The organism is Chitinophaga sancti (assembly GCF_034087045.1).
Lineage (GTDB): Bacteria > Bacteroidota > Bacteroidia > Chitinophagales > Chitinophagaceae > Chitinophaga > Chitinophaga sancti_B.
The window spans coordinates 7833342-7891012 of the sequence record NZ_CP139247.1 but is presented as its reverse complement, the minus strand read 5'-3'; the positions used below and the strand labels follow the sequence as shown (position 1 = coordinate 7891012).

At 44.5% G+C, this 57671-nt stretch carries 44 protein-coding genes (2 of these 44 cut by a window edge); 24 read left to right on the top strand and 20 right to left on the bottom strand.

What is annotated here, in order from left to right:
- The 4 genes from sprA to SIO70_RS31575 form a co-directional block, all read left to right on the top strand.
- Nucleotides 1-4971 carry the 3' portion of a cell surface protein SprA gene (sprA, locus tag SIO70_RS31590; protein ID WP_320577670.1) on the top strand. It extends 2262 nt beyond the left edge of the window, so 4971 of the gene's 7233 nt are visible here — the last part of the coding sequence; its start codon lies off the left edge, out of view; its stop codon occupies nucleotides 4969-4971.
- A 121-nt stretch (nucleotides 4972-5092) separates the two neighbouring features.
- A complete protein-coding gene (locus tag SIO70_RS31585; RefSeq protein WP_320577669.1) occupies nucleotides 5093-5455 on the top strand; it encodes a hypothetical protein in 363 nt (120 codons plus the stop codon).
- A gap of 72 nt (nucleotides 5456-5527) precedes the next feature.
- Nucleotides 5528-7789: a TonB-dependent receptor gene (locus SIO70_RS31580; RefSeq protein ID WP_320577668.1), complete on the top strand. Its 2262-nt coding sequence runs from the start codon at nucleotides 5528-5530 to the stop codon at nucleotides 7787-7789.
- Nucleotides 7789-8970, top strand: a complete 1182-nt coding sequence (locus SIO70_RS31575) for a sialidase family protein (RefSeq protein ID WP_320577667.1) — start codon at nucleotides 7789-7791, stop codon at nucleotides 8968-8970. Before SIO70_RS31580 ends, SIO70_RS31575 begins: the two co-directional genes overlap by 1 nt.
- A 48-nt stretch (nucleotides 8971-9018) precedes the next feature.
- Here SIO70_RS31575 and SIO70_RS31570 read toward each other — a convergent pair whose 3' ends face one another.
- The 6 genes from SIO70_RS31570 to lnt all read right to left on the bottom strand — a co-directional run bounded on the left by SIO70_RS31570 (nucleotide 9019) and on the right by lnt (nucleotide 17369).
- Nucleotides 9019-9165 (bottom strand): hypothetical protein, encoded by a 147-nt coding sequence (locus SIO70_RS31570; RefSeq protein WP_158286615.1) that lies wholly within the window; start codon nucleotides 9163-9165, stop codon nucleotides 9019-9021.
- Between the two features lie 228 nt (nucleotides 9166-9393).
- Nucleotides 9394-10149, bottom strand: coding sequence for an SDR family NAD(P)-dependent oxidoreductase (locus SIO70_RS31565; protein ID WP_320577665.1), 756 nt, complete (start codon nucleotides 10147-10149; stop codon nucleotides 9394-9396).
- Between the two features lie 15 nt (nucleotides 10150-10164).
- Nucleotides 10165-12093, bottom strand: a complete 1929-nt coding sequence (locus tag SIO70_RS31560) for a gliding motility-associated C-terminal domain-containing protein (protein ID WP_320577663.1) — start codon at nucleotides 12091-12093, stop codon at nucleotides 10165-10167.
- Nucleotides 12094-12232: 139 nt separating this feature from the next.
- Nucleotides 12233-14896, bottom strand: a complete 2664-nt coding sequence (locus SIO70_RS31555) for a PKD domain-containing protein (RefSeq protein ID WP_320577661.1) — start codon at nucleotides 14894-14896, stop codon at nucleotides 12233-12235.
- Nucleotides 14893-15687, bottom strand: coding sequence for an alpha/beta hydrolase (locus SIO70_RS31550; protein WP_320577659.1), 795 nt, complete (start codon nucleotides 15685-15687; stop codon nucleotides 14893-14895). Before SIO70_RS31550 ends, SIO70_RS31555 begins: the two co-directional genes overlap by 4 nt.
- A gap of 92 nt (nucleotides 15688-15779) precedes the next feature.
- Nucleotides 15780-17369 (bottom strand): apolipoprotein N-acyltransferase, encoded by a 1590-nt coding sequence (gene lnt, locus SIO70_RS31545; RefSeq protein WP_320577657.1) that lies wholly within the window; start codon nucleotides 17367-17369, stop codon nucleotides 15780-15782.
- A gap of 244 nt (nucleotides 17370-17613) precedes the next feature.
- Between lnt and SIO70_RS31540 the strand changes: the two genes are divergently transcribed.
- Nucleotides 17614-18843 (top strand): IS110 family transposase, encoded by a 1230-nt coding sequence (locus SIO70_RS31540; RefSeq protein WP_320577102.1) that lies wholly within the window; start codon nucleotides 17614-17616, stop codon nucleotides 18841-18843.
- 221 nt (nucleotides 18844-19064) lie between these two features.
- Here the strand turns inward: SIO70_RS31540 and guaB are convergent, their stop codons facing one another.
- Together guaB and dprA are read right to left on the bottom strand one after the other, a co-directional pair.
- Nucleotides 19065-20537, bottom strand: coding sequence for an IMP dehydrogenase (guaB, locus tag SIO70_RS31535; protein WP_320577656.1), 1473 nt, complete (start codon nucleotides 20535-20537; stop codon nucleotides 19065-19067).
- Between the two features lie 111 nt (nucleotides 20538-20648).
- On the bottom strand, nucleotides 20649-21752 hold the full coding sequence (dprA, locus tag SIO70_RS31530; RefSeq protein WP_320577655.1) for a DNA-processing protein DprA: 1104 nt from the start codon (nucleotides 21750-21752) through the stop codon (nucleotides 20649-20651).
- A 46-nt stretch (nucleotides 21753-21798) separates the two neighbouring features.
- Here dprA and SIO70_RS31525 point away from each other — a divergent pair, with 46 nt between their 5' ends.
- On the top strand, nucleotides 21799-22590 hold the full coding sequence (locus SIO70_RS31525; RefSeq protein WP_320577654.1) for a 5'-nucleotidase, lipoprotein e(P4) family: 792 nt from the start codon (nucleotides 21799-21801) through the stop codon (nucleotides 22588-22590).
- An 82-nt stretch (nucleotides 22591-22672) separates the two neighbouring features.
- Here SIO70_RS31525 and SIO70_RS31520 read toward each other — a convergent pair whose 3' ends face one another.
- From SIO70_RS31520 to pckA, 4 genes are all read right to left on the bottom strand, one after another.
- Entirely contained in the window at nucleotides 22673-24568 is a 1896-nt protein-coding gene (locus SIO70_RS31520) for an OmpA family protein (protein WP_320577653.1), read from the bottom strand.
- Between the two features lie 127 nt (nucleotides 24569-24695).
- Nucleotides 24696-25322 carry a 7-carboxy-7-deazaguanine synthase QueE gene (locus SIO70_RS31515; protein ID WP_320577650.1) on the bottom strand — a complete coding sequence of 209 codons (627 nt, stop codon included), beginning with the start codon at nucleotides 25320-25322 and terminating at the stop codon, nucleotides 24696-24698.
- A 56-nt stretch (nucleotides 25323-25378) separates the two neighbouring features.
- Complete coding sequence (folD, locus tag SIO70_RS31510; protein WP_320577648.1) at nucleotides 25379-26266, bottom strand: bifunctional methylenetetrahydrofolate dehydrogenase/methenyltetrahydrofolate cyclohydrolase FolD; 888 nt, start codon at nucleotides 26264-26266, stop codon at nucleotides 25379-25381.
- A 236-nt stretch (nucleotides 26267-26502) separates the two neighbouring features.
- Nucleotides 26503-28104 (bottom strand): phosphoenolpyruvate carboxykinase (ATP), encoded by a 1602-nt coding sequence (pckA, locus tag SIO70_RS31505; RefSeq protein ID WP_320577647.1) that lies wholly within the window; start codon nucleotides 28102-28104, stop codon nucleotides 26503-26505.
- Nucleotides 28105-28384: 280 nt separating this feature from the next.
- Here pckA and SIO70_RS31500 point away from each other — a divergent pair, with 280 nt between their 5' ends.
- The 6 genes from SIO70_RS31500 to SIO70_RS31475 all read left to right on the top strand — a co-directional run bounded on the left by SIO70_RS31500 (nucleotide 28385) and on the right by SIO70_RS31475 (nucleotide 34734).
- Nucleotides 28385-29677, top strand: a complete 1293-nt coding sequence (locus SIO70_RS31500; RefSeq protein WP_320577645.1) for a Xaa-Pro aminopeptidase — start codon at nucleotides 28385-28387, stop codon at nucleotides 29675-29677.
- 180 nt (nucleotides 29678-29857) lie between these two features.
- Entirely contained in the window at nucleotides 29858-30625 is a 768-nt protein-coding gene (locus tag SIO70_RS31495; RefSeq protein ID WP_320577643.1) for a CDP-alcohol phosphatidyltransferase family protein, read from the top strand.
- A 218-nt stretch (nucleotides 30626-30843) separates the two neighbouring features.
- Nucleotides 30844-31089 (top strand): phosphoribosylformylglycinamidine synthase subunit PurS, encoded by a 246-nt coding sequence (purS, locus tag SIO70_RS31490; RefSeq protein ID WP_320577641.1) that lies wholly within the window; start codon nucleotides 30844-30846, stop codon nucleotides 31087-31089.
- Between the two features lie 130 nt (nucleotides 31090-31219).
- Nucleotides 31220-31918: a 16S rRNA (cytidine(1402)-2'-O)-methyltransferase gene (gene rsmI / locus SIO70_RS31485; RefSeq protein WP_320577639.1), complete on the top strand. Its 699-nt coding sequence runs from the start codon at nucleotides 31220-31222 to the stop codon at nucleotides 31916-31918.
- Between the two features lie 154 nt (nucleotides 31919-32072).
- Entirely contained in the window at nucleotides 32073-33953 is a 1881-nt protein-coding gene (locus SIO70_RS31480; RefSeq protein WP_320577637.1) for a M1 family metallopeptidase, read from the top strand.
- A 238-nt stretch (nucleotides 33954-34191) separates the two neighbouring features.
- On the top strand, nucleotides 34192-34734 hold the full coding sequence (locus tag SIO70_RS31475; RefSeq protein ID WP_320577635.1) for a hypothetical protein: 543 nt from the start codon (nucleotides 34192-34194) through the stop codon (nucleotides 34732-34734).
- 103 nt (nucleotides 34735-34837) lie between these two features.
- Here SIO70_RS31475 and SIO70_RS31470 read toward each other — a convergent pair whose 3' ends face one another.
- The 7 genes from SIO70_RS31470 to SIO70_RS31440 all read right to left on the bottom strand — a co-directional run bounded on the left by SIO70_RS31470 (nucleotide 34838) and on the right by SIO70_RS31440 (nucleotide 39658).
- Nucleotides 34838-35716, bottom strand: a complete 879-nt coding sequence (locus tag SIO70_RS31470; protein ID WP_320577633.1) for a hypothetical protein — start codon at nucleotides 35714-35716, stop codon at nucleotides 34838-34840.
- A gap of 75 nt (nucleotides 35717-35791) precedes the next feature.
- A complete protein-coding gene (locus tag SIO70_RS31465; protein ID WP_320577630.1) occupies nucleotides 35792-36001 on the bottom strand; it encodes a hypothetical protein in 210 nt (69 codons plus the stop codon).
- Between the two features lie 49 nt (nucleotides 36002-36050).
- Nucleotides 36051-36491: a hypothetical protein gene (locus SIO70_RS31460; protein ID WP_320577629.1), complete on the bottom strand. Its 441-nt coding sequence runs from the start codon at nucleotides 36489-36491 to the stop codon at nucleotides 36051-36053.
- Nucleotides 36492-36501: 10 nt separating this feature from the next.
- The gene (locus SIO70_RS31455; RefSeq protein WP_320577627.1) at nucleotides 36502-37050 is read right to left on the bottom strand and encodes an RNA polymerase sigma factor; all 549 of its coding nucleotides are present in this window, start codon (nucleotides 37048-37050) and stop codon (nucleotides 36502-36504) included.
- A gap of 144 nt (nucleotides 37051-37194) precedes the next feature.
- Nucleotides 37195-37818: a 16S rRNA (guanine(527)-N(7))-methyltransferase RsmG gene (gene rsmG, locus SIO70_RS31450; RefSeq protein ID WP_320577625.1), complete on the bottom strand. Its 624-nt coding sequence runs from the start codon at nucleotides 37816-37818 to the stop codon at nucleotides 37195-37197.
- A 22-nt stretch (nucleotides 37819-37840) separates the two neighbouring features.
- Complete coding sequence (locus SIO70_RS31445) at nucleotides 37841-38488, bottom strand: hypothetical protein (RefSeq protein WP_320577623.1); 648 nt, start codon at nucleotides 38486-38488, stop codon at nucleotides 37841-37843.
- Between the two features lie 36 nt (nucleotides 38489-38524).
- Nucleotides 38525-39658: a glycosyltransferase gene (locus tag SIO70_RS31440; protein WP_320577621.1), complete on the bottom strand. Its 1134-nt coding sequence runs from the start codon at nucleotides 39656-39658 to the stop codon at nucleotides 38525-38527.
- Nucleotides 39659-39800: 142 nt separating this feature from the next.
- Between SIO70_RS31440 and tgt the strand changes: the two genes are divergently transcribed.
- From tgt to SIO70_RS31425, 3 genes are all read left to right on the top strand, one after another.
- Nucleotides 39801-40931, top strand: coding sequence for a tRNA guanosine(34) transglycosylase Tgt (gene tgt / locus SIO70_RS31435; protein WP_320577619.1), 1131 nt, complete (start codon nucleotides 39801-39803; stop codon nucleotides 40929-40931).
- Nucleotides 40932-40952: 21 nt separating this feature from the next.
- Nucleotides 40953-42035 (top strand): LptF/LptG family permease, encoded by a 1083-nt coding sequence (locus SIO70_RS31430; RefSeq protein ID WP_320577618.1) that lies wholly within the window; start codon nucleotides 40953-40955, stop codon nucleotides 42033-42035.
- A 196-nt stretch (nucleotides 42036-42231) separates the two neighbouring features.
- The gene (locus SIO70_RS31425) at nucleotides 42232-43551 is read left to right on the top strand and encodes a citrate (Si)-synthase, eukaryotic (RefSeq protein WP_320577616.1); all 1320 of its coding nucleotides are present in this window, start codon (nucleotides 42232-42234) and stop codon (nucleotides 43549-43551) included.
- Between the two features lie 4 nt (nucleotides 43552-43555).
- On the opposite strand, the gene SIO70_RS31420 is transcribed toward SIO70_RS31425, so the two are convergent.
- A complete protein-coding gene (locus SIO70_RS31420) occupies nucleotides 43556-43825 on the bottom strand; it encodes a hypothetical protein (protein WP_320577614.1) in 270 nt (89 codons plus the stop codon).
- On the opposite strand from SIO70_RS31420, the gene recG reads away from it, so the two are divergent.
- The 9 genes from recG to SIO70_RS31375 all read left to right on the top strand — a co-directional run.
- On the top strand, nucleotides 43824-45941 hold the full coding sequence (gene recG / locus SIO70_RS31415) for an ATP-dependent DNA helicase RecG (RefSeq protein ID WP_320577612.1): 2118 nt from the start codon (nucleotides 43824-43826) through the stop codon (nucleotides 45939-45941). The two genes, SIO70_RS31420 and recG, sit on opposite strands and share 2 nt — an antisense overlap.
- Before the next feature lie 298 nt (nucleotides 45942-46239).
- The gene (locus SIO70_RS31410) at nucleotides 46240-49908 is read left to right on the top strand and encodes a PKD domain-containing protein (RefSeq protein ID WP_320577611.1); all 3669 of its coding nucleotides are present in this window, start codon (nucleotides 46240-46242) and stop codon (nucleotides 49906-49908) included.
- A 5-nt stretch (nucleotides 49909-49913) separates the two neighbouring features.
- Nucleotides 49914-50936 (top strand): PorP/SprF family type IX secretion system membrane protein, encoded by a 1023-nt coding sequence (locus SIO70_RS31405; protein ID WP_320577609.1) that lies wholly within the window; start codon nucleotides 49914-49916, stop codon nucleotides 50934-50936.
- Between the two features lie 140 nt (nucleotides 50937-51076).
- Complete coding sequence (locus SIO70_RS31400; protein WP_320577607.1) at nucleotides 51077-51652, top strand: hypothetical protein; 576 nt, start codon at nucleotides 51077-51079, stop codon at nucleotides 51650-51652.
- An 833-nt stretch (nucleotides 51653-52485) separates the two neighbouring features.
- Nucleotides 52486-53184: a TIGR00730 family Rossman fold protein gene (locus SIO70_RS31395; protein WP_320577605.1), complete on the top strand. Its 699-nt coding sequence runs from the start codon at nucleotides 52486-52488 to the stop codon at nucleotides 53182-53184.
- Nucleotides 53185-53235: 51 nt separating this feature from the next.
- Nucleotides 53236-53880 (top strand): O-methyltransferase, encoded by a 645-nt coding sequence (locus tag SIO70_RS31390; RefSeq protein WP_320577603.1) that lies wholly within the window; start codon nucleotides 53236-53238, stop codon nucleotides 53878-53880.
- Nucleotides 53881-54022: 142 nt separating this feature from the next.
- Nucleotides 54023-55909, top strand: coding sequence for a glucosaminidase domain-containing protein (locus tag SIO70_RS31385; RefSeq protein WP_320577602.1), 1887 nt, complete (start codon nucleotides 54023-54025; stop codon nucleotides 55907-55909).
- Between the two features lie 22 nt (nucleotides 55910-55931).
- Nucleotides 55932-56474 carry a hypoxanthine phosphoribosyltransferase gene (gene hpt, locus SIO70_RS31380; RefSeq protein WP_320577601.1) on the top strand — a complete coding sequence of 181 codons (543 nt, stop codon included), beginning with the start codon at nucleotides 55932-55934 and terminating at the stop codon, nucleotides 56472-56474.
- A gap of 145 nt (nucleotides 56475-56619) precedes the next feature.
- Nucleotides 56620-57671, top strand: partial view of a YfbK domain-containing protein gene (locus SIO70_RS31375; protein WP_320577600.1) — the 5' portion only. Its footprint extends 757 nt past the window's final position; only the first 1052 of its 1809 coding nucleotides appear in the window; the start codon lies at nucleotides 56620-56622; its stop codon lies beyond the right edge, outside the window.

Sequence of the window (57671 nt, the reverse complement as noted above, 5' to 3'; positions counted from 1 at the left end):
AAACTGAGTATAGGTTCTACCATCGCGCGTATGAGTGAGCGACCCTACTACCAGAAGGTAAACTACGGAGAAGACCCGATCAAGAACACGGTGGTCGGCTTCGATGTGAACTATAATTCTCCTTCCAAAGCACTGACACGCCTCCTGAATAAACTGCCGAACTTTAATAGTACCACACCTTCCAACATTATGTTCACAGGTGAGGTGGCCAAGTTATTCCCAGGCCACAGCAAACTGGTAAATGCAGCAGGTAGTAGTCAGGGACAGGTATACATCGATGACTTTGAAGGCTCACAGAGTGGTTATGACCTGAAGTATCCGGCTACCAGCTGGGCACTGGCATCTACCCCTTCCCAGGCAACTGATAGCAGCGGTGTTACTTTGTTCCCGGAATCAGAGGCGAATAACCAGCTCCGGTATGGTGCGAACAGGGCAAAATTAGCCTGGTACATTATCGAACCTACGCTGCAGATCCCGAATTCATCTGGTTTGCCTGATGGTATTAATAAAACAGTGCAGTCTGATCATCGTACCCGTTTGGTGTACCAGCAGGAAATATTCCCGAACAAGTCCACCGATTTCGGTCAGGCACAGTTAAGTACCCTTGACTTAGCCTATTATCCTACAGAAAGAGGTCCTTACAACTTTACTGCAGGAAGGGATAGTGTGGATGCAAATGGTAAACTGAGAGATCCTCAGAAGAAATGGGGTGGTATCATGCGTGCACTGGACAACAGTGACTTTGAAACCAGCAACGTAGAGTTTATCGAATTCTGGATACAGGACCCTTTCATTGATAATACGAATAGTACCGGAGGTCAGTTGTATTTCAACCTCGGTAATATATCTGAAGACGTACTGAAGGACTCTCATAAATTCTTCGAGAATGGTATGCCGGATCCTACTACTGGCCTGGACAAAGTTGACTCTACTGAATGGGGACGTCAACCTAAATTCCAGCAGCAGATCACCCAGGCATTCGACAATGACCCTGCCATCCGTAAATACCAGGACGTTGGTTATGATGGTCTGGAAAGTGGTTATGAACAAACATACTACAAAGATTACCTGACCAGGCTAGCGGCTAACTTTGGTAATTCTTCTGTCATCTACCAACAGGCTGCGAAGGATGCTGCGAACGATGACTACAAACACTACCGTGATTATGATAGCGGCAACATCCTGATCCGTTACAAAAGATACAGCAACCCTGAAGGTAACTCACCTGTATCTACGAATTCTACTTACTCCATGGCAGCGACAAACATTCCTGAAACAGAAGATCTGAACAGGGATAACACGCTGAATGAAACAGAAGAATACTTCCAGTATAGAGTGAACCTGCGTCCAAACATGACAGTAGGTACCAACAACATTGTGGATAAGATTCAGGCAGATGTAACACTGGCAGATGGTAGAAAGACGACTGAAACCTGGTACCAGTTCAAAGTGCCGATTGATAAATATGATAAGAAAGTAGGTGCTATTCCTGACTTCAAGTCCATCCGCTTTATGCGTATGTTCCTCACTAACTTCCAGGACTCTGTTGTAGTACGTTTTGGTAAACTGCAACTGGTGCGTAACCAATGGCGTCAGTACAATTATAAACTGCAGGCAGGTGATCCTGTTCCAAATGATGGGAACACTTCGTTCAACCTGACAGCCGTAAACATCGAAGAGAACTCTTCACGTAAGCCTATCAATTATGTACTGCCTCCTGGTGTAACACGGCAGAATACCGTGAGTACCAACAATACCACTTTACAGCTGAATGAACAATCCATGTCATTACAGCTCACAGGTTTGGAAGATGGCGATAGCCGTGGTGTAACAAAGAACCTGGGTATGGACCTGCGTCAGTATAAGCACTTACAAATGTACCTGCATGCTGAAGCAATAGAAGATCAGAACTCACTGAAAGATGGCGAGCTGAGAGCAATTGTGAGGATCGGTAGTGACTTCGTTGAAAACTATTACGAGTACGAGGTGCCATTGAAAGTGTCTACCTGGGATCAGCCAAATAACCCAACTAATATCTGGCCGGAAGTGAATGATATGGACATCCTCCTGAGCAAACTGACCGATCTGAAATTGCGTCGTAATAATTGTGCCAGCTGTAATGCACTGGTGAAATATACAGAGTCTGATGGTACGAATTATATGAGCGTAATCGGGAATCCGAATTTGGGTGATGTACGTACCATCCTGTTGGGTGTAACGAATCCAAAGGATAATGGATTGAAGAAGAGTGGTGAGGTTTGGTTCAATGAATTGCGATTGACAGGGCTGGATGAAAAAGGTGGTTATGCAGGTATGGGAAGACTGGATCTGCAACTGGCAGACCTGGGTACTGTCACGGTTTCAGGTAATATGCATACTGCTGGATTTGGTAACCTGGATCAACGTGTGAACGAACGCTTCAGGGATAACTATACACAATACGATGCAGCCGCAAACCTTGACTTAGGGAAACTCTTACCAAAGAAAATGGGGCTGGTAATTCCTGTATATGCGGGTTACTCAAGAGCCGTGAGCCGTCCGGAATATGATCCGTATGACCTCGATATCAAGCTGAAAGATAAGTTGCGTATGGCGAGGTCTGACTATGAGCGTGACTCCATCCGCAAGGCTGCAGAAACCTTTACCTCTATCAAGAGTCTGAACTTTACCAACATCCGCAGGGTGAACCCGAATAGAAAGAAATTTCACCTGTGGGATCTGGAAAATTTCGACATCAGTTATTCCTTCTCTCAGTCATTGGCCCACTCACCGATCATTGAAAATGACGTGCTCACCAAGCACAGAGGTGGCTTAGGATATACCTTTACCGGTCAGCCAAAATATGTGACGCCGTTCAAAAAACTCTTCAAAACGAAAACGAAATGGCTGGATCTGGTGAAAGACTTTAACTTCAACTATGTACCTTCTCTGCTTAGTTTCAGGGCAGACATCACGAGACAGTTTGGTGCCACACGTATCCGAAACGTAGGTGGTGATGGTACGTTTAAGTTGCCGGAAACCTATAACAAGTACTTCACGTTCGACAGGTATTATGGCGTGAAATGGGACCTGACCAGGAGTATCAGTCTTGACTTCAACGCGGTGAACAACGCACGTATCGATGAGCCGACAGGCAGGTTGAACACTGCAGCAAAGAAAGATACCATGTGGCGTAACTTCTTTAAACTGGGAAGAACGACGAACTACTATCATTCTGCAAACATCACTTATACACTGCCTACAGCCAAACTGCCACTGACCAGCTGGACGAATGTAGCATTGGGTTATAGCTTTGACTATCGCTGGACGGGTGCTTCATTACTCGCTAAATACCTGGGTAATGCCATCGAGAATACACAGAACAAAACTGTGATGGCAGAGTTCAAATTCTCTGATCTGTATAACCGGTCTAAGTTCCTCCGGCAGTTTAGTTCATCGTCGACGAAGCGACCGCAGAACAATAATAATAGTAAGCAACCACCAGGCAAGAATCAGCCTGCAGCACCAGCCAATGCTGATGTAGAGATATCCCCAATTCTGAAAGCAGTGATGAAACCACTGTTGATGTTGAAACGCATCAATGTGGATTACTCAGAAAACAGTGGTACGAAGTTGCCGGGTTATATAGATAGTACTAAGGCATTGGGTATGAACTGGGCTCACTTTACACCGGGCTTAGGATTTGTGACCGGACAGCAACCTACAAAAGCCTGGTTGGATGACTTTGCGAAAAAAGGCTTGATCACACCAGATACCACCTTCAACGTACAATTCCAGCAGCAGTTCACACAGCGACTGCAGGTGCAGGCACAGCTGGAACCATATAACGACTGGCGTATAGATCTGAGTCTGACCAAGTCATTTACAAAAACGCATACGGAGCTGTTTAAGAACATGGATTCTGCAGGATATCAACATCTCACCCCATATGATGCGGGAGGATTTGAGATCTCTTATGTAGCTGTGAAGACGATGTTTGGTAAGATAGATTCAGAGACAGGAACAACGACCACTTTCCAGGACTTTGAACGTTATCGTAAGACGATCTCTAACCGGTTGGCGTCATCTAATCCTTATAATAGCATACCAGGTACACCCACGTACAATACAAAGGATCCTGAGTATCGTTATGGTTATAGCCGTTATGCACAGGATGTGTTGATTCCGGCCTTCCTTGCAGCATACACCGGTAAGGATCCTGAAAAGATTGGATTGTTGAAGAATGGTGGTCCTGCGAATGTGCGTAGTAATCCATTTAGTAATTATATACCTCGTCCAAACTGGCGGGTAACTTACAATGGTCTGGCTAAGTTAGATCCGTTCAAGAACTACTTTACGAACTTCTCTATCACACATGCATATGTAGGTTCACTGAGCATGAGTTCTTACAACTCTGCATTGTTGTATGAAGATCCAAGACTGGCAGGTTATCCGGGATTCATTGATACAGTGTCTGGCAACTACATTCCTTACTTCCTGGTACCGAACCTGACCATGACAGAGCAGTTTGCACCATTGATCGGATTGGATATGACATTTACCAGCAGCCTGAACCTGCGTGTGGAATTTAAGAAGAGCCGTTCACTGAGTTTGAGCCTGATCGATTATCAATTGACCGAACTGCGCTCTACTGAGATCACGATGGGTGGTAGCTATCGTATCAGGAATGTGAAGTTTAAGTTCCTGGGGGAACAGACGGGTAAGAAGGTATCGAATGATATGAACTTCAGGTTGGATTTGAGTTTGCGTGATGATAAGACGGTGAATAATAAACTGGATGCGGACCTGGTGATACCTACCAGTGGGCAGAAGGTGATAGGAATAGCGCCGTCGATAGATTATGTGGTGAATAATAGGTTGAACTTACGGTTCTTCTATGACCGAAGGCAGACCATACCGGTGATCTCTACGGCGTACCCGATAGTAAGCACGAGAGGGGGATTGACACTACGATTTATGCTGGCGCAATAACCAGTAATTTTGTTAAGCCGGCCACCGGCCACTTAAAAAAAAGCTTATGTCTTACGGCATAAGCTTTTTTTTTATGCGTTAAGTCATAAATAAAAGTGAATATTTTGCCTACTTTTGCCCCGTGAGATACTTTTTATTCATAGCGCTCTTAACAGGATTACTGCTGCAGAACTGTAGCCAGTACCTGATTATGCTTGAATATAAGGTCAACCAGGACTACATTGCCAGCGTACTGTGCGAAAACAAGGACAAACCTGAAATGCACTGTAATGGTAAATGTCAGCTGAAAAAACAACTGGAACGGGACCAGCAGCAACAGAACAATGGCACAGCTGGAAAAGAAAAATACGAGGTGTCGTATATCGATGATCTCTATTCGTACGACTTCCGTTCTTACGCCCCATCCTCACCTCTCATCGCATATTATCAGAGCTCTGTACCATATACTCCTTTATCTGATACCTTCCGCCCCCCACAAGCTTAATCTCCTCCATTTTACTTTCTTAATGAATGAGCAAAGACTGCTCAATTGATAACTATTGACTTTATCTTTTACATGAAATATCTATTAGCGATAATAGCAGGAGTGCTATTGTCCTTACATTCGTATGCTCAGGTACAGGGCAGCGTGATCGATGCACAAACAGGCGAAGTATTGTCTGGCGTAAATATTCAGTTATTACATCATAGCAAAGGTTGTAAAACCGATGCACAGGGTAGATATACCATTACCGGTAATTCCGGCGATACCGTACAGGTATCTTATGTAGGTTACCAATCACAAAAGATCGCATTGCCGGCTGGCATCATTTCCTTACATCCTTCTCCTGCCAGTCTCAATGAATTTGTAGTGACCAGCAGCAGAGATAAACAATTACGTACAGATGCACCCATTGCTATCAGCAGGATCTCTACACAGGAAATGCGCGATACAAAAGCAACTACACTCGATCAGCTATTGAACAAAGTGAGTGGTGTGTACATGGTACCGTTGCAAAATGAACAGCACACAATGGCCATCCGCCAACCGATCGGTTACAAGAGTTTATTCCTTTATCTTGAAGATGGTATTCCCATCCGCACTACCGGCGATTTTAATCACAATGCGTTAATTGAAATCAATATGGCGGCATTGCGTACGATAGAAGTGGTACGGGGTCCTGCTTCTTCCCTGTATGGTAGTGAAGCGGTAGGAGGCGCGGTGAACTTCATCACAGCAGCACCTTCATTAAATCCAACCGGACGGGTACAGGCAGAGATAACAGACAGGGGTTACAAGCGTGCGGATTTCAATGTGTCTAATACTTTTAATAAGGTAGGTTTAACCATGGGTGGGTATTATGCAAACCAGAGCCATGGTTACATGGACCATAGTGACTATCATAAATTCGCATTTACATTAAGAGGAGATTACCAGATCAGTGAGCATACCAAATGGATCAACTCAGCTACATTAATAGATTATTATACTGACCAGATAGGTGGTTTGGACAGTGCTCATTTTTTTGGTAAGAACTATACCAACTTCCAGACATTCTCATACAGAAAGGTGAATGCATTCCGCTACAGGAGCACGGTAGAACATGACTGGAATGATTTGAACCATACTACATTTACTGCCTTCTTCAGAAGCAGCAGTATCAAACAAAATCCATTTTATTATATCACAGATTCCAAAACAGATGCATTGAAAGCATCAGGGCAGATCAATAATGATAGTTTTAAAAGTTATGGATTAATAGTGCAGCATAAGAAAGAATTCGCGTGGCAGGATGCAAGTATCATTGCTGGGGTGAGTATGGATTATAGTCCTGCGGGTTACATTGCAAACTATATTGATGTAGATAAAAATGCTGCAGGTTATTATATACATTACACACGTACTGATTCAGTGCTGACCAATTACAATGTAAAATTGCTGAACACAGCTGCTTATGTACAAGGAACTATGTCGCTGGCACATGGTCTGAAACTGGTCGCAGCAGTACGTTATGACCGGATGGATTACAATTTCGAAAACCATTTATCTGCTACTTCCTATACCGGTGCCGCCAGTGAAAAAAACAACTTCAATGCATTTACACCTAAGTTAGGTTTGACTTATGATCTGGGGCATAGTCGTGGGGTGTATGCGAATTATAGTGTAGGGTTTGCACCTCCGAATATCACAGAATTATATACAGGTGTGAAAGTACCTACACTGAAACCTGCTACTTACAATAACTATGAAGTTGGCGGCTGGCTGGGATTTGCAAAGGATAAAGGATATGTGGATGTGAGTGTATATGAAATGAAAGGCACCAATGAAATCGTGAGCGTGCGTCAGTCAGATGGTACTTACTTAAATCAGAATGCAGGTCATACTACACACAGAGGTGTAGAATGGAATGTGCGTTATGCACCGGTTACCTCTATACAACTGCGTGTAAGTGGTCAGTATGCAGATCACTTCTTCAATAATTACACAGAGAAAGGCGTGTCTTACGCCGGCAATCAGATGAATGGTGCGCCGCATGTGATCACAAATTGTGAAGTGACATTCAAACCTGCATTTTTCAAAGGTTTCAGGCTTGGCGCGGAGTGGCAGCACATCAGTAAATATTTCATGGATCCAAAGAATACCAAAATATACAATGGGTATGATCTGTTAAACATTCGCACAGGTTATGCATGGAAGAGCTTTGAATGCTGGATCAATTGCCGCAATGCAGCAGATGTGGTTTATGCAACGACTGCGGAGAAGACAGCTTATAGTACCAGTTATTATCCTGGACAGAAGAGAACATTTGATTTTGGGGTGGCTTATATATTTAAATAATGAAAAATACATTGTGGATCATATTGGCAGGCCTTTTATCGGCCTGCCATCCAGGCAAAGATAAAGAATACACACTCTCGCATGGAGATGCATCCTGTGCATTTATATCAGAAACAGCAGATGGTAAGAAAGTCATCAGTTGGATAGAAGCACAGCCGGGTGCAGATACAGGTACGATGTATTATGCTATACAGCAGGGTGATACCTTTTCCACACCGCATGCAATACCAGTTGCAAACAATGTACTGCCGCATGCCGAGAATATGCCGAAGCTGTTGTTTAAACCAGATGGCGAGATCATTGCCATGTATGGTGTAGAACAGCATGATCCGCGCAATCAATGGGCAGGCAGGGTATTCTATACACATTCATTGGACGCAGGTAATACATGGTCTACACCGCAACAGCTGGTGACAGATACGAGCAGTTATGACCAGCGTTATTTTGATATGGCTTTATTACCTGATGGACAAGCCGGTGCTATCTGGCTTGATAACAGGAAAGATATCAATGCAGAAGGTTCTACCTTATACTTTGCAAAGACCATTGGACATGAAGGTTTCAAAGGAGAGCATGCCATTGCAGAGACAGCGTGTCAATGTTGTCGTACTGATTTATATGCAGATCCAAAAGGATATTTACATGTAGCATTCAGGGATATCATCAGTGATTCTATTCGTGATATGGTGCATTTATTATCTGTGGATAAAGGTGCTACTTTTTCTGCACCTGTAAGGATCAGTGCTGATAACTGGGTAGTGCGGGGATGTCCACACACAGGGCCTGCGATGGCAGCGAATAGTTTTGGTCTGCATTGTGTATGGTTTACAATGGGGGGTGGCCAGGGGGTGTATTATTGTCATTCTACAGATGAAGGAAAGACCTATTCACAGAGAGATACCGTAAGTGTAACACCGATGGCAAAGCATCCGCAGATAACCGCAGTAGGCGATGATAAGTTGGTAATTGTGTGGGATGAGCCGGTGAAGGTGGGAAAGGAATTTAATAGCAGGGTAGGATATCAGGTACGCAAAGGAGATGGTAGTGTGATGAAATCAGGTACACTAACGAGTGATAGTTTATATGTGACATTTCCGGTAGTAAAAGCAGTGGATGCGCAAACAGTGTTAGTGGCGTATACGAAAAAAGGAAGTGTATGTTATAAATGGATAAGTCTATAAAACCCAAAAAGGTGTACCATTGTTGGTACACCTTTTGATTTCTTTTTCTCAGTAACTAAAAGCACCTGCCCAGTCCTGGCGGGTAGCCCAGCGACCGTAGTTATTTCTTTTAGATCTGTCGGAGTAGAAGCGCCATTCTGCTTTCCATCTCGGATAGTAGAGACGCAACAAATACAGTGTTGCAAATGTAAGCATAGGGATATGGTTTTTTAGGATAGATAGTTAGCATTATTAATAAACTCTTAAAGCTCATAGATAGTTAGGTATCACATTCCTCTATAATGGTAGTTCGTCATACCATCATTTAACCCCTTGTCTGCCATCATTATACCACATTCATTTATAGACAAAAAGTAAGCTGTCTCAAATATATATAGAAAAATCTGCTAATGAAATAACATCTATGTGTTATATTATAACTTTTTACTCTTTATAAGTGTAGATAGCGTTTGCCTGCTGGGTACATGTGATTACTAAATCATTGATACACACATGCGCAGGTAGGGTAGCACAGTAATAGATGGTGTCAGCCACATCTTCTGCACTCAAGGGTGTAAATCCTTTGTATACATCATCCGCTTTGCCGGCATCACCCTTGAACCGTACTACTGAAAACTCTGTTTCCGCAGCACCCGGATGTATGGCTGTTACTTTGATAAAGTAAGGCAGCAGATCAATGCGCATACCCTGCGAAATCGCATCTACCGCAGCTTTGGTAGCACAGTATACATTCCCTTTTGCATACACAGTTTTAGCCGCTGTAGACCCCAGGTTGATAATATGTCCTTTCTTACGGGCTTTCAGCCATGGAATCACTACCCTGGATACATACAGTAATCCCTTCACATTCGTATCGATCATCGTATCCCAATCAGACAAACTACCTTCATCGATTGTAGATAATCCTAACGCTAACCCCGCATTGTTGATGAGGATGTCTATCGCTTTCCATGAATCAGGGATTTGCTCCAATGCACTGCTCACCGCTTTTTCATCCCGCACATCAAAAGTCAACGGCAGCACCTTAATGCCATTCGCTTTTTCCAGGTCCTGCTGCAAAGCAGTTAACCTTTCCTGTCTTCTACCTGTGATGATAAGGTCATAACCGTTAGCTGCAAACTTCCTCGCACATGCTTCTCCAAACCCGGCAGTGGCACCGGTAATAAGTACTTTCCCCATGTCAAAAATGATTATTTACTTCACCAAAGTTACAGTGCCTTTCTTTAAAATTGTTTTACCAGTGAAATCTTTTCCTTCCAGTATCCAGATATAGGTATCTACTGGTGCAGGTTGTCCTTTGTAAGTACCATCCCATCCCTGCCGGAAGTCAGTAGAGGAGTAGACTTCCTGGCCCCAGCGGTTAAAGATGCGGAAGTAACTATATTCAGTAATGCCCACAGGAATAAAACGGAAAAGATCGTTTTTTCCATCGCCATTTGGCGTAAAGGCGTTGGGTACATAGATGTCGGGTCCTGTATAGTATTTGATGCTGATGGTATCGTATCCCACACATCCCTGTGAATTGGAGACGCGTAGTATGTAGGTGACGTCTTCATTCCATTTCAGTTCGGGTTCTGCAATGTTCACATTGCTCAATCCATCTGGTGGCGCCCAGGCATAGAACTCCCCACCCGAAGCATGAAGTGTGAGGGGCTGGCCTTTTGCCAGGATGGTATCATTGCCGGCAAAGGGGAAGACCTCATAGATGTTGATATCTTTCGTGACGGTGGCTACACAGGAATGGTCCGTGTATAATATCAGGGAAACGGTGTAGACACCTCCATGCTCATAGGTATGACTTACATGCTCTCCGTAGGCCCTGCTGATCACACTATCTCCTGTGAGCCCCAGGTCCCATCTTCTGTCTGTAATATGCCCGTAAGTGTAAACAGACTTGTCGTCAAATTGAATGCGGTCTCCTTTGCAATAGCCGGTTACAGCAAAATCACCTTTTAACCCCGGGTAGTTACTCACTATGCCGGTGGTGCTATCTGTGCAGGCCAGTCCTCTGTTCACCACTAATTTCACAACATACTGCCCGGTATCAGGATAGAGGTGTCTGAAAACTGTCTTATCAGTAACCAGGGTATCAGTACCATCGCCAAAGTCCCAGTAATAGGTGGAAGTATATCCTGCATTGCTGGTATTGGGCATGAGTACACTGAGGTCTGGATCGGGTACACAATTCTGAAGGGTAGGAGGGAAGCCGGCGGTGATTTTGGTATTACAGTTAAAAACGGTGAGCAGGATGTCTTTGTGATGAGTGCCTATCATTTTGCCTGTGCGGCGATCGTACTCTGTCACACATACGGATACTACGTATTGACCTTCTTTGGGGGGTACACCAGTTAGAAATCCATTGTTGTCAATAGACACCTGTGGCGTGCCACCCATTGGATTCGATCCTGAATAAGGTGACTTATAGCTCACAACATTATTATATGGGGGCGGATTGGCGCTGGCGGCTTCATTGCGGCTGGCGCCCCCGGTGAGGGCACTGCACAGACTGTAGGTCAGACTATCGCCATCGGGGTCGGAGGCAGAGTAATCGTAATACAGCGGCATATTGGCGCAGATCACAATGGCGGCATCTTTGGCAAAGAAAGCGCTCTTGTTCGTCGGCCGGCTTTCTGTACCAGGTATCATGCAAAAGAAAGTGGAGCCTTCGTGTTCTGAATTGTTGATGTTGGCCAGTTTTTCCCCCCGGCAGCATCGCTGGTACACGACATAGTAACCACCCAGGATAGGTCTTAGAGAAAAGGTATCCCTATAAATAGCTACTTCCAGGTTTTGGGCGCGTGGCGCCAGGCAAGGATTCCGCAATGTATCGCGCAGCGGATGACGCTCTTTGATAAATAGTAACCGGGCATCCATCACCCGGGAACCACCGGAAGTATAAATATTCACAGGCACCGGATCTTCAAAGTGATCCAGGCAGCCCTGAATTTCACCACAGGTGAATTCAGCATTCCTGTATAGTTTTAGTGTGACCTGATACTTGTAGGTACCATCAGGATTCATGGCCAGAAAAGTGTAATATATCTCGCCACCAATAATATGGTAACCAGCAGCAGCAACGTGGATCAAACTACAGCAAATAAACAGAATAATAGATCTATGCATTAGTTGGGGTTGTGCATGAGCTCTACGAAGACTTAACTATAGGAATTTAAATAAAAAAAAGGAGACGGGCGAATGAATTAAATCGCCATATAAAGGGGTTTGAAAACAATCGGAATCCGCATGAGCGGATTCCGAAATATTATCTGATCAAGGTTACAGTGCCTTTACGGATCACTGTCTCGCTATTTACGTTCTTACCCTGTACTACCCATACGTAAGTGCCGATAGCAGCGGGTTTGCCATCATAATTACCATCCCAGCCCTGCAGGTATTCTGTCGTACTGTACATAAGTTTTCCCCAACGGTCAAATACCCGGAAGAATTCCATTTGGGTAATGCCCACTGGCAATGGTCTGAAGATATCATTTTGCCCGTCACCGTTAGGCGAGAAACCAGTAGGTACATAGATGTCCGGACCTACTATGAAACGGAGGTTAATAGCATCTGTACCGGAACAGCCCTCAGCCGTATAGGCAGTTACGGTATATGTAATGTCGTGATTGATAGTCGTTGTGGGGGTATCGATGTTTGGATTGTCCAATCCATCTGTCGGGGTCCACACATAAGTTGTGCCGCCGGTAGCATGCAGTGTGAATGGCTGGTTCAGGATGGCAATGGTATCATTACCCGCAAATGCATGTACCTGCGGTACCACGTTGATCTGAACTGTATCCGTCACTGGTTTGGGACAACCCTTGGTGTCAGTGACTGTAACAATATATTGTGTCGTATCTGTTGGCTTAGCCACAGTTGTCGACTGGTCAGGAGCCGTCAAAGAAAAGGTCGGCGTCCATTGATAATAGGCGCCACCAGATGCTGTCAGGGTGACCTGGTCTCCATAACAGATAGTGGTGTCTACCCCGGCATAAGCAACAGGGGGATCTACCACTTTTAAGCTCACCGTATCATATCCGCTGCAATCACCCAGGCTGGCCACTACCGCATATGTTACATCTGGAGAGGGAGGTACAATTACAAGAATGCTGCTGTCGCCTACCTGTGTATTGGTGGATATATCATACCATGTAAGGGGGTAATCCCCATCCGCGAAAGACCTGATATGCAGGGTATCACCCGTACAAACTGTACTATCAGCAATTGTTCTTACAATGAGCGTATCACGTACGTCAATATTCACGGTCGCGGTATTTGTACAACCTGTTCCATCTGTAAACGTGACGGTATAAGCCGTATCTATTTTTGGACTGACGGTAGGTGTCGCCGTATTGGCGTTGGTAATATTATAATCAGGTGTCCAGGTGTAGGTGCCGTTTACTACCTGTCCGTCCACTACACTTTCTGCAGAGAGCTGCAATGAGTTGCGGATACAAAGCAGGGTATCTGGTGTAGTAGTAATAGGTGGATTGTCGTAAACAACGATCGTACTGGTATCGGATCTGACACAACCATTCGTGGTAGTGACATCCAGGATAACAGTATAAGTGCCTGGACCTGGATATTTATACGTAGCTACAGAAGACCATGACGTATCTGCCGATGTACTGGTATCGCCAAAGTCCCACCTGTAAGTGGCAATGGCATCTGTAGCACTGGTGGTGGCCGATGTATTGGTAAATGTTGTTGTAGTATTACTACACAAGCCAGCAATGCTCATATCCGGCGTGAGCTTCGGATATACATATACCACCGCAGTTGCGCTGTCGCCGCAATTGCTGGTACTATCTACCCAGAGTTTTACATTGTACACTCCTTCTGCAGCATAGGTATGTGGTATAGGATCAGTGCTGGTAGTGGTATAAGTAGTGCCATCCCCAAAATCCCAGTCATAGGTTTTACCCTCCGTACTGTAGTTCAGGAAGGTGATGGTATACCCTGAACAATCATCGTATTTATCCGGCATAGCTGCTTCCACTTCGCGTACGCAGGTGGTGACGATCATGTGAAAATCCTTCCTGTGAATGCCGAGTAATTGACCATCCCGGTATTCATAGGCACATACAGTGACCACATATTTTCCCGGATCGGGTGCAATACCTGTGATCAAACCGGAATTGGATACGATATAGGCATCATCTCCTAGGGGAGTCGTACCTGTATAAGGACTTTTGTAAGGAACGGAAGAATAAGGTGGTGCTACGGCAGCAGGTGGTGTAGCATATTTATCCCCACCATTGGTGACCTTACCACCACCATAAGCTGCACAGAATACATATACAATACTATCACCATCAGGATCAGTTGCAGAGAAATCGTAAGTAAATTTCTTATTGGCACAAACCAGGATGGCTTCATCCTTATTAAATACCGGGCTTGAGTTCGTAATAAAATTATTGGTAGTACCGGGTAATTCTGTAAAGTAGGTGGCGCCGTTACCCGGGTAGTTGGTTTCATCATTTGCCTGGTGCGTATCCACGATATTCGACATGGTGTAGTCGCGACAACAGGTTTGGAATGATACGGTGTATCCTGCAGTACTGATAGGTACAGTTACCGTTCCTACATATGTACCGATCTGAAAACAAATTTCAGGAGGATTGACAATACATGGATCTGCCTGCCCGGATTGTATAGTCTGCTTGCTGGTTTGTGATATCAGGAAAGGAGAGCCGGAGAGCTGACTGTTATCCGAATTACTGAACACTGCAAAGTATACAGAGTTAGGCAGTTCGGCCAGGTTAGCAGCTTCATCACACACACGGTATAGCTTCAGCGTCACCTGGTAGGTAACGGTAGTAGTGGTACTGGATATGTACTTATGCGACATCTCCCCCCCAATGATATGGGAAGCTTTGGAAATCAATCCATAGGAGAGTATCAGGAGCAATAGAAGGGTTCTTTTCACAATTTTTGATCTTGGCAAAAAAGAGTAAACTGATGCAAGAGCTGATTGCTGGCAGAGGGAACTTCCCACATACCCATGTGTCCTGTTTCTTCAAAAATGTAAATGCTGCTGGTCCGTGGAAGGGACACCTGTGGCAATACACTTTGAAGAGGAACGGCTGTATCATCTTTTCCGATTACAAACAGCACTGGTACTAGTATAGATGACAACACGGCGGTGCGGTCAGGTCTTGTTATCATGGCTTCATAATATGCTTCCATAGAAGCAAGGGGACAAGCAATGCCCATGTTCACATATGCTTCAACACTTTCCGGATGTTTCGCCTTAAAACCCGGGCTGAACATATTCGGGAATGCCTGCCTGATAAATGCTTCACTGCCATATTGTTCCATCAGCTTGATCGATTTACGGCGCGCTTCTTTCTTCTCTTCAGTATCAGCGAGGGCTGTAGAGTGGAACAGGCCCATTCCCTGTAGTATTGATGGGTACTTTTCTGCAATAGCGAGGGCTACATATCCACCCATGGAGTGGCCGATGATCACTGCCTTTTCAATACCGGCAGACTGTAATGAGGTATAGACATTATCAGCCATGCTATCAATAGTCAACGCAGTGGTGAGCAGATTATTGCCAACTCCCGGTAAATCCAGCGCAATTACCTCAAAGTATTCACTTAAATATGCTTTCTGCACATTCCAGATCTCCGAATTTTCAGCAAATCCATGCAGCAATACTATTACGGGTCTCTCTTCTATTAGATGAATATTTTGGGTAGAAAGTTTATTCGGCATCAGAAAAATAATTTATTTGAATACGTTATTATGTTGGCGCGGCAATAATTATTGAGGAACAACCGGTAACGTAAAATAGATTTTGTTGATGTTTACAAACGTTTACGTGTCAGCCGCAAAAAGAAACTGTAAAGGATCAGCAATATACAAAATAGAACAGCCGCCTTTGACAATAAGTCTCCATATTTTACATAGAACGTCATATAATTGCCTGGTGTTACACTTGCTTTTAAAACGCCCTCCTGCCAGTAAGGAAGAGATGCTGTAATATTTCCCCCGGGATCTATGAATGCCGAGATGCCGGTATTGGCACTTCTGGCCACCCAACGACGGGTTTCAATAGCACGCAGACGGGCATATTGCAGGTGCTGACGGTGGCCTTCGGTATTTCCCCACCAGCCATCATTGGTCATAATAAAAAGAATGTTCGCACCTTTTCTTACATGCTCAGCCACAAATTCCCCATATACAGATTCATAACAGATAGTCGGAAATACCTTTATGTTGGCAGCCTTGTTTTCCATGATTGCTACACCCGGTGTACGGCCATAACTACCACTAATACCTCCAAGATCCAGGGCCAGGTAATCCATAAATTTCAGGTAGTGAACATACGGGATCAACTCAACACCCGGCACCAGTTTAGATTTATGATAAACCTGGACCAGGTTCGATGTGTCTATAAGCACACCGGCATTGAATACATCATATACCATATCACCATCAGCATTATGGCGGGCAGATGTAGAGGGTTCATCATTTTTCTCATAGCGCTTCAGTGTAACGGCTCCTGTTACCAGACTGGCTTTTGGATATTTGTGTAATAATAACCGGATCCTTTGCGTATAGTTTTCGTAAGCGATTTTGTCTTCCCACGCACCATGTACAAAAAGGGCTGTTTCAGGCCATACGATAAAAGCGGTATTGGAGTCAATTTTCTCTTCAGTGAGCTGAAGCATTTTATTAACTTCCAGCGATTCATTTTCATCTGCAAATTTATCGTAAGGGTCAATGTTGGGTTGTACTACAACGACTTCGGTAGTTTTTTGAGGAGCATGCAACCCTGTGTCAATGAAACCACTTATCAGCAAAGGCACTACCAGTATCAATACCGGTTTCCAGATCTGTTTTACAACAGGCCGTTTGTAAAATTTATACTGAAACCAAACATGGTAAATCGCAAGGTTAGTAACCAGTATCCATAGTGTACCACCACTTACGCCTGTATATTCATACCATTGTACCCATGTAGGATGCATGGCAAAAGCGTTGCCAAGGCTGAGCCATGGCCAGCTAAGTTCCCATTGCAGGTGGATGTATTCAAACGTCATCCAGTAGACAATGAACGTAAAATAAGCAAGGGTCGGGCTCACCCATTTACGGGTTCTGCGGTATCCCATCACGGGTACAAGCATGAACAGGGTATTGAGCAGATTGGCGGCTACACCGCTGGCAGGCACGGTGGTATTGCCTACCCACCAGGTAGTGGCTACATTCCAGCAGAAGAGTAACAGGAAGGCGCATCCGAAAAAGCGGCCCCTGTTCTCTACAATATCCGCCAGGCGAAGCAGGGGGATAAATGCAATGAAAATCAAAAAGGTGAGGGGTGAGGTGGGCCATGCTGCCCAGAGGAGCAGGCTGCCTGTAAGGCTCAAAATAGCGGGTAAATAACGTTTTGCCATAGCGGGTCAAAAATAAGGATTATGACTAAGCGGCATCAAAATAAAAAAGGAGGAAACATAAAAGTAAAATGAGACGCTGCGGATCGCTTAAAAAACTACCTGGCTCCGTCGGGTACCCAAATAAAACATGCACGAAAGAGGGTATTCACCAACGGGTAATGAAAACCATTTTCAAAGAAAACCCTCATGAACCGAATTCACAAACGACTATGAAAATGGTGGTACCTTCGACAAAAGTACTACCATGGAACAATCACATATCAGTTTTGAACAGGTTGTGAGTCGTGGCTGTGGCCTCGATGTTCACCAGGAGAATGTAGTAGCTACCATCAGGGGTGATAATTTGCAGGAACAAACCCGCACTTTTAGCACCTTCACAAGTTCACTTAAGGACCTGGTAGCCTGGTTGGAAGAATCGGGCATTACACATGTCGCAATGGAGAGCACGGGTGTTTACTGGAAGCCTGTTTTTAATATACTAGAACCTCACTTTGAACTTATTTTGGTCAATGCCCGGCATATTAAATATGTGCCGGGTCATAAGACTGATCGTAATGACAGTGCCTGGATTGCAAAATTATTGCTAAGCGGGCTACTAAAAGGAAGTTTTATTCCACCCCAATACACTCGTGAATTACGGGAATTGTACCGATACAAACGTAAAGTAATAGGCCAACGCTCCAGTGAATATAACCGATTACAGAACATTTTAGAGACTGCCAATATCAAATTGAGCAGCGTTGTCAGTGATGTGTTCGGCATAAGCGGCTGGTCAATGATCTCTGCTATTATTGATGGAGAACAGGATCCCATGATATTGGCCAATCTGGCCAAAGGTAGGCTCAAAATCAAGAAGCAAGAACTTATTCTTGCTTTAGAAGGTAATCTTAATGAGCATCACCGTTTTATGCTCAACCTGTCTAAAGCTGCTATCTTACAGCTAAATGAACTGCTTTGTCAGGTAGATAACCGTATTGATCAGTACTTAAGAAAATGGGAAGAAGAAGTAAAATTACTTCAGACTATTCCCGGAGTACAAAAACAAACAGCTACAGCCATCTTAGCCGAAATAGGTACAGATATGCATGCCTTCCCAAATCAGCATCATTTAGCCAGTTGGTGTGGCTTATGTCCGGGTAATAATGAAAGTGCCGGAAAAAAGAAAAGTGAACGTATCAATCATGGCAACAGTTCTCTTAAAACAGCACTGGTGGAGGCGGCCTGGGCCGCTGTACATACAAAGGAATCTTATCTGAAAAGAAGATATTACTCTTTAAGTGTGCGAAGAGGTAAAAAACGTGCTCTTATCGCCATTGCACACAAAATCCTCATTGCCACTTATTTTATACTCAAAAATAGAGTGCCATATATGGAACCGGATAATCAGGAGTGGCTTAAAAAAAGAAAGCAGGCGCAGATAAATAATTATCTCAGGCGCCTGCGCGAGCTTGAGGCATTACCCCCATCTCAATAAGATTACTAAGTTACAAAAATCGACCTCTTATTGGTGCTTTTTAAGCCTGTAAAGAAAACTGATTTAAGACTCTAAGTACAAACGATTGTTGCTATAAGCACGAAATGAAAATTTTAAGCATATAGAGTCATATCAAAATTATGACACAGACTAACTATTTTCAATGAAAAAGGGAGTGTATCAAAAGTATGATACACTCCCTTCCATTATCTTACCATTAATTATCTGCTATAGTTCGGTGCTTCCTTGGTGATCACCACATCATGTGGGTGATTTTCCTTTACGGTAGCCGAAGAGATCCTGATAAACTGTGCAGCCTGTAGTGCTTTGATATCTTTAGAACCAGTCAGACCCATACCAGCACGAAGACCACCTACATACTGCTGAATCACTTCACCCAGGTTACCTTTGTAAGGTACGCGACCTACGATACCTTCTGGTACCAGTTTCCTGATATCATCTTCATCCTGGAAGTAACGATCTTTGGAACCTTCTACCATCGCTTCCAGAGAACCCATACCACGATATGATTTGAACTTACGTCCTTCGTAGATGATAGTTTCTCCAGGGCTTTCTTCAGTACCAGCAAAGATAGAACCAGCCATTACGCAGGATGCACCTGCAGCGATAGCCTTCACCATATCACCGGTATAACGGATACCACCATCTGCAATAACCGGTACACCCAGTTTTTTCAGGGCAGTAGCTGCATTCATTACAGCAGAGAGCTGAGGGAAACCAGCACCTGTTACTACACGGGTAGTACAGATAGAACCCGGTCCAACACCTACTTTCACTGCATCAGCACCTGCTTCAGCCAGTGCCAGTGCACCATCGCCGGTAGCTACGTTACCTGCAATCACCTGTAATTTAGGGAAGGTTTTCTTCAGTTTTCTCAGACCATTCAGTACACCTACTGAGTGACCGTGTGAGCTATCGAGACATACTACATCTACACCAACGTTGATGAGTGCCTGTGCTCTGTCCAGTACATCGGGAGTGATACCTAATGCGGCGCCTACAAGAAGACGACCATATTCATCTTTGATGGCATTTGGATAGCTGGTCAGCTGCAGAATATCACGGTAAGTGATTAATCCTACAAGTTTACCATTCTTTCCAACTACTGGTAATTTCTCGATTTTATTCTGTTGAAGGATCTTCTCTGCTTTCTTCAGATCGGTACCTTCTGGTGCAGTTACAAGGTTCTGAGAAGTCATTACTTCGCTTACTACGCGTTTCATGTTCCTTTCAAAGCGCAGGTCACGGTTGGTAAGGATACCAACGAGTTTTTTGCTTTCGTCTATGATAGGAATACCACCGATGCTGTTTTCTTTCATCAGGCGGAGCGCTTCCCCGATAGATGCATTTGCATGCAGAGTCACCGGATCGAGGATCAGCCCGTTTTCACTACGCTTTACCTTACGTACTTGCTCGGCTTGTTTTTCAATGGACATATTCTTGTGCAGAATACCGATGCCACCCTGGCGTGCCAAAGAGATAGCCAGGTTAGCTTCTGTAACGGTATCCATGGCAGCAGAGACCATTGGAATGTTCAGGCGTAAAGTTTTAGTAAGTTGCGTGCTGATATTAACGTCTCTGGGCAAGACTTCAGAGTAGGCTGGAACCAGAAGTACATCGTCAAAGGTAAGTCCGTCCTCTACAAATTTCGGTTTTGATTTTCCGGCAGGCATGTTGCAACTATTTGTCAGTTATTAAATAATTGCACGCAAATCTACAGCTATTTAAGTTAATAGAAAAATTGTTGTGACGCTGGTCATCCCCATGCCTAATTTTAAATCAGGTCAAACCAGCTGGTAGCGCTGCCCCGGTGTACTTCTTAACAATTTATTCATTTCCAGCTGAAAGATCACGGAGGCTACTTTGCTCTCCGGCAATGGACTTCTGCTATATATATGATCTATATGAAAATGCTCACTCCTGTTAAAAAGCGCTAATATCTGCCGCTCCTCTTCTTTCAGTTCCTCCTGTATCTCCTGCTGCTGAGGCATTACGGGCTTCCTGACCGCATCATCCCAGTTCATGGCCTTCAATATATCTTCTGCATCCGTAATCAGCATTGCCTGATTATTTTTTATCAGGTGATGACATCCCGCTGATTTCGGATCTCCTACACGCCCCGGAATAGCAAATACATCCCTGTTATAACTATTGGCAATATCTGCGGTGATCATTGATCCTCCTTTTATACCACTCTCTATCAATACGGTAGCATCCGACATCCCTGCCACTATCCGGTTCCTTTTAGGGAAATTAGGCTTATCAGGGGTGGTGTCTCTGCCATACTCTGTAAGCAATCCCCCTTGTTCCACCATCTGCCTGGCGGTATTTGCATGTACATCAGGATAGATCCTGTCCAGTCCATGCGCCAGTATGCCAATGGTAGGCATACCATGCTTCAGTGCCGTAGCATGGGCAAGCACATCTATGCCATAGGCCAGTCCGCTCACTACCATAATATTACTGGATTCCAGCCCCGCTATCAGATTTGCACACACTTCCCTGCCATGTGCCGTAGGTGTTCGTGTACCGATCACATTAATGATACGAGTAGCATTCAGATTTGCATTCCCTTTATAATATAGCAGAAATGGATGATCATAACAATGCAGCAACCTTTGTGGATATAGTGGAGATTGAAAACTGATGGCTGCAATCTGGTACTTTTCCAGGAAATTCATTTCCCTGTCTACCCAGCGAAAATCATTAAACTGCCTGATGGCATTCGCTCTTACTTTCCCCAGCATAGGCAGGCTTTCCAGCTCTCTTCGGCTCGCTTTAAAAATGTTACCTGCATTTTCAAAGTAAGTGGTTAACTGTTGTGCTATCTTATTCCCTATCTGTGGTATTTTCGTAAGTGCAATCTGATAACGTGTTTCTTCCTGCATTTCCCTACTTTTGTGGTCAACTAATTTAAGTTACAATTTTAATTTCATGTTTTTATCAAACCGCCTCACTTTTCTCCTCGCATTCTCCCTCTTATTCGCATGCAAGGCACCGAAACCAGTTGCACAGCATACGGCCTTAGTGCCTTATGGACCTGCATTTGCGGCCTTATGGCAACAACGTTCTGCTGAATATAAAGCCCTCTGTTTTCAGGCATACAACATCGCCCGTCTTCGTCTCAACGAAGATCTCCAACACAATTTTACAAAGCCAATGGCGATTGTTACAGACATTGATGAAACAATTTTAGACAATAGTCCTTACAATGTACATGTTGCGTTGAAAGGAGAAAATTACAGTGACAAAACCTGGCAGGAATGGACCAGCAAAGCCGCTGCTGATACCGTACCCGGGGCATTGTCCTTCTTAAAATATGCAGCTGAAAAAGGGGTGCATGTTTACTATATCACAAACCGTTCAGAAGCAGAACGTAGCGTAACATTACAAAATTTACAACGCTGGAATTTTCCTGATGCAGATAATGAACACCTGATCCTAAAAACAACAACTTCCAGCAAGGAAGAAAGACGTTTGCATGTAGCACAAACACACGAAATCATTTTGCTGATGGGGGATAATCTGGGAGACTTCTCCGCCATCTTTGAAAAGCAACCAGCTGATAAAAGAGAAGCGGCTACAAAGCAATCTGCTGCTGAATTTGGGAGCCGGTTTATTGTGTTGCCAAACCCCATGTATGGCGATTGGTTACCGGCATTGTTCCAGTATAATTATAAACAAAATATCGATTCAATATTGCAAACGCAACTAAGAAATTATTAAGGCCATTAGTCAGGCCCACGGCAGTGCCGCCGGAGGCCTGCACAAAATTAAAAAGGCGTCTTCGAAGAAGACGCCTTTTTAATTATAACTTAATAACCTTAAACTCTGTTCGCCTGTTCTGCGCCCTTCCTTCCGGCGTTTCATTATCCGCCACCGGCTTACCTTCTCCATATCCTTTCGCCACTAACCGCTCAGGTTCTATCCCTTTCTGCACCAGATATTGCACCACTGCCTGTGCGCGTTTATCAGACAGTGTCAGATTGATCTGATCATTACCCACATTATCCGTATGCCCGCTTATTTCCACGATCATCGTCGGGTTTTCTTTCATCAATCCAACTAACCTGTTCAACTCTACAAAAGACTCCGGTTTCAATGTAAACTCCCTGCTGGCAAAGAACACATTGTTCAATACCATAATTGCACTTGTATCCAGTGGTACCAAAGGCACTTCTCTGAAATAACCAGTATCCTTATCTGCACCTTTCAGTGAGAAATTCTCAGAATAGAACAGGTATCCTTTCCTGTTTACATTCAGACCATAATCCCTGCCCACAGGCAATGCCACCAGGTAATTACCTAACAGGTCACTTTTGATACTCGCCATTGTCTGCCCTGTCTCCAGGTCCTGCAGCTCAATATTTGCCACCAGGCGTTTCTGGCTCTTTTTATCAAACACATATCCTCTTACATACAATGTCTTCAACGGTCTTGCTGCAGGATACAATTCAAAGCTGTAAATATCCAGCGATCCACGGCTATCCGTACGATCAGAAGCATAATACGCCGTTTTACCATCTGCTGCTACCACCAGGCTTGATTCTTCATCTGTGGTATTAATCGGGTACCCCATATTCACGGCTGGTCCCCAGCTACCATCCGCTTGTCTGCGGGAGTAGAACAGGTCCATACTACCAAAACCCTCATGCCCGTTGGAGGCAAAGTACAATGTCTGGTTATCCGCATGAATAAAAGGTGTTGCTTCGTCGCCAGTTGTATTGATATTAGGTCCCAGTCTTTCCGGAGTACCCCATCTGCCATTGGCTTGCAACTGGCTCATAAAGATATCGGAACCCGCATCTGTTGTGGCCCTGGAAAAATACAAAGTCTGTTTATCAGGAGAAAGACAAGGTTGTGACTCCCAGTCCCGCGTATTAATCGGGTTACCCAGGTTCATGGGTTCTACCCAAAGACCTTCTTCTGTTCTGATGGCATAGTAGATATCGCAGCTGCCACGTCCATTTGGAAAATTACAACCTGTAAACACCAGCATATTCCCATCCTGCGAAATGTTCTGCGCACCTTCATTGAAAGCGGTAGAGTTAATAGGTGCACCCATGTTATACGCTTTCTTCCAATGCATGCTGTCGTCTCTTTCTGACACATAGAAGTCCTCGTTCTTACCATTCACTCTGCGTGTAAAAACAAGCATCTGGTTATCGATGGTCAGGGAGGGGAAGTATTCAGCATCTTTGGTATTGATATTATCGCCCAGGTTAATGGGGGTAAAAGGTACCGGGTGAGCTGCTTCTCTGGCGGCGTAAGTATAAGTTTTCTGGAGGGCCTGGGCTTTTGGATTATTGATCTTTCCTGTTGCAATATAGAGATTGATATTCGTAAGGGCTTCACTAAATCGGCCAACACCTGCCAGGGCTTTGGAGTAAGCCATCAGGGCCGGTCGGATAGAATTGCTATCCAGCCGTCTGAGGGTTTCAAAACTAGTGATCGCCTCATTGTATTTTTTCAACTCTACATAGGAAATTGTCATTTGTCCATAGGCGTCTGCAAATCCAGGCTCAGCCCGTATCGCTTCCTGCAAATAAATAATAGCATCTTCCGTTTTATACTCCGAAACCGCCAACTGTGCATTGTCAAAACTCTTCTGTGCTTTTTTCTTAGCGTTATCATAGGTTACTACCTGAGCATGCACACCCAGGCAAATCACAAGACAACTCAGCAATATTGGGAATTTAGCCATAACTCATGATTGGGAATGTGGGTCCAATATATGAAAAAATCGCCAGATGAATGCCTTTCTATCAGATAATCAATGCGATTACATATTTTTTTCTCAATAAACGTAATGATCTGAACGTGTATTGTACTTATGGCACATTAATGTATTTGTGCACCTGAAGGGAGAGTTGCCACCTAGGGTTGTCCTTGATATAGTCGATGATAAGGGGAGTCATTTCAGCCGCTTTATTCCATTCCGGCTGAATATATAGTTTACAATGAGGGCCTGCCAGTGCAGCATATTTCTCAGCCCAGGCAAAATCACTTTTATGAAAGATTACCACCTTCAGTTCATGAGCCAATGCACAGATCTCAGGCAGTGGCGCCTTGAATTTCTTAGGAGACAAGGTAATCCAGTCCCAGTTTCCGGAAAGGGGAGATGAACCTGAAGTTTCAATATGAGTGCGGAAACCTGCTGCATGCAAATCTGCTGTCAATGCATCCAGGTTGTGCATCAAAGGCTCACCACCGGTGATCACGGCAATGCGGCCGGGGTAGCTCGCTGCCTCGCCCACGATATCCGTGAGTGCCAGCTGTGGATGACGATCTGCCTCCCAGCTATCCTTCACGTCACACCAATGACAGCCTACATCGCAACCGCCGAGGCGGATGAAATAAGCTGCACAACCCTGATAATTACCTTCACCCTGAATAGTGTAAAAGCGTTCCATTACCGGGAGCGTGCGTACGTTTGGATATGTGGCAGTCGTTGACATAATGCAAAGGTACGCATAATGCCGTTAGCCCTATGCGTACCATCTATTCTCTATAATTAGTTCATATTACCTTTCTGACCTACAGCCGCATGGTAGGTATTCTTCAGGAGTGCTGCGATGGTCATTGGACCTACACCACCCGGAACCGGCGTGATATAGCTGCATTTTTCAGCAACTTCATCAAAGTTCACATCACCTACCAGTCTGTGACCAGATTTCTTAGAAGGATCAGCAATACGGTTGATACCTACATCCACGATAGCAGCACCTTCTTTCACCATATCAGCAGTCACGAAGTTCGGACGACCAATAGCAGCAACGATGATATCTGCCTGGAGACAGATTTCTTTCAGGTTTGCAGTCTGTGAGTGAGTGAGGGTAACGGTGCAGTTGCCAGGGTAGGTATTTCTGCTCAGCAGGATGCTCATAGGCGTACCTACGATGTGACTGCGGCCGATCACTACAGCGTGTTTACCTTTTGTTGGAACTTTGTAGTGTTCCAGCATCAGCATGATACCGTAAGGTGTAGCCGGGATAAAAGTAGGCAGGCCACTGACCATTTTACCAACGTTTACCGGGTGGAAACCGTCTACGTCTTTGCTTGGATCGATGTTATTGATTACAACTTCTTCATTGATGTGCTTTGGAAGCGGTAACTGTACAAGAATACCATCAATATCTGCATTTTCATTCAGGAGAGTGATATTGTCAAGCAGATGTTTTTCGGAAATTTTTTCATCGAAACGCAGCAGGGTGGAGTGATATCCGATCTCTGCGCAGGACTTAACTTTTGAAGCAACGTATGTTTCGCTGGCGGGATCATTACCTACCAGAATAGCAGCCAAGTGAGGAACTTTCTTGCCTAAAGCCTTCAGTTCCGTTACTTTTTCTGCCAGTTGGGCTTTGATAGCCGCTGATACCAGTTTACCGTCTAAAATTTGCATGCGCAAAGTTAGGCTTAATTGAGAAAATTAAAAACAAAAAAGCATCTGCCAGCTGGCAGATGCTTTTTTTATATACGAATAAGTTTAATCCCAATGTTATTTCCCGTCCCTCACAAGTTCCGCAAAACAAGTTCCCCGCCTTCAAAATTTCAAATTTAGGTAACTTGTCTTGCTCTATATAGAACTTGATAAATAATAGTGGAAATTTTAAAGGCAGGCTTAGGAGCGTAATATAATCAATTTTTCGGAGATGCGGATAAAATTTCCGGATCAGCCTGGGCCGCATATTTTTTAAAGTTTTGTACAAACCTGTTAGCGAGGTCTGCCGCCTGTTTGTCAAAAGCCGCTTTATCAGCCCAGGTATTGCGAGGATCCAGCATTTCTGTCGGTACCCCCGGGCAATGTTCCGGTATACCAAAGCCAAAGAGTGGAAAATCTTTATAAGCAATCCTGTCCAGTTGGCCATTGAGCGCTGCAGACACCATCGCCCTGGTATATTTCAATGAAATACGCTGACCAGTGCCATAAGCACCACCTGTCCACCCGGTGTTGATCAGCCACACCGCTACTTCCTGTTTTTTCAGTTTCTGCCCCAGCAGTTGTGCATATTGCACAGGGTGCAGCGGCAGGAACGGAGCACCAAAACAGGAGCTGAAAGTAGTAGTGGGTTCTGTTACCCCCGTCTCTGTACCCGCTATCCTGGCTGTATAGCCGGATATAAACTGGTACATAGCCTGTGCCGGTGTCAGTCTTGATATGGGAGGTAATACCCCAAATGCATCGCAGGTCAGGAAGAAAATATTGGAAGGGATATTTCCTATTGAAGGAATGACCGCATTGTCAATATAATCCAGTGGATAAGATACCCGTGTATTTTCAGTTATACACTTATTGGCAAAGTCTACTTTATTAGTCCCTTCGTAACACGAGACATTCTCCAGCAGTGCACCTTCGCGGATCGCTTTGAATATCTGCGGCTCCTTTTCTTCACTCAGGTCTATACACTTTGCATAACAGCCACCTTCGAAATTGAAGATATGATGGGAAGACCAGCCATGCTCGTCATCGCCTATCAGTTTGCGTGCAGGATCTGCGCTCAGGGTGGTTTTTCCTGTACCACTCAATCCAAAGAAGATCGCCGTATCTCCCTGCTCATCCTGGTTGGCAGAGCAGTGCATGGGCAATACCCCATGCATTTGTGGTAGTATATAATTAAGTATGGTGAAAATGCCTTTCTTGATTTCTCCGGTATATGCCGTACCACCAATCAGCACTATTTTACGTTCAAAACTAATGGCTGCAAAATTTTCCTGCCTGGTTCCGTCCAGAGCTGGATCTGCCAGGAATCCAGGGGCCTGGATCACGGTCCAGTCTGCATGCAGATCCTCCAGTTCTTCGGTGGAAGGACGCAGGAACATATTATAGGCAAAGAGGTCGGCCCAGGGAGTTTCTGTCACTACCTGGATATTGATGCGATAAGCAGGATCAGCGCAGGCAATGCAATCCCGTACCCAGATCTCTTTTCCCTTAAAATAGGCGGTAATTTTTTGGTACAGCCCATCAAAATGATCGGCAGACATGGGAATGTTAAAGTCATTCCAGTTCACTGTTGCAGTAGTAAGTGCATCTTTAACGATGAACTTATCTTTAGGAGAGCGGCCGGTAAATTTCCCGGTGTTTACGGACAAGGCTCCGTTGGCTGTGAGGGCTCCCTGTTTCCGTGCCAGTGTTTGCGACACCAGCACGGCAGGTGCTGTCTGATAATAGATAGCTGCTGTATGCTCAATTCCTATAGCTGATAGGATAGCATCAGGGTTCCTTACGCTGCTAACTTGCATAGTAAGATTGTTTTGGTGTGTTAAAGCAAAGCTGCGTCTTTTTTTGAAATTATCAAATTAATAGCCCTCTGTTAACGCAAATTTAGAAAAAATAGATGCTAAATGGATGTTCAATTAGACAAATTCTAAAATGGCCGGGGCTGTTTTGCTGGAAACAGTAATTAATTATGGGCTGTAAATACACTTATCCTCATCCATTGTACACGCATATTCACCTCTTCAATTTTACTTCCTAAAATTTCAGTAGGTTTGACGCGTGTTTTAATCAATAGGATCAATTATGAAAAATTTGCCACTGGATTCACAGATTTTCATCAAAAATCGCCAGCGCTTTATTGCGGAAATGCAACCCAATTCCATTGCAATCATCAATTCCAACGATGAGTTGCCCAGCAATGGAGACGCTTTATACAGATTCGAGCAAAACCATGACCTGTACTGGTTGACGGGTGTTGAGCAGGAGGATACCATGCTCATTTTATACCCGGACAATCCGGATCCTAAGTACAGGGAAGTGCTTGTATTAGTACGTCCAAATGAGTTGAAAGAGAAATGGGATGGCTACCGTTTGCGTAAAGACGAGGCACTGGCTGTATCGGGTATAGCTACGGTTATCTGGCTGGATGTACTGGATGGATTATTACAACCCTGGATTCACGAAGCCACTAATATCTATTTAAATACCAACGAGAATAACCGTAAATCCAGCCTCATTGCTGTCAGGGATTATCGCTATGCACAGGAAATGCGTGCCCGTTATCCTTTGCACAACTACCTGAGAGCGGCTGTTATTTTCAAAAAACTGCGTGCAGTTAAGACACCTGAAGAGATCAAAGTACTGCAAACCGCGATTGACATTACAGAAAAGGCACTTCGCCGTCTGTTCAGGTTCATTCGTCCAGGTGTATATGAGCACGAAATTCAGGCAGAGATCATACACGAATTCCTTTCTAACCGTTCAGATGGTGAAGCCTATACTTCTATCATTGCCAGCGGCGACCGTGCCCGCACCCTGCACTATGTTTCCAACAACCAGGAGTGTAAAGACGGCGAACTGGTACTGATGGACTTCGGTGCTGCTTATGGTGGTTACAATGCAGACCTGACACGTACCGTACCGGTGAATGGTAAATTCACTCCCCGTCAGCGTGAAGTATACGATGCCTGCCTGCACCTGCATAACTATGCTAAATCAATCCTGAAGCCAGGACTGACCATTGCAAAATATCATGAAATGATGGGGGAAGAAGCAGGAAAAGTGTTCGTAAAAATCAACCTGCTGAAGGAAGAAGATATCAAAAACCAGGATCCTGAATCACCTGCATACCGCAAATACCTGTATCATGGTATCAGCCATCACCTGGGTGTAGGCGTACACGATTTAGGGCCATCTTTCTGGCAGCCAATTCCTGATGGCGCCGTACTGACCATTGAGCCAGGTATCTACATCGAAGAAGAGAAGATGGGGGTACGGATTGAAAACAACGTGTGGATAACATCAAAAGGCAATATAGACCTGATGAAAAATATTCCTATCACTGCTGATGAAATAGAATCTTTAATGAAAAAATAAGGTAATATGTACGCTATTGCGTAATATTAGCGTTAGATTTACCAAAAAATACAGAACCAAGGTTGTATCAAAAGAAAATCCTGCCCGGTTTAACCCGGATACCTGATGGGGGAGCACCTTTGTTTATGCAATTCTCTGCGCCGCCAAATTACTTTTGATACAGCCTGCTGGACTATTACAATGAAACAACTTCCTAACATCCTTACACTGGGTAATTTGTTTTGCGGAGCGCTGGCAATTATTTACATCCTGCATGCACCACAATACATCGCTGAATTCAATGGACATGACTACGCCGTAACGAATCCTGCACCTGTCTACTGGGCATCCGGGCTGGTAGTACTGGCTGCGATATTTGATTTTCTGGACGGGATGGCTGCACGCCTGTTGAAACTAGGTTCCCCATTTGGAAAGGAGCTGGATTCACTGGCAGATATCGTGACGTTTGGTGTAGTGCCGGGTATGATCTTCTTCCGTTTGTTGCGTAGTGCTTATATGCAGATGCCGGATGTATTTGACGTATCTTATGTCAACCTGGCTCCGGCCTTGCTGGTGCCTTGTTTTGCAGCATTTCGCCTGGCTAAGTTCAACCTGGACACCCGTCAGTCAGAGAATTTCATTGGGGTGCCTACCCCGGCAGTAGGATTGCTGGTAGCGTCTTTCCCATTAATTATGCTGTACAATCCATATAACCTGGCGCATTACCTGCAGAATATCTGGCTCCTGTATATTATGATAGTAGTGCTTTGTTACCTGATGGTGGCAGAGATGCCGATGATGAGCATGAAGTTCAGGAATTTCAATCTTTCACAGAATTGGCCACGGTTTCTACTGTTGATATTAGCAATATTGGCAATACCAGTATTAAAATTTGCAACAGTGCCGTTTGTATTTGTTTTATATGTCGTATTATCAGCGGCGGTACGTCCTGCTACAACAGCTAAGTAAATAGCAATTCTTCCTGAATAGTATTTCTTTTTTCATATAAATATTGGCCGGCATGCTTCATGCCGGCCAATATTTATTTATAAGCCGAAGGAAATGGCTTCCCCGAAGGGAAAGCCATTTCCTTCGGCTTATAAAATACCATCTACAGCCCTCCTCAAACAATCCCAGCTTGTTTTTTGCGATTTATGTATTAGGTTTGCGTCAAAATTTTAGAAAAAATGACGTTTACTGCACATATCAACGTGATGCCACTGAAAGAATTACTGGATCCCCAGGGAAAAGCGGTAATGAGTGGTTTAAAGAATCTTGGCATTACCCAGATCAATGATGTGAGAATCGGGAAACATATTATTCTGCATATAGAAGCTGCTACAAAAGAAGAAGCACAGACCCTGGCTGAGAACGCCTGTCAGAAACTGCTGGCCAACCAGGTAATGGAATCTTTTGAAGTAACTATTCAATAAATAATTAATAAGGCTGACTTTCATGCGCTAAAGCTCACTTTAGCTGCCAGAAGTCAGCCTTACGTGTTTTATTCAGGAAAGATGCACTACCGGTGGATGTTGCCGGTATTTCATACGCCATACGTTCTTTATGAAGCTTTATCTCGTTCCATCTCCCATAGGCAATCTTGCCGATATTACTTACCGCGCTGTAAAAGTACTGGAAGAGGCAGACCTGGTGCTGGCAGAAGATACCCGCACCTCTGGTGTGCTATTGAAGCACTACAACATCAATAAACCCATCACTCCTTATCATCAGCACAATGAGCACAAGGTATTGCAGCACCTGTTACAACAGTTACAGGCCGGCAAAACAATGGCCCTGATCACCGACGCCGGCACACCCGGTGTATCTGATCCCGGATTTTTGCTGGTGAGGGAATGTGTACGTGCTGGTGTACCTGTGGAATGCCTGCCAGGTGCTACTGCTTTTGTGCCGGCACTGGTCAACAGTGGTATACCTATGACCCGGTTTGCTTTTGAAGGCTTTCTGCCATTGAAGAAAGGCCGCCATACGCTGTTTACACAGCTGGCTACAGACGAACGTACCCTCGTATTTTATGAATCTCCACACCGCCTTGTAAAAACACTCGAAGATATGATCGGTTACTTTGGCGCTGACAGACAATGCTGCGTGAGCCGTGAACTGACCAAGATGTTCGAGGAAAATAAGAGAGGTACCCTGCAGGAAGTACATGACTACTTCAGGGAAAAAGGGATAAAAGGGGAAATCGTACTGATTTTACAGGGTGCTCCCGGCAGGAAAAAAGCACAGGAAGAAGAAGAATAACGCAGTATCTTCATGACAGGCAGGAGATTTGCAGTATCTCCCCACGTAAACGCAAAAGTTTAATCGAAAGCATAAAGCGGCCTACAGCTTAGACCCTGACCGGGGTATGTACCGCATTTGTCATACAACAAAATAGTATTAGGAAATGAAGCACATGTCAGTAGTTAAAGGCCTGATGGTGTGCCTGTTGGCAGCAGGTTTCGTCCCTGCGCAGGCACAGCCTGACCGTTGGCAACAACGGGTAAAATATGTTATGGATGTAAATGTAGATGCAACCACTAACCGTTTTACAGGTAAGCAAAAACTGGAGTATACCAATAACTCACCCGATACATTGTACAAGGTGTTCTATCACCTTTACTGGAATGCGTTTCAGCCTGGCAGTATGATGGATGTGCGTAGCCGTGAGCTGGGCAAAACAGTGATAGGTCGTGACGCCAAAGGCAATGAAAGGAGAGACTGGGATTACCGTGTAGCAGATAGGATCTCTAAATTCACACCAGAGCAAACCGGTTATCAGCATGTGCTTTCACTGAAACGTGATGGGGTACCACAGCCTTTCAATATGCTGGAAACCATCCTGGAAGTACCGCTGAAAAAGCCAATCCTGCCGCATAGCACCACTACCTTCGAAATGGAATTTGAGGCACAGGTACCGGTGCAAACCCGCCGTAGTGGCCGTAATAATTCAGAAGGTGTAGACTACTCCATGTCGCAGTGGTATCCTAAAATGTGTGAATACGATTACGAAGGCTGGCATGCCACTCCTTACATCGCACGTGAGTTCTACGGTGTATGGGGTGATTATGATGTGAAGATTGCGATGGACAAAAAATTCGTGATTGCAGCTACCGGCTATTTACAGAATCCTAACCAGATCGGTTATGGATATGAAATGACAGGCACCAAAGTAATCCGTCCTGCAGGGGAGAAGCTGAACTGGCATTTCATTGCAAACAACGTACATGATTTTGTATGGGCAGCGGATCCTGATTATAAGCACATCACCCAACAGGTAGATGGCTTTGTCGCACACTTCTTCTACATTGAGAATGATATCACCAGGGAAACCTGGCCTGCATTTGCAAAGATGATCCCACGTGCATATGAATATATCAAAGCACATTATGGTCCTTATCCTTATAAGAGCTTTAGCTTTATTCAAGGTGGCGATGGTGGTATGGAATACCCCATGGCTACGTTGATCATGGGCAATGGTAAACTGGAAGGATTATATGGATTGGGTGTGCATGAATGGATGCATAGCTGGTACCAGGGAATGCTGGGTACCAACGAAAGCCTGTATCCATGGATGGATGAAGGTTTCACAACATTTGCAGAGAACAATGTATTGTATCATACATTGGATTCTACCAAAGAATCATTTGCACAGGAAGGGTCTTACAATGGCTATTACAACCTTGTAAAAAGCGGGTTTGAAGAGCCAATGAGTACCCATTCTGATCATTACAATACGAACTATGGTTATACACAGACAGCGTACAATAAAGGCGCAGTGTTCTTAGAGCAGTTAGGTTATGTAATCGGTACTGAGAACAGGGATAAAGGATTGCTGCGTTATTATTCAGACTGGCGTTTCAAACATCCGAATCCAAATGACTTCATTCGTGAAATGGAGAAGGAGAGTGGGATAGCACTGGATTGGTACAAGCAATACTTAGTCTATTCTGTGAAGCATATTGACTATGGAATTGATACGGTTTTCACCAACGATAATAGCAAGACAGTAATTCGTTTGCGCAGAGTGGATAACTTCCCAATGCCGATTGATTTGTTGGTAACGACAAAGGCAGGTAAGAAGTTCATGCATTATATACCGCTGTCACTGATGTATGGTACAAAGCCCAATGAAGATGGTAATATTATGCGAACCGTGCATGATGCATGGAGGTGGACCAGCCCTACATACGATGTAGTGATTGATACGCCAATGAGTGATATAGGAGAAATAGTGATCGATCCCAGCTTACGCATGGCAGACATTAACCGCAGTAACAATACGTTGAAGTTGTAATTTTTAATAATAATAATGGAAGAGGGAGTTCCGGCTTTTAAACCGGGGCTCCCTCTTTTTATTCGGGTAAACTAGTGTATTATAAGTACACTATAAGGGCATCATAAGGTCACCTCAATATCGATTTGATATTGAGGTGACCTTTAAGTGGCGTATTAGTACTCATTTAGTGATAAAGCTGTACTATTATTCAGGAGAAGGTTTTAATATTGATCCTATAACCTCAAAATTGTTTGTTATGGCTATTGTTAAAGACAACAACCTACTCCTTCAGGCCGTCACGGGCTCCCTTGGCGATGAAATCACGATTTACGAAAGGAACGGGCAGATTATTGTAGCGAAGAAGCGCGGTCCGTCAAAGAAAAAACCGACAAAAAAGCAGCTGGAAGCCAGGTATAAGATGAAGATTGCGGCAGCTTATGCAGTAGCGATCATAAAAGATCCTGAGATAAAAGCCTATTATAAGTCCCTGGCAGGCCCTGGACAGAATGCCTATAATATGGCTGTAAAGGATGCTTACAATTCTCCTGAAATCCAGCGTATTCGCTTCGAAGACGAGACTGTGGTGGTAACAGCGAAGAATGAATTCAGGGTAGCTGAAATGGCTATCCGTATTGTAGATACAGCCGGTAGCATACTGGAAAAAGGAAAGGCGGTATTAGGCAGGAATGGTGTGGATTGGTATTATAAGGCGGCGGGTTTGCCACCGGGTGGAAAATTAATCATTGTGGCGGTAGATCTGCCTGGAAATGAAACGGTGAGAGAGGTGAGATTGGAATAAAACCGGTAGTAATAAGATGTAGAATCTGATGGCACTTTGATAAGCAACATCCCCAAAAGAAAAAAGGGCATCTCATTTTATGAATGAGACACCCACCTTTTGCCTATTTCTTAATCAGCGCTTTCAATTCTTCTATTTCTTTCTGTTGCTGAATCAGATGTAGTGTCAACTCTTCTAACTTCTGCAACAAGATCCTATTCATCTCTCCCAAATCCTGCCCTTCTTTTTCAACAGTTGCGGCATCCGGTACACCCGGCAAATGCCTATGCGCTTTCACATAAGCTTCAGTGGCCGCTAAAGAAGGCAACTCATACTCCGGCGCAAATACAAAATCCGCCCATCCACTCTGCGTCACCTTGAGCTTCTTCGCGGTCACCGTACCATTCACGCTCAATTCACTCGTCGGACTAGTCGTATTAATCCCCACATATCCTGCAGAAGTAATCGCCATCCTTGCTTTAGACGCTGTAAAGAACTTCATCCCTCCATACCCGCTCACCAGCAAAGTAGGCGCTGTATACCAGGGATCCACTGCCCAGCGTAATCCATAATTAGGTTGTGGATTAGTCACACCATCCAGGTGAAAAGTATCAGTAAATGCATACCCCAGAAAACTTCCCCCGCCAATATTTACATTCCCATTCACTGTCAGTTTGGAGTTATACAAAGTATCGCCCAAACCTACCTTACCATTACTGGCAATTCTTAATCTATAAGCAATACTATTTGTACTGCCTGTTGACAATACAATTTCACGGCCTGGTGCCCCCTGTAAAATCAAGTGATTGGAATCCGAAAAAGGAAAGCTGGAGCCAAGGCTTCCTTTGTAAATAAATGGGGCATTCACATCTGTGTTTGATTGTGTATTCAGGTTCGTTACACCAGAAGTTTTCAGTTTAATGCCAGCTGCTTCCTGGAAAGTTTGCCCACGAACAATTACGGCATTAAATGCCATTAGCAGTAATAGGGATAATTTCTTCATTAGTATTAAGATTAACAATTAAAAAAGGATGCACAATGTACATCCTTTTTATCATCGTAATCCGTATAATAATTGTTAGTCTAACACCTCACAATTAAACCCCTGCTGCTGCACAAATTTTATCATCTCATTCTCTTCCACACTCATATTCACAATCCTCAATACCTTATCACAATCCTCGAGGTCTACATGGCACTGACCTACTTCATAATTGTTCCGGATGGCATGGAGTACATTTGTTCTTTCTTCCGGTGTCGCTATATTAGTTTTGAATATGCCTATCATAGCATTAAAAGTTGTAGATGGTTGAATGGCAAAGGAGAGCATGGCTACATTAAATATTGGTTCCTATATCTGGTTTACTTTCGTCTTGTTTAGTTGCTTGTTTAGCCTGATCAGCATTTGCGTCGATATCATCATACCAGCGGCTAAAGCGGTTATTAGGCCGGCACCAGTTCTTCAATCCTTCTTTCATTCGCTCCCTGTCTTCCGGTGTCATATTTGCATAGCGTTCTTTCAGCTTTTCATCCCAGGCTCTTCTGTTCCTTCTAAAACCGCCCGGGCCGCCGCCGTGCCATCCAAAGAGCATTTTACCCAACAGGCAAAGGCCTAAACCCTGCCAGAAAGTAATGACTGGTCCATGGAATAATTCAGGTATCAGGCAATTCCACAGTTCACGGATACCGAAGCCCAGTGCGGTGACGAAAACCGCCCCCATGACAATGAACTTTAAAATATGTAAAGCCTTCGGCTTTTTGTCTCCTCTCTTAAACATATAATGTGTTTTACAATTCTTCATACAATTGTGCCAGCCGTTCGCGAAGGTGCAGTACAGCATAGCGTTTTCTCGATAATAGGGTATTCACGGGTATGCCGGTTTCAGCAGACAATTCCTTGAAGGATTTCCCTTCCAGTTCATGCTGTATAAATGCATAGCGCTGTTCTTCCGGCAGCTCTTCTATGGCTTCCATAATCGCTTCTGCTAAAATTTTTCGTGTGAGTGGTGCGTCACTTTTGGCGTCCTGATCGGCTATCAGTTCGGATAGGAACAAAGTCTCTTCTCCATCTATTTCCTGTGTATGATCGCTGAAGGTAGTCTCCCGTTTTTTGCGGAACCAGTCGGTAATTTTATTACGTGTTACGGTGAATAACCAGGCGGTAATAGAGTCAATCTGACTACCCAGCCGGGAGTATTCCGTAAACTGATACAAAACGTCCTGTAAAATATCTTCTGCATCCGCCACATTATTCACCCGTTTCCGGATAAAATGGAGTAGACGTTGCCGCTCCTTCCGCACCGTTTCCTGTATGCGCTCATTTTGTTCAGCAGCCATAGCTAGAGGCGTTTTTGTTAGGAGCAATTCTTTCATCTTATTATTGGAGACGAAGGAAAATGCAGGATATTTTAAAGTTCAGGAAAGTTTTTTTGAATTTAGGTTATAAATAATGAAAATCAATAATTTAAGAGAGGAATTATTTTACTTATTTACCACTACTACGAATTTTTCCTTGAAGAACTCTTCAGGGAATAGCTGGTAAACGGGAGTAAGGCGGGGTCTGAGGCCACTTTCCTGTACTTCCAGGGCCAGGTCGCCGCCTTTCAGGCAAATGAGACCGGGTTCCTGGGCATGAGCAGGGGCTTTTTTAACCAATGGTTTTCCCCAGCGCCAAAGGTCCTTGAGGGGAGCTACAGCACGGGATACAATGACATCGAATTTTCTATCCCTGATATCTTCTGCGCGGGAGTGGGCAGTGGTTACGTTCTTTAATTCCAGTGCTTCGGCTACACCCTGTACTACTTTGATCTTTTTACCAATGGCGTCCACAAGGTGGAACTTTACCTCCGGGAAAAAAATAGCCAGTGGAATGCCTGGGAAACCACCACCAGTACCAAGGTCGATTACCTGGTGGCCATCCGGGAAGTCAGCAATTGCAGCGATTGCCAGTGAGTGCAGCACGTGTTTTTCATATAAGGCATCAATGTCTTTACGGGAAATGACGTTGATCTTTTCGTTCCAATCCTTGTAAAGTTCGAACAGTGCTGAGAATTGTCCGACCTGGGTAGGGGTGAAGTCCCCGAAGTATTTTTGAATGATGTCCATATGTAGGCGCAAAGGTAGGATGCTATTCTGAAATAGTATAAAAAACGGTATCGATAAAAAATAAAGCACCTTTATTAGAAACGACATTTTCATCATGGATATCTTCTAAAAGAATACCAAGAGTGTTATTCTTATAATCGTTCCGTTTTATATTTTCGAAACCGTTAAAGGCAAGGTGTTGCGTTACATCCTTTAGATCCACCTGATCGTCAGAGATGATAAAAGGTTGTTGTAAAACGGCTTTTAAAATGCCATCAGTCTCAATAAATCCCAGGAAAGTGTAAGTAGTATCGGGGAAAACGAGGTTATGAATGGTAATGCTATTGAAGAATTCAAGCCAGGTTGCATAATAGATAGCGTCATTCACTTTTATGACGCTATGCCTGTCTTTGCCAAAGTAAACTTCTGCTTCTCCTCCCCGGGTCAGGTAGAGGTCTTTATCCAGCAGGCCGCTCACCCATAAATGATTGCGGGTAGCATAATCTTTTAGGTATTCGGCCTGCTCTTTTTTGATGATTGCGTTACGTTCGAAGTCTTTTTTAACCGTTCTACTTGTGCTAAAGCTTGCGCATAAGTAATTTCGGGTTGCTGTGCAATGATCTGCTTCCTCTTCAAGGCTAAGGCCTCCAACGATATGTTCAAGTTTTCTACTGGTATCATTACTTAACATTTGTACAAAATTACAAAAAATACCCGGCCTTTGCTATTACCACTTGTTCTTCGACTTAAACAACAACGCCGGCGTAAATATCACATAATACAAACACATAAAGATATCCATAAACCAACTGAACTTAAACAAATCCCCCTCATCCAACTTCTTCATCGCCAAAAACGTAATCACCGACTGTAACAACATCTTCCCCCCAAATATCCCCAACACATAAATCATCATCGGCTGAAAAAATAAACTCACTATAAACAGCGGATAAAAAAGAAAATGCGTCAAACTAAACAACCCCAACAGTAATTTATGACTAAACCGGTAATGCTTCCCGGTGCTCATATGCCTCGTCTTCTGCAAAAACCACTTCCGCCAGCTCGTCTTCGGCTCAGAATAAGTAAATGCCTGTTTATTGATCACCACACCCACATTCCCCCTATTCGCCGCCGCATTCACAAACAGATCATCATCGCCCGAAGCAATATGATGATGCGCTGTAAACCCTTTCTGACGGTTAAATAACTCCCTCTTATAAGCCAGGTTCCGCCCTACACCCATATAAGTCACTCCACTCAGCGCAAAACCCAGATATTGCAAAGCACTGAAATAAGTCTCATAACGGATCACCTTATTCAGCAACCCCGGTTTTTTTACATAAGGACTATACCCCAGCACAATCTCTTTCCCATCCGTAAAACCCTGACTCATCAGTGCTAACCAATAAGTACTGCTGGGTTTACAATCCGCATCTGTCAGCAGGATATTTTCAAATTTCGCCGTCCGTATCCCCATAGAAAGTGGAAACTTCTTACCAGGAATAAACTTGGCAGGTTGTTTAATCTCAATATGACGATAATGTGGATAACCAACTTCTATTGACCGGAGGTAGTATTTTGTATCATCTTCTGAATTGTCATTCACAACAATGACCTCATAAGACGGATTTTTTTTATCGTGAAATCGCTGTAAAAGTACAGAAGGCAGGTTTTTCTGCAGGTTCAATTCCTCATCCTTGGCACAGATAATAACTGAGAACTGTGATTCCGGCTCTGCATCCACGTCGAAGGTACGGCGATAAAAAGCTACCCTGGAAAAGACGATCAGGTAATAGAGGATCTGTATCCCTGCAACGGTAGCAAAACTGTAGAAGGCTACTAAGCCTAAGTTATACAACATAGCGTAGCAAATATATATGATTTCAATTATCTGTATAGTGCTGTGGAAAAAAAGATTTTTCCAGCCCTGTCCGCACCCCTTCCGGGGGAAAAAATAGGTTGTACCCCATAATCCCTTATTTTTGCCCCCTGAAAATCGCCAGATGATATTTGAACTGACAACAACTGATAGTGAAAGTAAAGCCCGTGCCGGAGTCATCACCACCGGTCATGGGGTGATTGAAACGCCTATTTTCATGCCTGTAGGCACTGTAGGCAGTGTAAAAGCCCTGACACAGGAGCAGGTTAAACAGGATGTCCAGGCCCAAATCATCCTTGGCAACACCTATCACCTTTACCTGCGCCCAGGTAAGGAGATCCTTTCCAAAGCCGGTGGCCTTCATAAATTCAATGGCTGGGATCGCCCTATTCTCACAGATAGTGGTGGTTATCAGGTGTTTTCTCTCGCTGCTAACAGAAAGATCAAGGAAGAAGGTTGCCTTTTTCAAAGTCATATAGATGGATCCCGTCACCTTTTCACACCTGAAAATGTCATGGACATCCAGCGTACTATCGGAGCAGACATTATTATGGCCTTCGATGAATGTCCACCCTACCCATCCGAATACCGCTATGCGAAAAAGTCGATGGAGCTCACGCACCGCTGGCTGGACCGCTGCATTGCCCGGTTAAAGGAAACACAACCTGCTTATGGATATGAACAGACCCTGTTCCCTATCGTACAGGGTAGTACTTTCAAAGACCTCCGTACCATCTCCGCTACGGAAATCGCTGCCCGTGAATGTGCCGGCAATGCCATTGGGGGCCTCAGCGTAGGTGAACCGGAAGCAGACATGTACGAAATGTGCGGACTGGTGTGCGACATTCTACCCAAAGAGAAACCCCGTTACCTGATGGGCGTGGGTACTCCATGGAACATCCTGGAAAACATCGCTTTAGGTGTTGATATGTTCGATTGCGTGATGCCGACCCGCAATGGTCGTAACGGGATGCTCTTCACCTGGAACGGTGTCATCAATATCAAAAACAAAAAGTGGGCAGACGATTTTTCGCCAATTGACGAAAACAGTCCCTGCTTCGCCTCCAGCCAATATAGCAAAGCTTATCTCCGTCACCTGTTCGTAGCCGGAGAGATCCTGGGTATGACACTGGCCAGTATTCACAACCTGGCGTTTTACCTGGAGCTGGTGAAAGAAGCCCGGAAACAGATTTTAACAGGAAATTATGCCCAGTGGAAGAACAGAATGGTGCCGCAGCTGAAACAAAGACTTTAGAATTTATTATTTTGCCGCCATATGATTACTAAAATAGATTGGTATATACTACGTAAGTTCATAGGTACCTTCATTTATTCACTCTCTATCCTGCTCATCATATCTATCGTGATAGATATTACCGAGAAGATAGATGACTTTATGAACAGTAACTTATCTGTTTACCGGATCATCGTAGACTACTATTTTGGCTTTATTCCGCACATTGCAGCGCTCTTATTCCCACTTTTTATATTTATTTCCGTAATTTTCTTCACGTCCAAGATGGCATATCGTACAGAGATCGTAGCCATCCTGAGTAGTGGGGTGAGTTTCAGACGTTTCCTTCGCCCTTACTGGATAGGAGCTATCCTGTTCGGTGGTATTCTCTGGCTGGGTAACTTCTGGACAGTACCGATCGCGAATAAGATCCGTACCAAATTTGAAAACACGTACGTAAACAAGAAGAAAGCGTCAGAAAGCATGTACGATAAGAGTATCCGTATCGATAGCTTTACTTACGTGACCTTCGGATCTTATGACCCTAACTACAAGAGTGGTGGTAACTTCGAACTGGAAGATGTTCATGGCCAGGACCTGCGTATGAAGCTGAGATCAGAAAGAATTGAATGGGATTCCATTAAAAAAGTGTGGAAACTCAACCTTGTAACGGTTCGTAAAATTAATGGACTCCATGAGACCTGGTTTAAAACCAGGGATACCATACTCAAGCTGGCCCTGAATCCTGCCGAAATGCATGAAGAAAAGAACATGCAGGAAGCCATGACCACCCCGGAGCTGACCCGCTACATTGACAGGGAAAACCTGCGCGGGGCAGAAGGATTGAACGTATTCTACGTGGAAAAGTATCGTCGTACCGCATCATCCGCAGCAGTGGTGATCCTTTCCCTGATCGGAGGTATCATCGGTTCCAAAAAAGTTCGTGGAGGTAGTGGGTTGCACCTGGCTGTAGGTATCGTTATCAGTGCGACCTACATCATTATGTTGCAGTTCTCTACCGTATTTTCCATCAAAGCAAACCTGAACCCGATGCTGGCAGTATGGATTCCCAATTTTGTATTTGGAGCACTGGGATTCTACCTGTATATGAGGGCACCGAAATAAAAAATTCACATTTCTTTAATATTTAGTGAATGTAGGATTCTTTACTTGTTAGTATTTTGATAGCCAGTAGGTTACATTTTTGCGCATGAATTATCGCCTGTTTTAGGCTGATCATATTAATGTTAAGTTCATTAACAAATCATTACTTTTGACAATTGATCGTCTTTTTGTTATCATTACCAATTAACAGTTTAAAATGGGTCATATAAAAGAAAAATTTAAGGTCAAGGCCGATGAGCTGAACGTTGAGATTAAAGACCTTGTTAAAAACCACGGAACCAGAAAGATTGAGGATGTAACAGTAGCACAGGTGTACCAGGGACAACGCGGTATCACGGGGTTGGTTACAGAAACTTCGTTACTGGATGCAAATGAAGGTATCCGTTTCCGCGGCTTCAGCATTCCAGAGCTGCGCGAAAAACTGCCGAAAGTGAAAGGTGGAGAGGAGCCATTACCGGAGGGACTGTTTTATTTGATGTTAATAGGAGAGTTGCCTACCGAAGCTGATGTACAGTATTTATCCGCCCAGTTTGCACGTCGTTCGCATGTGCCGACGCACGTATTTGCTGCGATCGATGCACTGCCGGTGAGCACCCACCCAATGACCATGTTCACTGTAGGGGTGATGGCGTTGCAGACAGAATCTGCTTTTGCCAAAGCTTATGCAGAGGGTATTAATAAAAAAGATTACTGGAGCTATATGTATGACGATGCAATGGATCTCATTGCCCGTCTGCCTCGCATAGCTGCTTATATATACCGTCGTAAATACAAGAACAATGTACATATTCAGCCAAATGGTCTGTTGGACTGGGCTGGTAACTTCGCACACATGCTGGGTTATGAAGATGAGGTATTCCGTGAGCTGATGCGTTTGTACATGGTGATTCACGCTGACCACGAAGGTGGTAACGTAAGTGCGCATACCACTCACCTGGTAGGATCTGCACTGAGCGATGCGTATCTGTCATTTGCTGCAGGTATGAATGGTCTGGCTGGTCCATTGCATGGCCTGGCTAACCAGGAAGTGATTAAGTGGATCCTGAATATGCGTGAGGAACTGGGTGTATCAAATCCTTCAAAACAACAGATTGAAGAGTATGTACGCAAAACCCTTGCAGATGGTAAGGTAGTACCAGGTTATGGTCACGCCGTATTGCGTAAAACAGATCCTCGTTTTACAGCACAGATGGAGTTTGCAAAGAAACACCTGGCTGATGATGAACTGGTGAATATTGTATGGAATGTATATGAAACTGTACCACCGATCCTGGAAGATCTGGGTAAGGTAAAGAACCCATGGCCTAACGTAGATGCACATTCAGGTGCACTGTTGGTACATTATGGTTTGGTAGAGTATGAATTCTATACCGTGTTATTTGGTGTATCCCGCGCATTGGGAGTTTTAGCCTCGCTTTGTTGGGATCGTGCACTTGGATTCTCTCTCGAAAGACCGAAGAGTGTTACTACTGAGTGGATGAAGCAGTTTGTAGAAGGGAAGGTAGAAGCTGAGTAATTCTTTAATAAGAATAAATTTTAAAGAGCGAACTAAAAGAACCTGCTAAGGGCTTTGGTTCGCTCTTTTTTATTTCCGGAATTTGTGCATTCCTTTTTCCCGGCACCTTCCGGCAATGAATTTTGCCAGAGGCAAAATTCATTGCCGCCCTGCGAAAATCGAGGATTTGCTGAAAGCAAATCCTCGATTTTCGCAAGATTTCCGGCAGTTTTCCGCCAAAAGGAGAAATGGCTTTTTTAAAGGCGCGACTTCCGCTATTTTTGTATTTCATCATGGAAGCCTCCATTCGAACTGCCATATTATCCAATCCAATTGAGTACCTGAAAGGCGTTGGCCCTCAACGGGGAGAACTTCTGCGCAAAGAAGTCAGTATCCACACCTTCAGGGACCTGCTGAGTTATTTCCCTTTCCGCTACGTAGACCGTACCAAAGTGGAAAAAATCATCAGCCTCCATGCTCAAATGGATTTCGTGCAGATCAGAGGCCGCATCACCAGGATTGAAACCGTCGGCGAAAAACGTGCAAAACGCCTCGTTGCCACCTTGCGCGACGACACCGGCGAAATACCACTCGTCTGGTTTCAGGGACACCAATGGATGGAGAAATCCCTCCAGCAACACGCCAACTACCTTGTATTCGGACGCCTCTCCGTATTCAACGGCTACCTGCAAATGTCCCACCCGGAAATGGACCTGGTCACAGAAGAAACTGTCACCGGCAAACCAACGCTGGAACCAGTCTATTCCACCACCGAAAAATTAAAAGCCAGGGGATTAACTGCAAAGGCTATTGGCAAGCTTACTAAAAATCTGCTTGAACAACTGTCTCCGCACGAAATTCCAGAAAATATCCCACTCCCGGTCATTCACCAATACCGGCTGATGGAAAGATCAAAATCCTTCTTCAAAATTCACTTCCCTGCCAGCGATGAAGATGCTGCACAAGCCAGAAGAAGACTGAAATTTGAAGAACTGTTCCTGGCCCAGATCCGCATCTGCCGGCTCAAGATCAGAAGGCAGGCCGCCTCACACGGATTTTTGTTCACAAGCGTAGGTGATACGTTTAATACTTTTTACAACGAACACCTCCCGTTCTCTCTGACCGGCGCACAAAAAAGAGTACTCAAGGAGATCAGGCAGGACACCGCCACCGGCCGTCAGATGAACCGATTGGTGCAGGGAGATGTAGGTAGCGGCAAAACCATGGTAGCCCTGCTTACTATGCTCCTCGCCATCGACAATGGATTTCAGGCCTGCCTTATGGCACCCACCGAAATCCTGTCACAGCAGCACTACAAAAGCATTGCTGAACTCCTTGAAAAAATGGACCTGAAAGTCGCACTGCTCACCGGCAATGTAAAAGGCAAAGCCCGCAAGCAGATCTTAAAAGATACAGAAGAAGGAAACATACAAATTCTCATCGGCACCCATGCCCTGCTGGAAAACCAGGTGGTTTTCCGCAACCTGGGCCTCGCCATCGTAGATGAACAACATCGTTTTGGGGTAGCACAGCGCGCCAGGTTATGGCAAAAAAATACCATGCCTCCGCACATCCTTGTTATGACAGCGACACCCATCCCCCGTACACTGGCCATGACCGTTTACGGTGACCTGGATGTGTCTGTCATCGATGAACTACCTCCCGGCCGTAAGCCTATCACCACTGTACACCGTACAGAATGGCAGCGCCCTTCGGTAATGAATTTCATCAAAGATGAAATCAAAAAGGGCCGCCAGGCGTACATTGTATACCCATTGATCGAAGACTCTGAAACCCTTGATTATGAGAATCTCATGAAAGGGTATGAAGAAGTCAAAGCTTTCTTCCCGGAACCACAGTACTTTATCAGCATGGTACATGGCAAGCAACCGGTGGATATGAAGGAAACCAATATGCATCGTTTCGTAACCGGCGACACCCAGATTATGGTGGCCACAACTGTGATAGAGGTGGGGGTAAACGTACCCAATGCCTCCGTAATGGTGATAGAAAGCACGGAAAGATTCGGCCTTTCCCAGCTGCACCAGCTCAGAGGCCGCGTGGGTAGAGGGGCAGAGCAGTCCTACTGTATCCTCATGACAGGCAACAAACTGGGGGCTGACTCAAAAGAACGTATCAATGTAATGGTACAAACCAACGATGGGTTCCTTATTTCAGAAAAAGATATGGAACTGAGAGGACCCGGTGATATAGAAGGTACCCGCCAAAGTGGGATACTGGATTTAAAACTGGCCGATATCGTAGCCGACAAAGCCATTCTCGAAGCCGCCCGTGCCAGCGCAGAGAAAATATTACAGGAGGATCCCGACCTCACATTGCCTGAAAATCAGGCGCTACAGCATTATCTGGCCGTGCAGCAAGGGAAATCACAATGGAGCAAAATCTCCTGACCCGTTAACCGGGAAAATAACTTGAGAATGCAAAATTTACTGCCGGGTTTTTACGTTTATCTATAAATGCGCCCCGGTTTACTGGTATAAAAGAAAGTTCAACTTAAACTCCCCCGGGATTTTTCAATCTAAGTTCCCGTAGCTGTAAGGTTGGGATAATACTATAATAAAGGTTGGCGCTGTTATTGCGGTAACATATGTACCGACGTCTGCGTTAAAGCTTAGAGACATTGATCAGAAACAATACTCCTTATCCATTGATATCCCAATGGATAAAAACAAGAAATATACAATACGGATGAAATGTAGTTTCCCTATAGGCTGCTTAGCTTTTATAATTTCGCTTTTTGCAGGCGAACGTGTAATGGCACAGACGGCGACAGCGCAGGAAATATATTATAGCAGAGCCCTGCAATTCACAGAGAATAAAGGGCAATGGACAGGCGATTTCCTATACAAAGCAGATATGGGTGGTGGCGCCGTATTCCTGAAGCGCACCAGTTTTATGTTCTTACTACAGAACAAAGACGACATGTTTGCACTGGCTGAAAAAATGCATGGTCATTCCCGCACCAACGATACCACCTGGCAATTCGTACCGGGTACTGTGACTACCAGCAACAGCGCTGTATCCCGTTCTTCATCCTCTTCCACCAGCAGTACTTCCGATTCCCTCCCGGTGATCAGGAGCCATGCCTACGAAGTGACCTTTTTAAATGCCAACAATCCTGATATCTCCGCAGATAAAGCGGCAGACAGCTACTCCAATTACCTGATCGGGAATGATAAGTCTAAATGGGCCTCTCATGTAAAATCGTATGGATTGGTCAATTACAAATCGCTGTACAACGGTATTGATATGCAGGTATATTCAGATGCAGGAGTTTTGAAATATGACCTGATTGTACAACCCGGTGCAGATCCATCGCAGGTGCAGTTACAATATACCGGCGCTAATAAAGTGGAAGTGAAGAAAGGGAACCTGATCATCACTACCTCAGTAGGTACGGTGACAGAACAGATGCCCCTGGCTTATCAGTATATCGACAACGAACGTGTAACTGTAAAAGTATCCTACTCCCTGAGTGGCGATAAACTGAAATATAAAGTTAGCGGTGATTACAACAAAGCATATCCGCTCATCATCGATCCGAGTTATATCTTCTCTACTGTATCCGGTTCTACTGCAGACAACTGGGGCTTTACTGCTACCTACGATGGTGCAGGTAATTTCTATGGAGGGGGTATCGTGTTCGGCACAGGTTATCCTGTTACTACCGGTGCTTTCCAGACACAGTACAACCACAGTGGTACCTTTGATATCGGTATCAGTAAATTCAGTTCCAATGGCCGTCAGTTAATTTATGCCACATACCTGGGTGGTAGCGGCAAGGAACAACCACATAGCTTATTCGTAGATGCAAATAATAACCTCGTTATATCAGGCAGAACTACCTCTACCGACTATCCTTATTCCAAATTGATTGGTACACAGGGTGGCTGGGATATAGTCGTGACAAAACTGAATGCAGATGGTTCAGCTTATATCGGTTCATTGATGATTGGTTCCTCTTCTGATGATGGGGTGAACATTCGTGAAGACAGAACACAGGGGTCAAGTTTACTACTCCGTAACTATGGCGATGATGCACGTAGTGAAGTGGTGATTGACGATGCCGGTTATATCTACGTAGCCAGCTGTACCCGTGGTAGTAATTTCCCGGTAACAGCAGGCGTACTCCAACCTACTTTTGGTGGTAAACAGGATGGTGTGATTATGAAAATAAATCCTACCTGTACAGACATGGAATGGGCTACATTTATAGGTGGCAGCAATGAAGATGCAGCATTTGTATTAGCATTGAATGGCACCAGCAGTCTGTATGTAGCAGGGGGTACTGCCAGTAACGATTTTCCTATCAAAGGAAGTACACTTTATACATCCTACAAAGGTGGTGCATGTGATGGCTGGATAGCTCACATCACAACAGACGGTACAACCATCACGCAAAGTACCTACATGGGTGCTTCTACTGCCGCTGCCGATCAGGTATATGGCATACAGATGGATGACAAAGGTTTTGTGTACATCATGGGTACAACAGAAGGTACATGGCCGGTAGTACAACCTACAGGTACGACCTCTTTCTACAATGATAATTCCAGGCAGTTTATTGCAAAACTGCAACCTGACTTGTCTGCATTTGTATACAGCACCACATTTGGTAAATCTGCTTCCACGCCTAGTATTTCGCCGGTTGCCTTTCTGGTAGATCGTTGTGAAAATGTGTATGTATCCGGATGGGGTGGTGGTATTGATGTGAGTCTGCGTTATCCTAACTCGAATACGAGTGGAATGCCGATCAAAAATCCATTGCAACGTACCACGGATAGTCAGGATTTTTACTTCTTCGTATTGCAGAAAGATGCAACAGATATCCTCTTTGGTAGCTACTTTGGAGGAAATGGTACTTATGAACACGTAGATGGGGGTACCAGCCGTTTCGACAGAAATGGGGTGATCTACCAGGGTATTTGTGCCTGGTGTGGAACAGGTACCAGCTACAGGCCAAGGTATCCCACCACACCTGGTGCATATGCTACGACAGCACCACCTGATGATAAGTGTAACCTGGGTTGTTTGAAGATTGCATTCAACCTCGATGGTGTAAGAGCTGGTATCAAAACAGAAGATAGAAAAACAAATTATTGTGTACCTGCCACCATTACATTCGTAGATACAACCGGTACAAGTGCAGTGACCTGGACATGGAACTTTGGTGATGGAACAACCGTTACCGGAACTAATGATACAGTAACACATACTTACAATAATTCAGGCAACTATACAGTGACCCTGATTAAATGTGATCCGGCCAGTTGTAATGGTTGTGATACGTCTACACTGGAACTGCGTATCAGAACAGACGAAGCGGTATTCGACATGACAGCGGCCAGACAACCGCCGTGTGAATCGCTGAGTTACCTGTTTGACCTGGTGAGCACACCTCCAAAACCTTACCAGAGCAATTCATTCACATTGAATTTTGGTGATGGTACTACACCACTGACAGTAGGCCCATCGGACTTCCCAATTTCACATGCATTTGCTGCAGAAGGTGTGTACAATGTAACGCTGACACTCGTAGATACAAACTATTGTAATGCACCGGATGTAGATACAGTGACACTGCGTGTAGCGGCAAATGTGAAAGCTTCCTTCATTGTAGCAGACAGTAGTTGTGTACCTGCAACACTGGACTTTAATAACACAACATCTGGTGGTGAAACATTCACCTGGGACTTTGGTGATGGCGGCACATCGACAGATGTAAATCCAACACACACTTACTACACAGCAGGTGAGTATACCATCAGTCTGCATGTGGTAGATAACAACACCTGTAACAAGGAAGATGATACCACCGTTACAATACATATATTCGATGCACCAACAGCGGACTTTACATATTCTCCGGTGACACCGATAGAGAATACACCGATTACATTTACGAATCAATCTTCTGCAGATGCGATCAGTTTCGACTGGGAATATGGAGATGGCAATGGTTCTACAACAACGAACCCGGTGTATCAGTATAATTCAACAGGCGTGTATGATGTATCACTGATAGCTGTAAATGCAGCAGGATGTAAGGATACAGCAGTGAAGCAGGTAAGTGCGATCGTGATACCATTGTTCGATATTCCTTCCGCTTTTTCTCCGAATGGAGATGGGGTGAATGATGTGTTCCTTGTGAAAGGATTTGGTATCGCTAAGTTCAACATGAAAATTTATAACCGCGTAGGCCGGTTGGTATTCGAAACGAATGATCCGAATATTGGCTGGAACGGGGTATACGCTGGATCTATTCAGCCAATGGATGCCTATGCCTTTGTCATCAATGTACAGTTCAATGATGGCACTTCGGCGACAAAGAACGGTAGTGTAACCTTGTTAAGATGACGTACATGAAGCAGTTTGTAAAATTTATCGCGGGTTGTACCATGCTGTTGGGAACAGCATTACAGGGAAATGCGCAGGACATGCATTTCTCGCAGTACTTCAATGCACCATTGCTGACTAACCCGGCCAATACTGGTTTTATACCCGATGGTAACTACCGGTTGGGAGTTACTTACCGCGATCAGTGGGCGAGTATACCTGTGCCATACAGAACCATGTCTGCATTTGGCGATTTTCAGTTGTTTCGCGACAAGCTTGAATATGGCTGGGTAGGTGTGGGAGGTGTGCTGTTGCGTGATGTGGCGGGTTCAGGCAATCTGACTTCTACAAAGGCGTATGCGTCTGTCGCATATCACCAGTTGTTAGGCCAGAGTAGTTTGTTGTCATTAGGGTTTAATGTGGGTAGTGCAAACAAGAGGGTGGATGTAACCAAACTGACATTCGGCGATCAGTGGAATGGAAAATTCTTTGATGCGCAGGTGCCGACATCAGAGCCTTTTAGTGCAACGAGTGTGACTTACTATGATATGCAGGTGGGTATGAACTATGCATATTTCCCAACAGAGAATATCTACATCAATGCAGGTGTATCCGCACAGCATGTGAATAAGCCACGGGAAACTTTTTATGAAGGCAATACCATCATTCCAAGGCTCTATACAGGTTTTATCAATGCCAGCATAAAGATGAGTGATAAGGTGATTATTAACCCTTCGGCATATTATGCAAGACAGGCAGGATCGAATGAGGTAGTGATGGGGGGGCACCTGGCGTATAATCTTTCAGAGCATGGGGAGACACAGTTGTATGGTGGGGCGTATTATCGGGTAAAAGATGCGGCCGTGTTGCTGGTGGGATATCAGTTGAAAGGAGTGAAGATGATGTTTAGTTATGATGCAACGATGTCGTCGCTTGCTGCTGCAAATAACCACAGGGGCGCTTATGAGATAGGAATTGTATATACAGGATTGTATACGAACAGGTCGTTCAGCAATGCAAAACGCATGACGATCTGTCCTAGTTTCTAATGATATTTTAATGTTGAAAAACCGCTATTACCACAGGTAAAAGCGGTTTTTTCATTATATCCAAATGCAGTAACTTGCTGCTTATCACCATCGTTAAACTATTGGTGGTTTCAACAATCAAATAATACTCAAAGTATACTATGAAACGATTATTATTTTGCTTATTCCTGTTAGGTACCGTGCAACTTACGCAGGCACAGTACTACAAAACAGACACCGCAAGAAAGAAAGAATTCGACGCATCCCGTCTTATGATTGGTGGGTCAGTAGGCCTTGCTTTTGGGGATTATACCAATATTGATTTTTCTCCATTGATAGGTATCCGTATCAATCAAATGTTTGCAGCAGGTGTGGCTGTCAATGCACAGTACGGTTCGGAGCGCTTCCGTTACTATGATGGTACAACCTCTCAGCGTAACCAGTATTCAATATTGGGTGGCGGGCTCTGGGGGCGTTTTTATCCTTTTGATTTCATGTTTATCCATATACAGCCGGAATATAACTTTATCAATGTAAAGACAACGCTGTATGATCCAAAGGAGACGTATTCAGATCATTATGGGGTACCGAGTTTGCTGATGGGTGGCGGTTATGTACAACCGATCAGTGACAAGGCGGCTATCAATATCATGGCGTTGTATGATGTAATACAGGATAGCAGATCACCTTATTCGAATGGATTGATCCTGCGGGTAGGAGCTACCTTAGGGTTGTAAACCTATTAAATTCGTAAGAAGGGCTGACTGGTTTTTCTGGTCGGCCCTTTTTTATTTCCCTTTACCAGCTGTATTTTAGCGTAGATAAATTGTAGGATTGACACTGTTATTTAATTTGTTACCACAGCTATCATGATTATTTCAGAGTCATAATTGTTTTTATGGGTTATTATCAGTAATTTTTGTAAAAATTGGCCTTCCACGTTGCCTGGCCAAAAGGATAAACCACGTTAGGATGAAGGCATTGTACTGTACACAAAGCTGCTGCGGCAGAGAGCAATTTACTATTTGAGGAAAACCTGAAGTGACCAGCACCTGTGCTGTTTTTTGCTATGCGATATACTTAGTGATTGTGTCAATCCAGCATAACGATATTTAAGATAGTGCGGTAGGCCTTATGGCTGCTGCATGTTCATAACGTGTTAAATGTTAAGCGGGTTTCTTTCAAGTTACCTGCTTCTTTAAGCTTATTATTATTGTAGTTCAAAAGGAATTCACTTTTTTGGGGGAATATGAGGTCCTTTCTCTTTAGTTATTTAGATTAGAAAATGCCGATTTCTGTAGTGGGATCAGCGCAAGGAGTGCCTCTTTCTTCTTCTTCAGTTATTTAGATCAGAAAATGCTGATTTCTGTACTGGGATCAGCCAAAGGAGTGCCTTTTTGTTTCTTTTCAGGCATTTAGATTAAAAAATGCCGCTTCACTGCTGCCGGAGGCCAATTCCCCTTGTTCATAGTACTCATATAATAAAAACCCTCTTTTCGCCTGTCCCATATCACCTTGCTAATCCCAAATTCTCCGTATTTTAGCTTATATAAAAAAATCCATAGCTATAATGAACGATCGTTTAATGAATTTGAAAGAAAGGGACTGGACAGAAACCAAAGCACATTCCAGCTGGCAGATTTTTAAGATCATGGCCGAATTCGTAGAAGGCTTCGAAGCCATGGCCAAAATGGGCCCCTGCATCTCCATTTTCGGTTCCGCCAGAACCAAACCTGGCAATAAATATTACGAACTCGCACACGAAATAGGCCGTCGCCTGGCCGACGAAGGTTTCGGTATCATTACCGGCGGTGGCCCTGGCGTTATGGAAGCCGCCAACCGTGGTGCCCAGGAAGCAAAGGGTAAATCAGTAGGTGCAAACATCACCCTGCCACACGAGCAGTTCCCCAATCCATACGTAGATCACGACAAGAACCTCCATTTCGACTACTTCTTTATTCGCAAAGTTATGTTTACCAAGTACTCCCAGGGCTTTATCATGATGCCTGGCGGTTTCGGTACCATGGACGAATTCTTTGAAGTTGCCACCCTCATCCAGACCAAGAAAATGACAGAAACGCCGATGGTACTGGTAGGCAAGGAATATTGGAGTGGCTTGCTGGAATGGATTCGCAGCACCATGATGGAAAAGGAAAGCAATATATCACCAGAAGACCTGGGACTCCTGAAGTTATTCGATACTGCTGACGAGGTAGTGGAGTATTTTAGGGTATTCTACACCACCAACAAGCTGCGGCCGAACTTCTAAAACCGCTTTCCTTCCCGGTATTTTCTGTAGGTTTGCAAAAATTAAGCGTAAATGGATATAATTCCAGCCAACGTGGAAGCGTTTGCAGAGAAGTACACCACCCCGGAAAGCGAGGTGTTACGACAGTTGAACAGGGAAACAAACCTGAAGGTAGAGCAGCCACATATGCTGAGTGGTCACCTGCAAGGTCAGTTCCTTAGCCTGGTCAGCCATATGCTGCGCCCGGAAAGGATACTGGAACTAGGGACATATACAGGGTATTCCGCCATTTGTATGGCGCAGGGCCTCACGCCTACGGGTGTATTGCATACGATAGACATTAACGAAGAAAGGGAAGATATGTGCCTGCGTTACTTTGAGAAGGCAGGCCTTTCAGATAAGATCAAAATGCATATTGGCAAAGCAGCGGATATTATTGCGCAGTTTGACGAGGTATTTGATCTGGTATTTATTGATGCGGATAAAGTAGGGTATGAGAAATATTATGATCTCGTGTGGGAAAAATTACGTCCCGGTGGGATCGTTTTAGCGGATAATGTGATGTTTCATGGAGAGACTTTGCTGGAGAGTTCACAGCAGAGCAATAACGCGAAAGCGATGGTAAGGTTTTGTGAGAAAGTGGCTGCAGATGGGCGCTCGGAACAGTTATTGCTCACCCTGAGAGACGGATTGCTGATGATCAGGAAAAGGAGTTGAGGTGAATATTGCATTCCTGAAATTTGGATTACTGATATGCAGGAAATGTAGTTGACGAGAATATTGCATTCCTGAATTTCAGTTTACCAGCAAGCAGAAAAAAAGCAGTTAAAACAAAGACTAACCCATTAAATTCATATACATGCAACTAAGGAGAGCCTTTTTCACGGTCAGTTTTCTAATTGGCTGCATGCCACTGGTGAAAGCGCAGACCACGTCGACACCGCAGTACATTGCGATGTATAAGGATATCGCGATCGATGAAATGAAGCGGAGTGGAATTCCTGCTTCCATCACCCTTGCACAGGGGGTGCTGGAAACACAGTCAGGCAATAGCTGGCTGGTACAGAATTCCAATAATCACTTTGGTATCAAGTGTAAAAACAACTGGACAGGCGCTACCGTGAATTATGATGACGACGCCCGCCAGGAATGCTTCCGTAAATACACCACAGCGGCTGATTCTTACAAGGATCACTCTGACTTCCTGAAAAATAACCCACGCTATAGTTTTCTCTTCTCTTTTCAGCTGGAAGATTATAAATCATGGGCATATGGTTTGAAACAGGCGGGTTATGCAACAAGCAAAACATATCCCCAGCAGCTGATTAAGGTTATTGAAGATTATAACTTACAGCAATATACAAAGGAAGGAGAGGGCCTGATACCAAGGTCTACGCCATCAACTTCCGTTTCCACCACCACAAAACCTTCCACCACTACTACCGGAAAAGGCAATACAGCAGCTGCTGATAAACCTATTCCAACTGGCATATTTGAAATCAATGGTCGTAAAGTAATGTATGCACAGGCAGGTACTGCATTGATTCAACTGGCGAGTGAAAAGGATGTGAAGCTGCGAAATCTCGTGAAGTATAATGACCTGGAAAATGATAATCCTTTGCCAAAGAGTAATTATATCTTTTTGGAGAAAAAAGGAAAGTCAGGGAAGAATGATTTTCACATAGTGAAACAGGGTGAAACCATGTACGATATTTCCCAGGCAGAAGGTATACAGTTACGTTGGTTACGCCGTCGTAACAAAATGAAGGAAGGTGAGGAGCCGGCAGCAGGTCAGAAACTGGCGCTGCAGGGATTTGCAAGCGTAAAACCTGAACTGGCGAAGAATGCACTGGTAGAAGATCCGACTGAAGGAGATCTGAATCCAAAGCAGATAGTGGATGATGTGAAGACGGAAATGGAACGTCAGCAACAGCTGGCGCAACAGCAACAGGCTCAGCAACAGCCGGCACAATCAAAACAGCAGCAGGTAAATAAATTGCCTGATGGGATGGTGGATGATTTGAAGAAGATAGGAGAGGTGACACCAGCAGGTACAAGCACTGCTGCAAAACCTGCGGCAACAGCTACTAAAACAACACCAACTTATAATCCGGCACCGGCTGCAACAGGTACAGTTACTGCTACAGCGCCAACAACACCAGTAGTAAATGCATCTGCAAGCGTAGGTGCATCTGCATCAATACCCGCTAAAACAACACCTACCTACAATCCTGCACCACCGGTAGCAACAGGTACAGTTACCGCTACAGCGCCAACAGCTCCTGTAGTAAATGCATCTGCAAGCGTAGGTACATCTGCCTCTGCACCAACTGCTCAGGCATCAACACCAACCTACAATCCTGCACCACCGGTAGCAACAGGTACGGTTACTGCTCCAGCAGCTCCTGTAGCAACTGCACCTGCTACTACACCAGCACCAACACCGGCTACACCAACAGCTCCTGTAGCACCAACACCGGCTACACCAACAGAGGCACCAGCCACGCAGTCACCTGCTCTGCCAATAGCCACTACATCAAATACCCCAACTCCTCCTACATCCAACGGATTACCTGAGGGAACTATCCAGGTGGGTAATTTGTTATACCACGACGTCACTTCCAAAGAAACTTTATATGGCATAGCCAAACGCTTTAACGTAACCGTAGAACAGTTACGGGAATGGAATCACCTGGAAGCCTACGACATTAAAATCGGTCAAAGGCTTTTAGTAGGAAAAATTTAAACAAACGTAAATAAGGAAACACATGTCTGTTATACAGGTTCATGACAAGCAATTCACACCTTACATCAACGCAGATAAGCTGCAGGCGCGTATTCAGGAACTGGCAGCTGCTATCAGCAATGACCTGAAAGGTGAAAAACCATTATTCATTGCCATCCTCAACGGCTCCTTTATGTTTGCCGCTGATATTTTTAAGTACCTGACCATAGAAGCGGAGATCTCGTTTATCAAACTCGCTTCTTACAAGGGCATGAAGTCGACTGGAAATGTAGTGCAGGCAATTGGTCTGGATGAAGATCTGTTTGGCCGTACGGTAGTAATCCTGGAAGATATTGTTGATACAGGAAAGACATTGAGTCAGTTCCTCCCACAGTTAGAACACCAGCAACCAAAGAGACTGTTGGTGACTTCTCTGCTCACTAAACCAGAAGCGATGAAGTACCCGATCAGGATTGATTATTTAGGTTTTAGTGTGCCTAACAAGTTCCTACTTGGTTATGGTTTAGACTATGATGGATTAGGAAGGAACTTACCGGAAATTTATCAGTTAGTAGAAAATGCCTAAGGTAATCTGATTGCTCCAGGCGCCAGCCAGAGAAAAGAGTGCATTTGTTTGCAGCCGCAGGCCAAATAATAAAGCAAAAATCTCTTCTGCCTAAAAAGCAGAAGAGATTTTTTGCTTATATTACACTAACTGATGCAAGACCCCCATGGTAAAGCTTCTCATGCTGCTCGGCAGCCTGCTATTCCTTGTACCTGCGAATGCACAGAAAATTTACATCACCGGGGCTGTAGAGGACAGTATTTCACACAATCCCTTACCCGGTGTATTAATCTCAGTGATCAATGATACCGCAAAAGTCGCTACCAATCAGTACGGTCTTTTTCGGATTGCGGTGCCTTCTCAGGACGCTATATTACTCTTTCAACTGGACAAATACCGTCCTAAAAGAATCCCTATAGGTGTGTATAACCGCATCCTCGTTCAACTCGACGCCCTCGACAACCCCCAGGACGCCATCGCCAAAGCCAAGGCCATAGCCCGCAACCGCTCTTCCAGCGGCTCCAACCCAAACTATGGCAACACCAGCATGGGCACCCGTGTCTTCTTTGATGAAACTTACGGCGCCCTCTACGAAAATCAATTCATGAAAACCCTCATCCGTAGCCATTCTACCTTCGCTGTAGATGTAGACAGAGCTGCCTATAGCAATATCCGCCGTTTCATCCACCTCAAAGAAAAGATTCCTGTCGATGCCGTGCGCATTGAAGAAATGCTCAACTACTTCAACTACCATTATCCTCCTCCGAAAAAAGGCCAGACCCTCGCTGTCTACAGTAGTTACGCCACCTGCCCCTGGAAACCTGAACACCGGTTACTGCAAATTGTGGTAAGGGGTGAAGTCATGGATACAGATAGTCTGCCTCCCAGCAATCTCGTATTCCTGATCGATGCCTCCGGCTCTATGGCTCCCGCCAATAAACTACCATTACTACAAGCTGCCTTTCGCATCCTTGTCAATAACTTAAGAAAGAACGACCATGTTGCCATCGTTGCTTACGCTGGTGCCCCAGGCATCATTCTGCCAAGTACCCCTGGCGATCAGAAAGATAAAATCCTCAATGCAATCGACAATCTCAGTGCTGGCGGCGCTACTGCCGGCGAAGCGGCTATCAAACTCGCTTACCAGCTGGCACAGGACAACTTTATCAAAGATGGCAACAACCGCGTCATCATGGCTACTGATGGTGATTTCAATGT

What these genes read in the sequence shown, in the direction of transcription:
- SIO70_RS31580 (WP_320577668.1), top strand. Translation starts at nt 5,528, where the DNA reads ATGAAATATCTATTAGCGATAATAGCAGGAGTGCTATTGTCCTTACAT.
- SIO70_RS31575 (WP_320577667.1), top strand. Translation starts at nt 7,789, where the DNA reads ATGAAAAATACATTGTGGATCATATTGGCAGGCCTTTTATCGGCCTGC.
- SIO70_RS31570 (WP_158286615.1), bottom strand. Translation starts at nt 9,165, where the DNA reads ATGCTTACATTTGCAACACTGTATTTGTTGCGTCTCTACTATCCGAGA.
- SIO70_RS31565 (WP_320577665.1), bottom strand. Translation starts at nt 10,149, where the DNA reads ATGGGGAAAGTACTTATTACCGGTGCCACTGCCGGGTTTGGAGAAGCA.
- SIO70_RS31560 (WP_320577663.1), bottom strand. Translation starts at nt 12,093, where the DNA reads ATGCATAGATCTATTATTCTGTTTATTTGCTGTAGTTTGATCCACGTT.
- SIO70_RS31550 (WP_320577659.1), bottom strand. Translation starts at nt 15,687, where the DNA reads ATGCCGAATAAACTTTCTACCCAAAATATTCATCTAATAGAAGAGAGA.
- lnt (WP_320577657.1), bottom strand. Translation starts at nt 17,369, where the DNA reads ATGGCAAAACGTTATTTACCCGCTATTTTGAGCCTTACAGGCAGCCTG.
- SIO70_RS31540 (WP_320577102.1), top strand. Translation starts at nt 17,614, where the DNA reads ATGGAACAATCACATATCAGTTTTGAACAGGTTGTGAGTCGTGGCTGT.
- guaB (WP_320577656.1), bottom strand. Translation starts at nt 20,537, where the DNA reads ATGCCTGCCGGAAAATCAAAACCGAAATTTGTAGAGGACGGACTTACC.
- dprA (WP_320577655.1), bottom strand. Translation starts at nt 21,752, where the DNA reads ATGCAGGAAGAAACACGTTATCAGATTGCACTTACGAAAATACCACAG.
- SIO70_RS31525 (WP_320577654.1), top strand. Translation starts at nt 21,799, where the DNA reads ATGTTTTTATCAAACCGCCTCACTTTTCTCCTCGCATTCTCCCTCTTA.
- SIO70_RS31520 (WP_320577653.1), bottom strand. Translation starts at nt 24,568, where the DNA reads ATGGCTAAATTCCCAATATTGCTGAGTTGTCTTGTGATTTGCCTGGGT.
- SIO70_RS31515 (WP_320577650.1), bottom strand. Translation starts at nt 25,322, where the DNA reads ATGTCAACGACTGCCACATATCCAAACGTACGCACGCTCCCGGTAATG.
- folD (WP_320577648.1), bottom strand. Translation starts at nt 26,266, where the DNA reads ATGCAAATTTTAGACGGTAAACTGGTATCAGCGGCTATCAAAGCCCAA.
- pckA (WP_320577647.1), bottom strand. Translation starts at nt 28,104, where the DNA reads ATGCAAGTTAGCAGCGTAAGGAACCCTGATGCTATCCTATCAGCTATA.
- SIO70_RS31500 (WP_320577645.1), top strand. Translation starts at nt 28,385, where the DNA reads ATGAAAAATTTGCCACTGGATTCACAGATTTTCATCAAAAATCGCCAG.
- SIO70_RS31495 (WP_320577643.1), top strand. Translation starts at nt 29,858, where the DNA reads ATGAAACAACTTCCTAACATCCTTACACTGGGTAATTTGTTTTGCGGA.
- purS (WP_320577641.1), top strand. Translation starts at nt 30,844, where the DNA reads ATGACGTTTACTGCACATATCAACGTGATGCCACTGAAAGAATTACTG.
- rsmI (WP_320577639.1), top strand. Translation starts at nt 31,220, where the DNA reads ATGAAGCTTTATCTCGTTCCATCTCCCATAGGCAATCTTGCCGATATT.
- SIO70_RS31480 (WP_320577637.1), top strand. Translation starts at nt 32,073, where the DNA reads ATGTCAGTAGTTAAAGGCCTGATGGTGTGCCTGTTGGCAGCAGGTTTC.
- SIO70_RS31475 (WP_320577635.1), top strand. Translation starts at nt 34,192, where the DNA reads ATGGCTATTGTTAAAGACAACAACCTACTCCTTCAGGCCGTCACGGGC.
- SIO70_RS31470 (WP_320577633.1), bottom strand. Translation starts at nt 35,716, where the DNA reads ATGAAGAAATTATCCCTATTACTGCTAATGGCATTTAATGCCGTAATT.
- SIO70_RS31465 (WP_320577630.1), bottom strand. Translation starts at nt 36,001, where the DNA reads ATGATAGGCATATTCAAAACTAATATAGCGACACCGGAAGAAAGAACA.
- SIO70_RS31460 (WP_320577629.1), bottom strand. Translation starts at nt 36,491, where the DNA reads ATGTTTAAGAGAGGAGACAAAAAGCCGAAGGCTTTACATATTTTAAAG.
- SIO70_RS31455 (WP_320577627.1), bottom strand. Translation starts at nt 37,050, where the DNA reads ATGGCTGCTGAACAAAATGAGCGCATACAGGAAACGGTGCGGAAGGAG.
- rsmG (WP_320577625.1), bottom strand. Translation starts at nt 37,818, where the DNA reads ATGGACATCATTCAAAAATACTTCGGGGACTTCACCCCTACCCAGGTC.
- SIO70_RS31445 (WP_320577623.1), bottom strand. Translation starts at nt 38,488, where the DNA reads ATGTTAAGTAATGATACCAGTAGAAAACTTGAACATATCGTTGGAGGC.
- SIO70_RS31440 (WP_320577621.1), bottom strand. Translation starts at nt 39,658, where the DNA reads ATGTTGTATAACTTAGGCTTAGTAGCCTTCTACAGTTTTGCTACCGTT.
- tgt (WP_320577619.1), top strand. Translation starts at nt 39,801, where the DNA reads ATGATATTTGAACTGACAACAACTGATAGTGAAAGTAAAGCCCGTGCC.
- SIO70_RS31430 (WP_320577618.1), top strand. Translation starts at nt 40,953, where the DNA reads ATGATTACTAAAATAGATTGGTATATACTACGTAAGTTCATAGGTACC.
- SIO70_RS31425 (WP_320577616.1), top strand. Translation starts at nt 42,232, where the DNA reads ATGGGTCATATAAAAGAAAAATTTAAGGTCAAGGCCGATGAGCTGAAC.
- recG (WP_320577612.1), top strand. Translation starts at nt 43,824, where the DNA reads ATGGAAGCCTCCATTCGAACTGCCATATTATCCAATCCAATTGAGTAC.
- SIO70_RS31420 (WP_320577614.1), bottom strand. Translation starts at nt 43,825, where the DNA reads ATGATGAAATACAAAAATAGCGGAAGTCGCGCCTTTAAAAAAGCCATT.
- SIO70_RS31410 (WP_320577611.1), top strand. Translation starts at nt 46,240, where the DNA reads ATGAAATGTAGTTTCCCTATAGGCTGCTTAGCTTTTATAATTTCGCTT.
- SIO70_RS31405 (WP_320577609.1), top strand. Translation starts at nt 49,914, where the DNA reads ATGAAGCAGTTTGTAAAATTTATCGCGGGTTGTACCATGCTGTTGGGA.
- SIO70_RS31400 (WP_320577607.1), top strand. Translation starts at nt 51,077, where the DNA reads ATGAAACGATTATTATTTTGCTTATTCCTGTTAGGTACCGTGCAACTT.
- SIO70_RS31395 (WP_320577605.1), top strand. Translation starts at nt 52,486, where the DNA reads ATGAACGATCGTTTAATGAATTTGAAAGAAAGGGACTGGACAGAAACC.
- SIO70_RS31390 (WP_320577603.1), top strand. Translation starts at nt 53,236, where the DNA reads ATGGATATAATTCCAGCCAACGTGGAAGCGTTTGCAGAGAAGTACACC.
- SIO70_RS31385 (WP_320577602.1), top strand. Translation starts at nt 54,023, where the DNA reads ATGCAACTAAGGAGAGCCTTTTTCACGGTCAGTTTTCTAATTGGCTGC.
- hpt (WP_320577601.1), top strand. Translation starts at nt 55,932, where the DNA reads ATGTCTGTTATACAGGTTCATGACAAGCAATTCACACCTTACATCAAC.